This is a genomic window from Cyclobacterium sp. L-R, assembly GCF_056859355.1.
In genome coordinates this window covers 1-57671 of the sequence record NZ_JBSXOH010000034.1, presented here as the reverse complement: position 1 = coordinate 57671, position 57671 = coordinate 1, and the positions used below count along the sequence as shown (strand labels likewise).

Annotated in this window: 43 protein-coding genes and 1 riboswitch; of the genes, 18 read left to right on the top strand and 25 right to left on the bottom strand. The window is 36.9% G+C overall.

Annotated features, from left to right (window positions below; genetic code table 11):
- Positions 1-204 precede the first annotated feature (204 nt).
- Complete coding sequence (locus AC13EX_RS03140; RefSeq protein WP_482891510.1) at positions 205-489, bottom strand: hypothetical protein; 285 nt, start codon at positions 487-489, stop codon at positions 205-207.
- A gap of 31 nt (positions 490-520) precedes the next feature.
- Here AC13EX_RS03140 and AC13EX_RS03135 point away from each other — a divergent pair, with 31 nt between their 5' ends.
- Entirely contained in the window at positions 521-1681 is a 1161-nt protein-coding gene (locus tag AC13EX_RS03135) for an acyltransferase family protein (protein ID WP_482891509.1), read from the top strand.
- A 232-nt stretch (positions 1682-1913) separates the two neighbouring features.
- Here the strand turns inward: AC13EX_RS03135 and AC13EX_RS03130 are convergent, their stop codons facing one another.
- Positions 1914-2378, bottom strand: a complete 465-nt coding sequence (locus AC13EX_RS03130) for a GAF domain-containing protein (protein ID WP_482891508.1) — start codon at positions 2376-2378, stop codon at positions 1914-1916.
- A 112-nt stretch (positions 2379-2490) separates the two neighbouring features.
- On the opposite strand from AC13EX_RS03130, the gene AC13EX_RS03125 reads away from it, so the two are divergent.
- Positions 2491-3201 (top strand): 16S rRNA (uracil(1498)-N(3))-methyltransferase, encoded by a 711-nt coding sequence (locus AC13EX_RS03125; protein WP_482891507.1) that lies wholly within the window; start codon positions 2491-2493, stop codon positions 3199-3201.
- A gap of 373 nt (positions 3202-3574) precedes the next feature.
- Here the strand turns inward: AC13EX_RS03125 and kdsB are convergent, their stop codons facing one another.
- Positions 3575-4309: a 3-deoxy-manno-octulosonate cytidylyltransferase gene (gene kdsB / locus AC13EX_RS03120; protein WP_048644060.1), complete on the bottom strand. Its 735-nt coding sequence runs from the start codon at positions 4307-4309 to the stop codon at positions 3575-3577.
- A gap of 188 nt (positions 4310-4497) precedes the next feature.
- On the opposite strand from kdsB, the gene AC13EX_RS03115 reads away from it, so the two are divergent.
- Positions 4498-6372 carry a CocE/NonD family hydrolase gene (locus AC13EX_RS03115; RefSeq protein ID WP_482891506.1) on the top strand — a complete coding sequence of 625 codons (1875 nt, stop codon included), beginning with the start codon at positions 4498-4500 and terminating at the stop codon, positions 6370-6372.
- Positions 6373-6558: 186 nt separating this feature from the next.
- Positions 6559-7107: a ferritin gene (locus AC13EX_RS03110; protein WP_048644061.1), complete on the top strand. Its 549-nt coding sequence runs from the start codon at positions 6559-6561 to the stop codon at positions 7105-7107.
- 91 nt (positions 7108-7198) lie between these two features.
- Here AC13EX_RS03110 and pncA read toward each other — a convergent pair whose 3' ends face one another.
- The 3 genes from pncA to AC13EX_RS03095 form a co-directional block, all read right to left on the bottom strand.
- A complete protein-coding gene (pncA, locus tag AC13EX_RS03105; protein ID WP_482891505.1) occupies positions 7199-7828 on the bottom strand; it encodes a bifunctional nicotinamidase/pyrazinamidase in 630 nt (209 codons plus the stop codon).
- Positions 7818-9299, bottom strand: a complete 1482-nt coding sequence (locus AC13EX_RS03100; protein WP_482891504.1) for a nicotinate phosphoribosyltransferase — start codon at positions 9297-9299, stop codon at positions 7818-7820. Before AC13EX_RS03100 ends, pncA begins: the two co-directional genes overlap by 11 nt.
- A gap of 62 nt (positions 9300-9361) precedes the next feature.
- Positions 9362-10183 carry a DMT family transporter gene (locus AC13EX_RS03095; protein WP_048644064.1) on the bottom strand — a complete coding sequence of 274 codons (822 nt, stop codon included), beginning with the start codon at positions 10181-10183 and terminating at the stop codon, positions 9362-9364.
- Between the two features lie 154 nt (positions 10184-10337).
- Between AC13EX_RS03095 and AC13EX_RS03090 the strand changes: the two genes are divergently transcribed.
- Positions 10338-10781: a peroxiredoxin gene (locus tag AC13EX_RS03090; RefSeq protein WP_482891503.1), complete on the top strand. Its 444-nt coding sequence runs from the start codon at positions 10338-10340 to the stop codon at positions 10779-10781.
- A 96-nt stretch (positions 10782-10877) separates the two neighbouring features.
- Here AC13EX_RS03090 and AC13EX_RS03085 read toward each other — a convergent pair whose 3' ends face one another.
- Positions 10878-12221: a Gfo/Idh/MocA family protein gene (locus AC13EX_RS03085; protein WP_048644066.1), complete on the bottom strand. Its 1344-nt coding sequence runs from the start codon at positions 12219-12221 to the stop codon at positions 10878-10880.
- 28 nt (positions 12222-12249) lie between these two features.
- Positions 12250-13011, bottom strand: a complete 762-nt coding sequence (locus AC13EX_RS03080) for a 3-keto-disaccharide hydrolase (protein WP_482891502.1) — start codon at positions 13009-13011, stop codon at positions 12250-12252.
- Between the two features lie 280 nt (positions 13012-13291).
- On the opposite strand from AC13EX_RS03080, the gene AC13EX_RS03075 reads away from it, so the two are divergent.
- The 3 genes from AC13EX_RS03075 to AC13EX_RS03065 all read left to right on the top strand — a co-directional run bounded on the left by AC13EX_RS03075 (position 13292) and on the right by AC13EX_RS03065 (position 15954).
- Complete coding sequence (locus AC13EX_RS03075) at positions 13292-14473, top strand: aspartate aminotransferase family protein (protein ID WP_482891501.1); 1182 nt, start codon at positions 13292-13294, stop codon at positions 14471-14473.
- 366 nt (positions 14474-14839) lie between these two features.
- Positions 14840-15439 (top strand): hypothetical protein, encoded by a 600-nt coding sequence (locus AC13EX_RS03070; RefSeq protein WP_482891500.1) that lies wholly within the window; start codon positions 14840-14842, stop codon positions 15437-15439.
- Positions 15436-15954, top strand: a complete 519-nt coding sequence (locus AC13EX_RS03065; RefSeq protein WP_482891499.1) for a 5' nucleotidase, NT5C type — start codon at positions 15436-15438, stop codon at positions 15952-15954. Before AC13EX_RS03070 ends, AC13EX_RS03065 begins: the two co-directional genes overlap by 4 nt.
- Before the next feature lie 345 nt (positions 15955-16299).
- On the opposite strand, the gene AC13EX_RS03060 is transcribed toward AC13EX_RS03065, so the two are convergent.
- A complete protein-coding gene (locus AC13EX_RS03060; protein ID WP_048644070.1) occupies positions 16300-16758 on the bottom strand; it encodes a cold-shock protein in 459 nt (152 codons plus the stop codon).
- 501 nt (positions 16759-17259) lie between these two features.
- Here AC13EX_RS03060 and AC13EX_RS03055 point away from each other — a divergent pair.
- On the top strand, positions 17260-18543 hold the full coding sequence (locus AC13EX_RS03055) for an acetylxylan esterase (RefSeq protein ID WP_482891498.1): 1284 nt from the start codon (positions 17260-17262) through the stop codon (positions 18541-18543).
- 409 nt (positions 18544-18952) lie between these two features.
- Here the strand turns inward: AC13EX_RS03055 and AC13EX_RS03050 are convergent, their stop codons facing one another.
- The 4 genes from AC13EX_RS03050 to AC13EX_RS03035 all read right to left on the bottom strand — a co-directional run bounded on the left by AC13EX_RS03050 (position 18953) and on the right by AC13EX_RS03035 (position 24592).
- Entirely contained in the window at positions 18953-20677 is a 1725-nt protein-coding gene (locus tag AC13EX_RS03050) for an FAD-dependent oxidoreductase (RefSeq protein WP_482891497.1), read from the bottom strand.
- 32 nt (positions 20678-20709) lie between these two features.
- Positions 20710-21867 carry a n-acyl-d-glucosamine 2-epimerase gene (locus AC13EX_RS03045; RefSeq protein WP_482891496.1) on the bottom strand — a complete coding sequence of 386 codons (1158 nt, stop codon included), beginning with the start codon at positions 21865-21867 and terminating at the stop codon, positions 20710-20712.
- A 14-nt stretch (positions 21868-21881) separates the two neighbouring features.
- A complete protein-coding gene (locus tag AC13EX_RS03040) occupies positions 21882-23288 on the bottom strand; it encodes a sugar porter family MFS transporter (protein ID WP_482891495.1) in 1407 nt (468 codons plus the stop codon).
- Between the two features lie 209 nt (positions 23289-23497).
- On the bottom strand, positions 23498-24592 hold the full coding sequence (locus AC13EX_RS03035; protein ID WP_482891494.1) for an o-succinylbenzoate synthase: 1095 nt from the start codon (positions 24590-24592) through the stop codon (positions 23498-23500).
- A 212-nt stretch (positions 24593-24804) separates the two neighbouring features.
- Here AC13EX_RS03035 and AC13EX_RS03030 point away from each other — a divergent pair, with 212 nt between their 5' ends.
- Together AC13EX_RS03030 and AC13EX_RS03025 are read left to right on the top strand one after the other, a co-directional pair.
- Entirely contained in the window at positions 24805-26028 is a 1224-nt protein-coding gene (locus tag AC13EX_RS03030) for an S-adenosylmethionine:tRNA ribosyltransferase-isomerase (protein ID WP_339715544.1), read from the top strand.
- 204 nt (positions 26029-26232) lie between these two features.
- Positions 26233-27114, top strand: a complete 882-nt coding sequence (locus tag AC13EX_RS03025; RefSeq protein WP_482891493.1) for an alpha/beta hydrolase — start codon at positions 26233-26235, stop codon at positions 27112-27114.
- On the opposite strand, the gene AC13EX_RS03020 is transcribed toward AC13EX_RS03025, so the two are convergent.
- A complete protein-coding gene (locus AC13EX_RS03020; protein WP_482891492.1) occupies positions 27082-28395 on the bottom strand; it encodes a hypothetical protein in 1314 nt (437 codons plus the stop codon). The genes AC13EX_RS03025 and AC13EX_RS03020 overlap by 33 nt on opposite strands.
- Positions 28396-28922: 527 nt before the next feature.
- Here AC13EX_RS03020 and AC13EX_RS03015 point away from each other — a divergent pair.
- From AC13EX_RS03015 to AC13EX_RS03000, 4 genes are read left to right on the top strand one after another with little or no spacing between them, the layout of a single operon-like run.
- A complete protein-coding gene (locus AC13EX_RS03015) occupies positions 28923-29618 on the top strand; it encodes a hypothetical protein (RefSeq protein WP_482891491.1) in 696 nt (231 codons plus the stop codon).
- The gene (locus tag AC13EX_RS03010) at positions 29611-32373 is read left to right on the top strand and encodes a TonB-dependent receptor (RefSeq protein ID WP_482891490.1); all 2763 of its coding nucleotides are present in this window, start codon (positions 29611-29613) and stop codon (positions 32371-32373) included. The genes AC13EX_RS03015 and AC13EX_RS03010 overlap by 8 nt, the downstream gene beginning before the upstream one ends.
- Entirely contained in the window at positions 32373-33530 is a 1158-nt protein-coding gene (locus AC13EX_RS03005; protein WP_482891489.1) for a DUF4249 domain-containing protein, read from the top strand. Before AC13EX_RS03010 ends, AC13EX_RS03005 begins: the two co-directional genes overlap by 1 nt.
- On the top strand, positions 33523-35175 hold the full coding sequence (locus tag AC13EX_RS03000) for a hypothetical protein (protein ID WP_482891488.1): 1653 nt from the start codon (positions 33523-33525) through the stop codon (positions 35173-35175). Before AC13EX_RS03005 ends, AC13EX_RS03000 begins: the two co-directional genes overlap by 8 nt.
- Positions 35176-35201: 26 nt before the next feature.
- Here the strand turns inward: AC13EX_RS03000 and AC13EX_RS02995 are convergent, their stop codons facing one another.
- Both AC13EX_RS02995 and AC13EX_RS02990 read right to left on the bottom strand, forming a co-directional pair.
- Entirely contained in the window at positions 35202-36674 is a 1473-nt protein-coding gene (locus tag AC13EX_RS02995) for a sulfatase family protein (protein WP_482891487.1), read from the bottom strand.
- A 153-nt stretch (positions 36675-36827) separates the two neighbouring features.
- Entirely contained in the window at positions 36828-37901 is a 1074-nt protein-coding gene (locus AC13EX_RS02990; RefSeq protein WP_482891486.1) for a DUF4407 domain-containing protein, read from the bottom strand.
- 317 nt (positions 37902-38218) lie between these two features.
- On the opposite strand from AC13EX_RS02990, the gene AC13EX_RS02985 reads away from it, so the two are divergent.
- Both AC13EX_RS02985 and AC13EX_RS02980 read left to right on the top strand, forming a co-directional pair.
- Positions 38219-38872 carry a GDSL-type esterase/lipase family protein gene (locus AC13EX_RS02985; protein WP_482891485.1) on the top strand — a complete coding sequence of 218 codons (654 nt, stop codon included), beginning with the start codon at positions 38219-38221 and terminating at the stop codon, positions 38870-38872.
- A gap of 542 nt (positions 38873-39414) precedes the next feature.
- Positions 39415-39519, top strand: a riboswitch (SAM riboswitch).
- A gap of 116 nt (positions 39520-39635) precedes the next feature.
- Complete coding sequence (locus tag AC13EX_RS02980; RefSeq protein WP_482891484.1) at positions 39636-40814, top strand: trans-sulfuration enzyme family protein; 1179 nt, start codon at positions 39636-39638, stop codon at positions 40812-40814.
- Positions 40815-40894: 80 nt separating this feature from the next.
- On the opposite strand, the gene AC13EX_RS02975 is transcribed toward AC13EX_RS02980, so the two are convergent.
- Both AC13EX_RS02975 and AC13EX_RS02970 read right to left on the bottom strand, forming a co-directional pair.
- Positions 40895-42205 carry an efflux RND transporter periplasmic adaptor subunit gene (locus tag AC13EX_RS02975; RefSeq protein WP_482891483.1) on the bottom strand — a complete coding sequence of 437 codons (1311 nt, stop codon included), beginning with the start codon at positions 42203-42205 and terminating at the stop codon, positions 40895-40897.
- 12 nt (positions 42206-42217) lie between these two features.
- Positions 42218-43558, bottom strand: a complete 1341-nt coding sequence (locus AC13EX_RS02970; RefSeq protein ID WP_048644085.1) for a TolC family protein — start codon at positions 43556-43558, stop codon at positions 42218-42220.
- A 239-nt stretch (positions 43559-43797) separates the two neighbouring features.
- Here AC13EX_RS02970 and AC13EX_RS02965 point away from each other — a divergent pair, with 239 nt between their 5' ends.
- Positions 43798-44595 (top strand): aminotransferase class IV, encoded by a 798-nt coding sequence (locus AC13EX_RS02965; RefSeq protein ID WP_482891482.1) that lies wholly within the window; start codon positions 43798-43800, stop codon positions 44593-44595.
- Here the strand turns inward: AC13EX_RS02965 and AC13EX_RS02960 are convergent.
- From AC13EX_RS02960 to AC13EX_RS02930, 7 genes are all read right to left on the bottom strand, one after another.
- Positions 44592-45386 carry a thymidylate synthase gene (locus AC13EX_RS02960; protein ID WP_482891481.1) on the bottom strand — a complete coding sequence of 265 codons (795 nt, stop codon included), beginning with the start codon at positions 45384-45386 and terminating at the stop codon, positions 44592-44594. The two genes, AC13EX_RS02965 and AC13EX_RS02960, sit on opposite strands and share 4 nt — an antisense overlap.
- Before the next feature lie 13 nt (positions 45387-45399).
- Entirely contained in the window at positions 45400-46446 is a 1047-nt protein-coding gene (rfbB, locus tag AC13EX_RS02955; protein ID WP_048644088.1) for a dTDP-glucose 4,6-dehydratase, read from the bottom strand.
- A gap of 185 nt (positions 46447-46631) precedes the next feature.
- Positions 46632-49079, bottom strand: coding sequence for a GumC family protein (locus tag AC13EX_RS02950; protein WP_048644089.1), 2448 nt, complete (start codon positions 49077-49079; stop codon positions 46632-46634).
- A gap of 2 nt (positions 49080-49081) precedes the next feature.
- Positions 49082-49897, bottom strand: coding sequence for a polysaccharide biosynthesis/export family protein (locus AC13EX_RS02945; RefSeq protein ID WP_048644090.1), 816 nt, complete (start codon positions 49895-49897; stop codon positions 49082-49084).
- Between the two features lie 84 nt (positions 49898-49981).
- On the bottom strand, positions 49982-51139 hold the full coding sequence (locus AC13EX_RS02940) for a glycosyltransferase family 4 protein (protein ID WP_482891480.1): 1158 nt from the start codon (positions 51137-51139) through the stop codon (positions 49982-49984).
- A 600-nt stretch (positions 51140-51739) separates the two neighbouring features.
- A complete protein-coding gene (locus tag AC13EX_RS02935; RefSeq protein ID WP_482891479.1) occupies positions 51740-53515 on the bottom strand; it encodes a RagB/SusD family nutrient uptake outer membrane protein in 1776 nt (591 codons plus the stop codon).
- A 27-nt stretch (positions 53516-53542) separates the two neighbouring features.
- Entirely contained in the window at positions 53543-56737 is a 3195-nt protein-coding gene (locus AC13EX_RS02930) for a SusC/RagA family TonB-linked outer membrane protein (protein ID WP_482891478.1), read from the bottom strand.
- Positions 56738-57671: the final 934 nt, after the last annotated feature.

The window sequence follows — 57671 nt, the reverse complement described above, 5'->3', positions numbered from 1 at the left end:
TGTATTTCCTTCAAGAGACAGGGAGACATCCAAGAGGTTTACTATTTCTCTAACCTCCACTAGTTAAATCTGGGACATCTAATGTTTCCCCTCTATCTATTGGCAACGGACCTTTCAATTAAAGGCCCTATAACACTCCAGATTGCAGCATTATATACTTCCATATCCAATGAAATACCATTCCTAAGAGAGTCCATCATTCTCCTATGCCGGTACGACATAGCCGGACATGTTAAAAGTCATGGTACGATGAGATTCACTGGATTTTATATTTTCGACTTTTATTGCAGAAAACAAACCGGTAATAGCGGCAAAACCTGACAATCCTCCAACCTTATGAAAATCTCTCCTTTTGTTATCTATATTTTTATTATACCTCAAATAGGTAAAACTTACCTCTACTACACCAAATATATTATAGCCATTGTATATAAAATAACTTTTTAATTCCAATAATTTAAAATAAATTCGAGGAATTATGTTATTCAAATAATCCCCCAATTTACTGAAAGTCTTTGTCATGACAAACCCACCCATCACTCAAATTGATTCAGAACCACGGTCTAAGGATACATCTTCATCTCCGCCTTCTAAAAGACTTCTCTCAATAGATGCATTAAGAGGGTTTGACATGTTACTTATCGCAGGAGCAGGATCATTTTTAGTACAATTAAAAGGAAAAACTGGTATTTCCGCTGTAGATTGGGTTGCCGGTCAATTTTACCATCCTGCATGGAATGGTTTTTCTTTTTACGATTTTATTTTCCCTTTATTTTTATTTATTGCAGGAGTTTCGTTAACGTTTTCATTAAACAAGGGAAGGTCCTTTGGCATGACCAAGACCACCTTATACAAGAAAACATTTTCGAGAATGATAATACTTATTCTTTTAGGTATTTTGTTTAAAAATTCACCAGTCCCATTCTTTGAACCTTCACAAATTAGACTGGGAAGTGTTTTGGGTAGAATAGGTATTGCCACCTTCGTCGCCACAATTATTTATTTAAATTTCGACTTTTACAAAAGAATTGGAGTAGCTGCCATAATTCTTTTGCTTTATTATGCAGCCTTATTTCTAATCCCTGTTCCTGGATATGGAGCAGGAGATTTAAGTATTGAAGGAAACTTGGTAGGATGGTTTGATAGAACTTTCTTACCTGGCATCCTCAAACAAGAAATCTATGATGAACTTGGACTGTTAACACAAATCCCAGCATTGTGTCTTACTGTTTTTGGTACTTTGGCAGGAGATATTTTATCCAGGGCTTGGCTGGACTCCAAGAAAATCAAATATTTAGCCATTGCAGGCATCATGGGTGTAATTATAGGTTTGATTTGGGACTTACATTTCCCTATAAACAAACACCTATGGAGCAGTTCTTTTATAATGTTAACAAGCGGCTTGGGTTTTCTTTCTTTGCTATTATTCTATGTAATTATAGATGTATGGAAAATAAGAACATGGGCTTTCTTCTTTCAAGTTATAGGGCTAAACTCATTAACCATCTATTTTGCCTTCAGTTTTATCGATTTCAGGTTCACTAGCAAGAAGTTATTTTCAGGTTTATATGCGCCACTAGCTGAAGAATGGCATTCTGTTTTTCAAGCATTCGGTGCCCTTATGTTGGTTTGGGTGTTTCTATACATCCTTTACCGTTTGAAAATCTTCGTCAAAGTATAATTTGACTTGAGCCACATGCTTTCACTAGAAATAGAGGATCTACCTTCAAGCGCATGATTAAATTTTAACCACTTGAAGCCATAATATCTATTTGATTAAGGAGAGAGATTGTGATTCATTCGATGAGTAACCAAAAAATGGCCGTATTGTTGTTGAAAAACGCAACAATACGGCCATTTTTTTTAGTCAATTAATTACCTATCGGCACTTCTCTAAGCCCAGAGAAGTCAGGTTAGGCTTTTGCCTTTTGAGCCAAAGCAGCAGCTATATCCATCAAAGCAATGGTTTCTTCTTCATTAAATTCATAAGGTTCTTTTTTGGCAATACCCAATGTACCAAATAATTCCTCCTCTAAAATCATAGGCGCGGTAATCGCACCTTCCACCTTTGTATCCTTAGCTCCGGGTCTAACTACACCTGAGTCATCTGTTTGCAAATTACAAACTTGCACAGCTTCCATTCTTTCAGCAGCAATACCAGCCATTCCCTTCCCAACAGGTATAGTACTCATTTTAGGTAAAAGGAAATCTGGAATACCCACCTGAGCCTTAAGTTCTAAAAGTCCAGTTTCTTTATTTAACACGTGCAGGGTCCCTGTAACACAGTCAAATGCCGACAGGCATTCTTCAAGCCAAAGCTGCCATGCTGCATTATTGGCTTGAAGAATCCTTTGAGATAGATTAGAAGTAGTAGTCATTATTTGAATAATTTTTATTATCAATAAAAAGGTTTCTATCACAATAATAAACAAATCCTGTATAACCTTTAAGGTTAATTTTATAAATTCGAAGGAATAAAACGACAATGTCATGCAGCTTTTTTTTGAAGAGGAGATCAACGGGGAAGTATTTACTTTGGACGCTCAGGAGTCCAACCATTTATGTAAAGTTTTAAGAAAAAACATCGGGGACACCGTGCTGTTCACAAATGGAAAAGGGTCCTTGTTTACTTGTATTATTGAGGACAACAATCCGAAAAAATGTAAACTTAAAATCGTAGAACAACTTTTCACCCCGGTAGAAAAGTCACATATTCATTTGGCTATTGCGCCGACTAAGAACATGGATCGCATGGAGTGGATGCTAGAAAAAATGACGGAAGTTGGATTCGATGAAATCACATTTCTGAAAACGGCACATATCGAAAGATCAAATATCAAACTTGATAGACTGCATAAAAAATTGGTGTCTGCATGTAAGCAAAGTTTTAAAACCTGGTTGCCTGTTCTTAATCCAATTACCGACTACGAAAAGTTCATTACCGATGCCTCATTTCATTCACATGAACGCTTTATTGCTTATGTAGACAAAGACAATGACACGCACTTGATTAAGCAAGCTTCACCAAATGAATCTTACCTTGTATTGATCGGGCCTGAGGGTGATTTCAGCCCAAATGAGATATCTGCAGCCATTAACAATGGATTTAAACCCTGTTCCCTTGGCAAGCATCGTTTAAGAACAGAAACTGCAGGTCTTGTGGCTGTTCATACTTTGAACCTATTGAATCTGAAGCAGTAAAATCACTAATTTTAAGCCAACTACTGAAACATATAAAATTGTAGCGGTTTGAAACTGGCATGTGTCTAGCTTTTGTCAGGGCATTCTTTCAACATGAAATATGCAATAGACAATCTATTACGTGCTGAAATCGCTTCAAAATCAGCCACTTCGATGCTGTTTTCAATTTCACCATAGCGGTGCTATGCTAAAATATCCAAACAGCCTGATTGTCTTGCGATTGCAACACTTCCGGAAACACGGGACAGGCTTCACCCCTGACTATTGTCAGGACGGAGAAATCCTATACATAATCCGGGTTCAAAGCCAAAAGTAGCAGTTCCTCCAAAAAAACAACTATTAATGCTATGCCTTTAGCTATTTACTTAAGGGATCAACTTGAGTGGTTATTATCATAATAAGTCAAGGCTCTATCAAGGTCTTCGGGAACATCTATGGCTACAGCCTGGTGTTCAGTCTTGACCATTTTTATACGGATGCCATTTTCCAACAACCTTAATTGTTCAAGCATTTCAACATTTTCCAATAAGGACTTTTCCCATTGAGTAAAAGCCATCAAAAGGTCTTTTTTATAAGCATAAATCCCGATATGTCTGAAATATTTCGGTGAAGATGCTTCATTCCTTTGAAATGGAATGGGGGACCGACTAAAATATAGGGAGAAGTTATCCTTGTCGGTAACTACCTTTACAATATTCGGATTGTTGATATGGCTAGGTTCTTTAATTAGTGACATAAGTGAAGCTACTTCCACTTTTTCATCCTTGAATGCAGCAACGAGATTGGAGAGAGATTCCTTGTCTTGAAAGGGCTCATCTCCTTGAACGTTTACTATTATATCCGCTTCAATTGAGGCGGCTGCTTCTGCAATACGGTCGGATCCACTTTCATGCGGTTTTTGGCTAAAAAACACTTTGCCACCTTCCTTTTTTACAGCTTCAGCAATTGATTCGTGATCCGTCACCACCAAGACCTCATCAAAAACATTTGTAGCAAGGGTGCTTAAATAAGTTCTGGCGATCAATGGTTTCCCTCTCAAATCCGCTAACAACTTTGCAGGAAAACGAGTGGCTCCAAATCTTGCAGGAATTAAGGCAATGGTCTTCATTTATTGATGTTTCTTATTAATTCTTAACTGGTTACCTATGATTTTAGATGAAATATTTTTTTGGAATTACACCAAAATCACTGAAATAAGGATTATCTTAATAACAAAGCTAATCAATTTAAGCCCATTTCAGGGTAAAATCAATATCTTTATTGAAAGCTAGAGCTACTAATAAACAATATATGATCATGAAAAAAACACTCCCTATTTTGGTCCTATTTATATTGTTCTTTTCCTATTCGATTAAAGCATTCACACAAGACATAAATGAGGTTGAAAGGCTTTATGAAAAAGTAGAACATGACATCCCTATGAGAGATGGGATCAATTTGCACACTGTCGTTTACATTCCAAAAGACAAATCGAAACAATATCCAATACTAATGCAACGGACACCTTACAGTGCCGGACCTTATGGACCAAACAACATGAAAAGCAAAATTGGACCTTCTGAATTTTTAATGAAGGACGGATATATATTTGTCTATCAAGATGTAAGAGGAAGGTGGATGTCTGAGGGGCTCTACGACAATATGCGACCTACACTTTCTGCAAGAAATAAAAATTCCAAAGAAATTGATGAAAGTACGGATACCTATGACACCATAGATTGGTTATTGGCCAACATTGAAAACCACAATAGCAGGGTGGGAATATGGGGCATTAGCTATCCTGGATTTTACAGTGCGGCAGCACTACCATTTGCACATCCCAATCTTAAGGCTGTATCTCCACAGGCTCCTATAGGAGATTTTTATTTTGATGATTTTCACCACAATGGGGCCTATTTATTAAGTTATTGGCTGGCTACCTCTGTTTTTGGTTATCAAAAAGACGGGCCAACAGAGGAGGCTTGGTATGACATGGTTAATCCTGGAACAAACGATGGATACCAGTTCTTCATGGATATGGGCTCACTTAAAAATGCAGACAAATGGTATGGTGAAGATAATTTCTTCTGGCAACAATTAAAGGAAAACCCCAATTACAATTCCTTCTGGCAAGAAAGAAGTATAATCCCCCACTTAAACAATATAAAACCAGCAGTATTGACGGTAGGCGGTTGGTTTGATGCAGAAGATCTGTATGGCCCCCTCACCGTTTACAAAACCATTGAAAGCAACAATCCCAACACTTATAATGCCATTGTAATGGGACCTTGGTCTCATGGAGATTGGTCAAGGGAAGCAGGTCAGCAAATTGTATCCAATATCTACTTTGGAGATTCCATATCAACCTGGTACCAGAAAAACATAGAGCGCACATTTTTCCATCATTTCTTAAAGGAACCCACTGAAGGAAAACCCAAGCTACCTGAAGCCTATATGTTTGATACTGGCAAACACAAATGGGAAAAATTTGATCAATGGCCACCCGAAAACAACGAATTGAAAAGCTTCTTTTTGCATGAAGGAGGAAGGCTTTCACATGATTCCCCAGAAGGGAATCGATTTTCTACTTTTATATCAGATCCAGCCAAACCAGTACCCTATAGCCAAGACATCAAATTAAATTTTACTCCTCGTAAATACATGGCTGATGACCAGCGTTTTGCTGCAAGAAGACCTGATGTTTTGACTTTCGAAACTGAGGCTTTAACTGAAGACATGACATTCGCAGGAGAAATCATGGCCAGACTAGAAGTTGCAACCTCACAAACCGATGCAGATTGGATTGTTAAACTAATTGATATTTACCCTGGAGAATACCCTAATCACGAATATGTATTGGATGGTGTTGACATGGGGAACTACCACCTTATGGTTCGATCAGAAGTTATTCGAGGCAGGTATAGGGAAAGTTTTGAATTCCCCAAACCATTTGTCCCAGACCAAATTACTTCAATTGATTTAAAATTACAGGATGTTTTACACACCTTTAAAAAAGGCCATAAAATCCAAATTCAGATCCAAAGCAGTTGGTTTCCCTTGATTGACAGAAACCCTCAAAAATATGTTGAAAACATCTTTAAAGCCGAAAATAAAGACTTCATCAAAGCCACTCATCGGGTATTCCATACTGCTGAATTCGCAAGTAAAATTGAAGTCATGGTGCTTCCTTAGAATGGTTTAAAATTAGGATTTATAGGTTTAGTTTGTGAGAATGGCGAGCGAAAATACATATATTTATCATTGAAAAGACAGCAAGTGAAGGATTGAAAGGATTCAAAACATCGATTTACTCCTATCATCAGAAAGCCATTAAAAAAGGTATCCTTGCATATTTAACATAGAAAACTAAAATTCAATATGAAAACTAAAGAAAAAGAAATCGTAACCTTAAAGAGGTCACTATTAATTGATACGGAGAACAAGCTTAACAAGCAGGTGGAAATGGAAGGAAAATCTTCAGCTTACTACCTTTCTATGGCTTCATGGGCTGAAATGCAAGGTTTCTCCAACTCTGCCCGTTTTTTATATGACCATGCCGAAGAAGAAAGAGGTCATATGCTTAAATTATTTAGGTACATCAACGAAGCTGGAGGCCATGCCATTCAACCGGAAGTTACCAATATCAGGCAGCATTTCAATTCCCTCCGAGAGGTTTTTGAGTTGATTCTTGAACATGAAATAGAGGTTACCAAGTCTATAAACATCATAGTAGACCATTGTTTCAATGCGAAAGATTTTGCTACTTTTAGCTTTATGCAATGGTACGTAACTGAACAACGAGAAGAGGAAACATTAGCTAGAAGAGCTTTGGAAATCTTCGATATTATTGGCGAAGAAGGAATCGGTTTATGGACGATCGATCAGGAAATGGGCAAATTACATGCTACTAAAGAGCCTGAAGTATAAATTCAATTTTGGATTCCCCCAATAAAAAACCCTTCAGTATAAAACTGAAGGGTTTTTTATTGCCTTTTATTTAAGGCCAAGGCAGTTTTATTTATAAAGAACTAGAGGAAACCAGGATTGCACCTTGAGTTTCCATTTCTTTAAAAGCCTCTAAAGTATCATTCGGAGATAAGTTCACCCCTTTAGTAGCATCCGCTATTAAATAGGTAGTGAATCCTAAATCCAGGGCATCTAAAACTGTGAATTTAACACAGTAATCAGCCGCCAAACCTGTTACAAATACATTCTCTATCCCATTAGCTTTGAGGAAGTCTCCTAAGCCTGTTTTCTCTTTCCTACCGTTATCGAAAAAACCACTGTAAGAATCAACCACTGGATTGGACCCTTTTTTAAATACCTCTCTCCAGTTTTGCTTGTCCAAAGATTTGTGGAAATCTGCTCCAATCGAATTCTCAACACAATGTACAGGCCATAAAATTTGATCTAGACCATTTAGGCTGATTGATTCCCCCACCTTCTTGCCTTCATGGTTGGCGGCAAAACTACCATGGTTGGCGGGATGCCAATCTTGGGTAGCTACAATTAGGTCAAACTTATCTTTAACCTTATTGATGACAGGTATTACTTCATCTCCCTTGCCTACGGCAAGAGCTCCGCCAGGCAAAAAGTCATTTTGAACATCTACAATTATAAGCGCACTGTTTTCCTTATTAACTTCCATTGTCCATTGCTTTAGCTTTTAACACCAAGGCTGTCCTGTATTCATATAAACTTGCTTCAAGTCCCACCGGATAAATATGAGGATTGATCAGTCTTTTATGGGTTTTATCAAAAATGGCAAGCCTATCTTGCGTTCGCTGCCTGATTTGTTGAATACTTGGGCGATTATAAACTTTCTCCCCTTTACTAAATATAGGTTTTAAAAGTATTTCTGCTTCAGCATTGTCCACAGAAATCTTCTTTCTTCGAGTAGGATCAATAGGGTCTATAATGGTAACCTTATCACTTTTCTCTAAACCTTCAAGGTAAATCATATCCGCCAAGGCCTTTCCACCAGCGGTGTACCTCAACACATTATGATATCCTGGGATATTTATTTTTATCGATTGTTGAGACAATTTAATCTTTGGAACCCAGTCTCCATCTTTACCTTTCAAAGCAGATAGCTTATAAACAGCTCCTAAAGCAGGTTGATCATAAGCTGTTACCAGTTTTGTACCTACTCCCCATACATCTATTGACGCTTCTTGCATCTTTAATGAGGTAATGATATGCTCATCAAGGTCATTGCTTGCCACAATCTGTATATTAGGAAAACCTGCTTCATTCAACATCTTCCTAGCCAGGTTACTAAAATAAGCCAAATCCCCTGAATCAATCCGTATTCCTTTTATTTCCTTGCCAATTCCTCTTAGTTTCTCAGCTACCTCGATGGCATGCTTTACTCCTTGAACAATGTCATAGGTATCTACCAAAAGTGTAGTATTGTCGGGAAAAGTTTCAGCGTAGGACTCAAAAGCTGACAATTCATTATCAAATGACATGATCCAGCTGTGGGCATGAGTACCTGACACAGGTATACCAAATAGCTTGGCGGCCATTACATTTGAAGTGGATGAACAACCTCCAATATAGGATGCCCGACTAGCAGCCAAGGCACCGTCAATTCCTTGCGCTCTTCTCAAACCAAATTCCATCACAGGATCCCCATTTGCAGCCAATACAATCCTTGCTGCCTTTGTTGCTATCAAAGTTTGGAAATTGATAATGTTTAATAATGGGGTTTCTAAAAGCTGGCATTGAATTAAAGGGCCTTTGACCCTGACCATAGGCATGTTCGGAAACACAACTTCCCCCTCTTCTACTGCATCTATATCGCAGCTAAAGGTCATGTTTTTCAGGTAATCAATGAAACCGCTTTCGAAAACCTTTTTACCATTGGCATCTTTCATTTCAGCCAAAAACGCGAGTTCATTGTCCCCAAACTGCATATTCCGGCAATAATCAATCACATAATCTAAGCCTGCTGCAATTGTAAACCCACTTTGAAATGGGTTTTTTCGAAAAAATAAGTTGAAGATGGCTTCTTCCTCGGCCTTACCAGCTTTCCAATAGGCATAAGCCATGGTAAATTGGTAATAATCAGTTAATAGAGTAAGTGAGCTGTGATATAGGTCTTTGGTAATTTTCATAAATGCGGTGCTATAAATCTCAAATTTACAGTATTAAGCGGCTTATACCACATTTTGACTCATTATTTTGATTTTGGCTGCCTTACATATAAGAAGTTGAGGATTACCCCTGAAAGAACCAGTAACATGCCTCCGTAGGTAATTAAATTGTACGTTTCATCAAAGAGAATGTAGCCAAAGCCTAAAGCATAAATTATTCCGATATAATTCAAGTTTGCCACTTTTGCCAGATTGGCATTTTGGTAAGCCATGGTCATGTAGTACTGCGCCAGTTGAGTTAAAATACCTATTAATAGTAATAAAGCCCAATCCCAACCTTCTGGTTGTACCCAATAAAAGTAGCTTAAAACACCCGCAACAGGTATAGTGACAAGGGGAAAATAAAACACAATAACCAGTGGATGTTCCGTATTTTTAAGTTTCCGGATCACATTATAAGCCAACCCAGAAAATAAAGCAGACACAATCCCTATTCCAAGAAACAAGGCATCTATTCTAGGGTCAAAACCTTCGATAGTTAACACACCCAAAAAAGCAATGGCGAAGAAAACAAATTGCTTCGGTTTTACCTTTTCCTTGACTATAAATATACCCAAAATACTAGTAAAGATAGGGCCAAGATATTGGATGGTGACAGCACTTGCCAAAGGAATATTTTGGAGGGTATAGAAGAATGTAATTAAACCTACTGAGCCCACCACTCCCCTTAACACCAATAATTTCCTATTATTCCCTAAAACAGGTACTGATTTACGCTTTAGAATCATGTAACTGAAGATAAAGCTGAAAACAGAGCGGAAAAGAATAATTTCAATGGCTGGAATATGGGGTAAAAATTTAACTGCAACATTCATTAGTGCGAAAAAACACACTGCCAGCAACATGTGCCTTACACTTGAATTACTCAAAATATCTTATTAAAACCTAGATTAAAATTACCTCATTAAAAGTCCTATAAAGAAAAATTGGTTCCAGAAAACAGATAAAACGAATAAAAGAAAACTAATTATCCTGAAATTTGTTTATCTATTTAAAAAAATGGGATTAAGAATCGGACAAAAGGCGCCAGACTTTACCTTACCATCCACATCAGGATCGGATTTTAAGCTTTCAAAAGATTTCTTTGGAAAAGCATGTATTATCTATTTTTACCCTAAGGATTTTACCGGAGGATGTACTGCACAGGCCTGTGAATTCAGAGATCAATTCGAGGAATTCAGGGACTTGGACCTTCCTGTAATTGGAATTAGCAGAGATGATATGGAAACTCACCTTCGGTTTAAAAAAGCCAATAAATTACCATTTGAGTTACTATCAGATACGAGCGGTGAAGTGTGTAAAAAATACAATGCATTGGTACCCATCATCGGTATACCTAAGCGAATCACCTATTTATTGGACAAAGGTCATGTCATTAAGGATGAATTCCAGGATATGTTTAATGCCAAAGCCCACATAAAAAAAATGCTGGAAAATTATTGAGCCAAATGTACCCTTATTGTAATGATCCTACTGACTTTGAATTAAAAATAAAGGGATGCATTACGCATCCCCTTATTTTTTGATTAAAAAAGCTTTTTATACTTTAGGCAGATTCCACCCATTGTTGTAATTGGCTTTTATTAATTTATTTGCTTTTCCACTAGTAAACTGGCCTTTGTCAGCATCCCAATAGATTTTTTCACCCAATTTATAGGCTACATTTCCCATATGGGCATTTATTGCAGCGATAGATCCAGTTTTAATTCCACAATGTAGCATGGATGGGTCATTGGCTTTCATGGCTTCCACGAAATTCCTACAATGTAACCTTTGTGCAGATCCTTCCGGCTTCACTAGCTCAATTGCTTCAATTTTCTCTTTTTTGGTACCATTTACATTTTCGGTTTCGGCAATTACTTTCCAACCACCACGATTCACTACCAGCGTACCATTGTTACCTATAAAGGCAATCCCCTCAGTCGTACCATAATTACCGCCGTCAATGCCTGTAGCATGCTCCCATAACATATTAAAGCCATCGTATTCATAGACGGTTTGCAATGTATCCGGAGTTTCTGAAGCATCATCAGGATAGGCCAACTTACCACCTGAAGCCATGATTGATTTAGGTGCACTAACCCCCATTGCATACAGGGCTATATCTATTTCGTGCACACCCCAATCCGTCATCAATCCACCGGCATAATCCCAAAACCAACGAAAGTTGAAATGAAATCTATTGGCATTGAAAGGCCTGTCAGGAGCTGGTCCAAGCCACATTTTATAATCTACGCCGGCAGGTGGCTGACTGTTTGGCAATTGTGGAACTGGATTCATCCAACCTTGATAAGCCCAGGTTTTAACCAATCTTATGTTTCCTAATTTCCCTGACTTTACCATTGCTATGGCTTGTTCATATTGGGATCCACTTCGCTGCCACTGTCCTACCTGAACAAGCTTCCCATATCTATCTGCTGCTTTCACCATCAAGTTGCATTCCTCTATAGAATTGGCGAGTGGTTTTTCGGTATAGGCATGTTTACCTGCTGAAAGACTATCTATCAGATTCAGGCAGTGCCAATGGTCAGGTGTTCCAATGATTACTGCATCAATATCGGGATCCTCAAGCATTAATCTATAATCCTTGTATTGTTTAGGCCTTTTTCCCCGAAGTTTGTAAACATCTTCACTACGTTGGTCTAAAACACTTTGGTCTACATCTGCAAGGGCCACACAATTGACTTCTGGTATGCGTAGATGGCTGTGCATATTTGACCAGCCCATCCCCTTACAACCAATTAAGCCGAAATTAATCTGGTCATTTGCCCCTATCCTAATAGCTCTGGCTTTTAGGTGCTCAGCAGACAATAGTCCCGGCATTGCTGCTATCCCTGCTGAGGTCAGCAATGATTTATGGATAAATTTTCTTCTGGAATTCATTATTTATAATTTTAAGATAATGAATGGCTTAATCTAATTTTCTAGCCCAAATATTTCTAAAACTAACAGGGTTTCCATGATCCTGAATATGGAATGGCAATTGCTCATCATGGGCTACATAATGAGGTATACCAATGTATTGTGTCGGACCATGAAGCATCACATTGTTTTGAACAAGCACTCCATTGTGAAATACCGTAATTCGCGCTGGAGAAATCAACATCCCTTTTGAGTCAAAGCGAGGAGCAGTAAAAACTGCATCATAGGTATTCCATTCACCTGGAGGTCTCATGGCATTTGCTAATGGAGGATGTTGTTTGTAAATACTTGCAGCCTGGCCGTTAGAATAGGTCTTATTATCGTAGGAATCCAGAATCTGTAATTCATATTTCCCCATTAAAAAGAAGCCAGAATTGCCTCGTCCTTGCCCATCACCTTTTACAACACTCGGCGAACGCCATTCAATATGTACCTGAACATCACCAAAAACCTCTTTGGTCTTGATGCCTCCCGTTTTGGCAACTACAGTAAAAACACCATCTTTAACTTCCCATTTAGGAAAACTACCATCCCTCTCACTTACCCAGGCATCCAGGTTATTTCCGTTGAAAAGTACAATAGCATCCGCAGGAGGTAGGTGGTTTTCACTACCTGGTGTTACAACTTGTACCACCGGCTCATAAAATTCAGTAGCCTGAGGTGGTAATTTAATTTCTTTCTCCTGAGCTGTAACAGAAAATGCTCCGGTAACACCCAGGGCTAAAAACAAAGAAAAGAATTTTGATTCCATTGGTATATTTTTGGTTTATAACTATGTAATATTCAAATTAAGTGATTTGTACCAGATAAACCCTAATTTAAGGGCATTAATTTTAATTAATGCCAATAATTCAATTGATAATAGGTACTGGATTTCCAATGATAAAAATGATTTAAATCCAGCTTAAATGCTTAAGGTTTCTTTACAGTATTTATTATGATTACTTTTGCTATTCCATCGTCTTAAAACCTTCAATTATTGTAAAAAACTGTACCTGAAATAGGTTTTTTACTATAATACTCTATTTATTATGAACAACCGACAGTTATTTTTATCTCATTTGGCCCAAACTACCGATTTCCCTCTGATGATAGAAATAGAAAAAGCAGAGGGAGTATTTCTTTATGGTCCAAATGGTGAGAAATACATGGATCTTATATCTGGAATTGGAGTAAGTAATATTGGTCATCGTCATCCAAATGTGTTGGCAGCAATTCACGATCAACTTGACAAATACCTTCATTTAATGGTGTACGGGGAATACGTTCAGCAACCCCAAACCCTTCTAGCCCAGGCATTAGTCAACACATTACCAGATTCGTTAGACAATGTATATCTGGTCAATAGTGGTAGTGAAGCCATAGAAGGGGCTTTAAAACTGGCAAAAAGATTTAATAACCGAAGGGAAATTATTTCATGTGTAGATGCCTATCATGGTTCTTCTCATGGGGCCTTGTCTGTTGGGGGAAATGAGCTCTTCAAACGGGCTTACCGACCCTTGCTACCGGGAATTAGAAACATAACCTATGGAAAAATAGAGCAACTAGAACTTATCACTACAGATACTTCCGCTATAATCTTAGAGACCATACAAGGAGAAGCTGGAGTAAGAATCGCAGACAAGGAATATTTTATGGCTTTGCGTGAAAAGTGTAACCAAACTGGTACACTACTAATTATGGATGAAGTCCAAACTGGTTTTGGAAGAACAGGTAAATTTTGGGCTTTTGAACATTTCAACATCGTGCCAGATATAGTGGTTTGCGCCAAAGGAATGGGAGGTGGTATGCCTATTGGTGCATTTGTTACATCGAAAAAGATCATGGATGTGTTTAAAGAAAACCCACTACTGGGACACATTACTACATTTGGAGGACATCCTGTAAGTGCTGCAGCTTCTTTAGCAACCATTCAAACAATAACAGAGGGCAATTTAATCAAACAAGTAGAGGAAAAAGCAACAATGTTTAAACGTTTGTTGGTCCATCCAAAAATTAAAGAGATAAGAAGCAAAGGCTTAATGATGGCTGTGGCTTTTGATTCATTTGAAGTGTTAAAACCAATAATAGACCGCTGCATAGAAAATGGGGTCATTACAGACTGGTTCTTATATTGTGATAATGCCATGCGAATCGCTCCACCACTTACCATAAATTTTGAAGAGATACAGGAAGCTTGTCAATGTATTTTACAATCCATTAATGAGGATTAATGATAGTCAATTGTAACAGACTTGTCAATTCCCATATCTAAATTCAACAAAAAAATATAACCAAAAGAATATCAAGCTATTAAATTACAAAATACAATAGCACAACTCTTAGAAACCCAAGCTACAATAACGTGAAATGGTTGTAGAACGGATAGCATGTCAAAAGGATATTTCAGGTTAAATAGATAGTGAAAATTTATAAATTTTGCTCTTTTATAAATCACTATTCTTTGTATTAAATTATTGTCTGCAAATGATTTGCAGATTCTACTGAGAGCAAATAGACAAAACTTTTAAATTTTGTTTAATTTGCAGAGAAATTAGTTATTCATGAATAGATTAATAAAAAAATTAACAAATTGCATTATGATGATTCGCTATTTTTTGTTCACCTTATTTTTATGCCTAAGCTTTACCCTTTCAGCTCAGGAACAACCTGCTCCAACTACAACTGAATTGGAAAATGGTACAATAGAGCAACAATTTGACTACTTGAAGAAGGTATCTACCAATTATCAAGAGTACAAAGTAATTAAATTGCGTTCACTTGAAAAACTGCAAACAAACATATTGGACTCTATCAAAGGATACCAATCTACCATACAGGAATTAAAAAGTACATTGCAAGAAAACAAAAAGCAAATAGACGATTTGAATCAGCGTCTTACAACTACCAAGGCTGATTTTGATCGAGCAGTTGAAGAAAAAGACAGCTTTAGTATTTTTGGCATGTTATTGCATAAGACTTTTTACAGCAATTTGGTATGGGGAATAATTATACTCTTGATAATAATTTTAGTGATTTCTTATTTCCGCTTTAAAAGAAGTCATCAAGTAACCGCCGAAACACAACAAAGCCTTGAGGATCTCCGTGAAGAGTTTGAATTACACCGTAGAAATACTTTAGAAAGAGAACGAAAACTTAATCGTCAATTGGTTGATGCATTAAACAACAAAGATTCATGAAAACCATTGCTATAGATATGGACGGTGTTCTAGCCGATGTTTATCAGCAATTTATTGATATGCATTTAGCAGAAAGCGGCATAACCTTAGAAAGGAGTGACATGGTGGGAAAGGCTGAAGCAGAAGCTTTTCCACACCTTTTAAAACATGTAAACTCCAATGGCTTTTTTGAAACAGCCCCATTAATGGCAGGAAGTCAACAAGCGCTTAAAGAATTGTCTAAACATTACCGCCTATTTATTGTATCGGCTGCTACTGAATTCCCATTAAGTCTTGCCGAAAAACACAGCTGGCTAGGGAAACACTTCCCATTTATAACATGGCAACAAATGGTGTTTTGTGGCTCAAAGGAGATAATCAAGACAGATATAATGATTGATGATCATTTTAAAAACCTTGATGTTTTCGAAGGGAAAACTTTTCTATATACCCAACCTCATAATGAAAATGCCAGCCCTGGAAAACATCAAAGGGTAAACGATTGGCAAGAAATTCAAAAAATATTATTGCCCTAAAACACAAAGTCTCAATAGATCACACATATCACCGTATCTAAAACTTTAATAAAATATTCGGTAGTTAATTAAGGGAATTGGTCGGATTTAGCACAAAACATCATTTATTGATATGGTGGAATTCCTTTTACGTAGCAACCTTAGGGTGGTTGCGAAAATTCTTTTCAAGGCTTTAGATTCCATATAAAAAAAATTCCACCCTTATAAAAACCAGATAACGATTTTTCTTGGATGGAATTTAAAAATTTGTACCTTTTGGCAAATGTAATACTTAAGCAAAGAAAGGATAGGTCAATAATTTTTCCAGATCTAAGCAATAAGCATTTATATAAAATGATTTAATCGTTAGGTAGCCAATTTTACATCAATGGCACTTAAACCCTTAGGAGTTTTCTCGGTTTCGAAGGTAACTTGATCATTTTCTCTTACATCATCAACCAATCCTTTCACATGGACAAATATGCTGTCCTGAGATTCCAAATCTTTAATAAACCCATATCCCTTTGATTCATTGAAAAAAGTAACTTTACCTTTTCTTCTAAGATCTTCCGGATCTATAGGGGCTTGCTTAGACACACTTACTTCAATGTCCTCAAGCTCAATTTTTTTCTTCTTAACTGTAGGATCAGGAGGCGTTGAAGTGATATTCCCATCTTCGTCTACATAGGCAATCATATCATCCAGGTCTCCTCCTTTATTGGAATTGGATTTCCTTACCTCTTTTTTTTCTTCCTTCTCTTTCTTCTTCCTTAATCTTTTTTTCTCTTTTTCTTTTTTGTTAAAAGTTTCTTTCGATTTTGCCATAAATTATTTTTTGTTCTTACGTTTGTTTCATCCAGACATTAACCCCATCTTCTAATAAATGCCTCCCAAATAATTGAAGATACTTTCATTTGGAAAAGCAAGAGATCCGAAAAAAATCCAATTCAATCCGATACTATCTCCAAGATAATTGGGTATTTTTTCTCTGGGTAGGTACAAATTTGGCCAAAATAATGGATTTTTCCTATTTCATCTCATTAATATATTTTTTAAATCACCTTCTAAACTGCTATTAACGAAATTTAACCCTGTAATTAAATTATTATTGATCAGACAAGGGGAAATCACATCAAATCCAGCGGATTAGGACTGGAGTATTAAAAACACTGAATTAAAATTTTATCGACAAATTGATAATGGGTTTTCATGTTAAAAAAGAAGAATTATTGTATTTTCGGGATTGGAGAATTCGAAAATTCTTTGAAACCTTAGCCAATACTTCAATTAGAAGTAATATTAAATTTTAACCAAAATCATTAATCAATGAAAAATTGCTATCCCTTATTACTTTTCGTTGGTCTGATCTTCAGCCAACTAGCCTTGGGACAATCCCAACAAGGCCAGCTTATCAGAATTATGGTAAGCCCCTCCAAAGCAGACATGATTTACCAGAAAGGTGATAACATTTCATTTGATGTAGCAGTATATAAGTTTGGTCAATTGGTAGAGGGTGCAGAAATAGAATATGAAATTGGACCAGAAAAAATGGAGCCTGTATTAACAGGTAACAGCACCCTGAAAAAAGGAACTACCACCTTGAAAGGCGGAAAACTTAGCGTGCCAGGGTTTATAAGATGTAAGGTCACGTACAAAGAAAATGGAAAAACTTATAGCAACACAGGCACTGCAGGAATTGCACCATTGGACATTCAACCAACCACTACCTTACCAAAGGATTTTGAGGAGTTTTGGGAAGAAGGTAAAAATGCATTAAAAGGCATTCCTTTGGAGCCTGTGCTAACACTTATACCAGAGCGCTCTACCCACCACACAAATGTTTACCATGTGTCCTTTAGCAACATTAGCGGTAAAATTTACGGCATATTAACCAAGCCTAAGAAACCTGGAAAATACCCAGCTATCCTACATGTTCCAGGAGCAGGGATCAGGCCCTATTATGGTGCCAATATTAACCAGGATGTAATCGCTTTACAGATTGGTATTCATGGGATTCCTGTTGACCAATATGAATCTTCGATATACAAAGATTTAGGTGCCGGTGCATTGTCTAACTACAATAGAATATTCCTTGATGACAAGGACAAATACTACTACAAGAGAGTATATTTAGGTTGTGTAAGGGCTGTAGATTTTATATTTGCCCAAGAAGAATTTGATGGTGAAAATATTGGTGTGATGGGAGGAAGCCAAGGAGGTGCTCTATCCATTATTACTGCAGGTTTGGACGATAGGATTAAGTACTTGGTAAGCTACTACCCAGCCCTTTCAGACCTTACCGGATACCTACATGGTAGAGCCGGCGGATGGCCTCATCTATTTAGAGATGATTGGAGCAATAAGGCAGAGAAAATTGAAACCTCAAAATATTATGATGTAGTTAATTTTGCAAGGTTTGTTAAAGTTCCTGGATTTTACTCTTGGGGATTTAATGACAATGTTTGTCCTCCTACCTCCATGTATTCAGCATTTAATGTAGTGCCTGGAAAAAAAGAATTGTCACTCTATCATGATGCGTCTCATTGGCGTTATGCAGAACAAAGTGAAGAAGGTCACAATTGGTTGGTCCAAAAAATTGGTACCAAATAATCTTTGACTTTAAGCGAAAAATGCCTGAAAATATTAATTTTCAGGCATTTTCTATTTAACCCTGATTATGTAATAGGATTTCTCCGTCCTGACAATAGTCAGGGGTGATGCCTGTCCCGTGTTTACGGGAAGTGTTGCAATCGCAAGAAAATCAGACTGTTTGGAGATTTTAGCATAGCACCGCTATGGTGAAATTGAAAACAGCAACGAAGTGGCTGATTTCAAAGCGATTTCAGCACGAAATAGAATGTCTATTGCATATTTCGGGTTTAAGCTATATTCTAATTATTGACATGTGTCTATCAATGGCCAACTTGTTAAATTGGAGATTAAAAATTTGCCTATTAGGGCAAAAGTTGAGTACAATTTATAAGCACTAAAGTTTAAGCATTAGCGTGATCTATTTATTTCAATCTGGCCAAGAAGTCTCTATACCTTGGGACCTTACAAAAGCCTGAAACTCTTTTAGAAGCTCACTGTCTTCTCTTATCGTTTTTGGACTTACTCCCTTAGTAATGGCAAAAGGAACTAGCATTCCTGCAGCCTCTCCAATACTCCATTCTACTGGATGTAATCGATAACAACCATTAGTTATATGTGTCGTACCAATATTTTTATTGGCTGGTAAAAGGTTTTCTGTTTCCTGAGGTATCAATGCCCCTAAAGGTATCTGAAATGGCAAGGAGGCAAAATCAATATAATTATCCCCTTCACTGCTCGGGTGAAGATCAATATGATAATAGCCAATACCTACGCTATCGTAGAATTCGGCTGCTTTTAAATCTTTCCCTTCAAGTCCTGATACTTGGGAACGCTGTTCTGCACCTACATGCTCCTCTAACACTGTAAACAGCGCTTTAATCCGCCTAGACTCCCTTACATAAGGGTATTTCGCCAAACCATCTTCTGTCCCCATTAAGTCATTTCTTAGTCTAAGCCCAGGCCATCCTTTGCCACCATCAGGTCTTGGCGCCTCAGTTTGTAACCAATACAGTAAAGACAAACTTTGCTGTTTACTTGCCTCTATGTGTTTTTTAAATTCAGCCTCACTAACATCAACTATATTTCCAGAGACATAATCATTTTGTGGCCAGTTAACCAAAGTTGCATCTCCTTGGTAGAAACCTGGCTGGTGATTTCCTTGAAAAATGATTTTGCGGTAAACCATCAGGTTTAGCTTATTGCCAGTCTTAATACCTTCAGGATGAAAACCAAGTTCTTTGGGTTGCACATCTTTAGGATTACTGTAATTCAATTCAAGCATCTTCCCGGCCCATGGAGGGTTCATCTGAGGGGTAAAATCTCTCCAGTAGTCATAATCTGAAGGTTTAGGAATTGTCCAGTCCTCCCCTTTTACATAATCCATGGCAAAACACATTGTGAAGGATTGGTTGTTATTGGGTCTATGGGTCACTCCAGCATGGAATTCGCCAGTATCAGCCTTGGCCTCACTCCCTGTAATATAGGCTGTTCCTGTCAAAGGAAGTAAATCACCCAGCTCAGTAGCGTCTACAAAATAAGCCCCTTCCAAAAGCACATCCTTATTTGTTATCAAGTTTTTAGCAATCAAAGCCTGCACTTTTTTGCCTGTTACTTTGGCAGAATTCACTTTGTGATGCTTCAACAAAATAAGTTTGCGAGCACTTTCATAGGCAGCAAACATTTCCTGTAAAACCATATGCCCCACTTTGGGTTCAAAGCAAAGACGAGAAACAGAACCCCCACCTGGATTAAGCCTCTTGTTGGCCGCTGCTTCCTTAGTCAGGGGGTAATACCTTTTGTAATAATCTCTGATTTTCTCTCTAAAAATTCTATACAACTCAGGAGCCCCATGTGTTTCAATCCATTTGTGTTCATCCGGTGGCACTCCTTGTTGCGAAAGCTGTCCTCCCAACCAATCCGTTTCTTCGGTCATTACCACCGTCAAACCATTTCTAAGTGCAGCAAAGGCTGCAGAACATCCCCCTAAGCCTGCGCCTGCTATTATAAGATCAGCTTTTAAAGTTTTACCATTTTCATTTATGTTCACACTTTTCCTACTTTGACTGGCGTGAACCGGAATACCTGCAAGTGTGGCTGAAGCGATGGTACTTCCTCCCAACACCACCTTACCCATAAAGTTTCTTCTATTCATTTTATCTTAAAGACTTAAAATTGAACGTTGAACTATTTAATTTTTTCCAAATTTTTCCAGACCTGAAACAATCCTCTGGGTACATGAAAACACCCTTTCCACTTCCCACCTTTTAAGGGCAATTGCACTTTGCCATAGCGGTCCAAGTAACCAAACCACTCAGGGGAATCCGGGTCCTTAAAATGTTTCCAAGTATAGTCATGTACTTTATTAAACCACTGAAGGCATTCATTATTGCCCGTGATGGCATATGCTTTCGATAAAAACACCAGGGTTTCTAAATGAACCCACCATAACTTTTGGTTCCATTCTAATTTTTCAGAAGGGTGCCCACATATGTCCAGAAAATAATAAATACCCCCGTACTCCTTATCCCAACCAAATTCAAGTGTTTTCAAACCTGTAGCAATGGCTTTTTGACACAAATCCTCATCATTATATTTTTGACTAAGGTCTAGCATAAACCACATCGCTTCAATAGCATGTCCGGGACTCGTTAACCGCCCCTCAAAGGAGTCAGAAAAGCTTCCATCAAGGTTCACATTTTCTAATATCAAACCTGAGTCCTTTTGAAGAAACACCTCCATCACCTCACGAATAACAGCAGGAACCAAGGAAGACACCTTTTCATCGTCCAGCAACGCACCCATCTCTAAGGTTAAATTACTGAGGATCATAGGTAAAGCAAAGCTTTTTAAATTTCTCGTACCCGGAAAGGTTTTGTTATAAATCCCTTTGGGATTGTCCCTTCGTTCTAAAATATTATCAAAGGTTTTTATAGCTACAGTTGCGTACTCCTCATTAGGTTCAATTTTATTCAATGCTGCAAATGCCATGGCCGCAAAACAATCAGAAAAGATATTATAAGGCTGAACCAATGGCTTTCCTTTTTGATCTAATGAAAAATAAAAAGCGCCCTGTTCATCCCTTCCATGTTCCATTAAAAATGCTGCTCCGCTCTTTGCTATTTTAAGCCATTCTTCATTGGGTTCTACCTGTTCATACAACATGGCAAACATCCAAATTTGCCTGGCTTGCAACCAAACAAATTTATCAGTATCGTACACCTTCCCATATTGGTCCAAACAGGTAAAGTAACCTCCATTTACTTTATCAAGACTATTATTTTCCCAAAACGGAATTACTTGGTCCAACAATTCCCCTTTGTATAATTCTAAATATTGCTTCATTTCAATTTATTTGTTCAAGACTTATCACCCAACCAGTATTCTTCTATTTCCTCCAAACTCTTTCCAGCGGTCTCAGGTATTTTTTTCCATAGTATATACAAATAGGGAAAACACATCATTGTGAAAAACAAAAAAGTGCCTGATGGCCCTAAATTTTCTAAAAACCATGGAGTCAATTGGCCTACTAAATATGTTCCTATCCAAAGCGAAAACCCTGCAATTGACATGGCCAAACCACGTATTTTAGTGGGATACATTTCGGATAACAAGACAAAAATTACCGCTGAAATAGAAATCGCTGTGAAAAAAATATATGCAAGAAAAAGGATCAATATGAAAATGGATGGCAAGTTGTAAATTTCACTTCCGTAAAAATAAAAGCTGATCAATAGTAAGGAAAGAATCATCCCTGACACCCCAAAGTACACTAATTTTTTTCGCCCAACTCGGTCTATAATGAACAATGCCAAGATGGTGGTCAATACATTAACAACCCCTACCATCACCTGATAATAAAGCGCATCTCCCCCACTTAATCCCGCCTGTTCAAAAATACTTGGCCCATAGTATAACACAGCATTGACGCCCATAAACTGACCTAAAATAGCAATGGCCATCCCTAGCAAAACAGGCTTTAAAATTACAGGGTTTTTCAAAAGCTCCCAGCTGCTTTCTTTGGTTTGGTTAGATTGTTTGAGTACTTCTTCTACCTTGTCTTTTCCTGCAACCGTAGAAGCGTATAGTCTTACAAACACTTTTTCGGCTTTGGTCGTTTGGTCATTTATTACAAGCCACCTTGGACTCTCAGGAATAAATAATAGAATTATAAAGAAAGAAAGAGCGGGGAGAATTTCCATGCCTAACATTGCTCTCCAAACTTCTTCATGAAACACTTTAGCCAATAAAGTACCTTCTTGGAAAATGAGGGTTTCTGCCAAGCTCAACAACTCGTAGTTCATTAAAAAGGCACCTAAAAACCCAATAGTGATGGCCAATTGGTATAACGAGACCAAGCTCCCTCTAATCGAGGAAGGCGCTACTTCTGAAATATACATCGGTGAAACTATCGAAACCATCCCTATACCTGCCCCTCCAATGATTCTGTATAAGATCAATTCAGTAAAACTACTCGCTACGGCGCATCCCAAGGCTGAAATCGAAAATAAAACGGCAGAAAGAAGCATTACTTTTTTTCTACCATATTTATCAGAAAGACCACCAGCAAGGCTTACGCCTACAATAGACCCTAATAATGCGCAACCTACATACCATCCCTGGGCTATTACATCCAAGTTAAATTGTTTGCTAACCTGACTAATCGTCCCTGAAATCACTGCCGTGTCGTATCCAAATAAAAACCCTCCAATGGCAGCCACAAGCGATAAGAATATTATATAGAGGTAAGAAGGGTTTATCTTCATAAAAAAGGTTGTTTATTTTCACTAAATAAGGAGGGTTGTATCAATCTATCTGATCTTATAAAATACTGGTACCTAAAATAGTTGATTAAATTTGAAATATACAACCCTCTTTATATAAGCTGTAAAACATTGAAATATCAGTCCATTGATTCTTTAAATTTAAACTAATTCCCGTCCACTTTATTCAGTGAGCTAAAGGTAGAATGAATTTATTGATTTAACATTTCTGGTAATACCCAATTAAGCTCTTTGTCGTAATAAATTTTCCCATTTGAAATCCGCAAAGGAGAATCTACATTATTGTGGTACAATTGACCAGTACCTAAACCTTGAGGCATTTCACCTTTTAAAGAGGAAGTGAGCTGGGCGATAGCGTTAAGTCCAATATTACTTTCTAATGCTGAAGTCATCCACCAACCTGTATTTGTCAGTTGAGCGAGCTTAACCCATTCTCTGGTTGCTACTATTCCACCGAGTAAGGTTGGTTTTAATATTAAAAAATGTGGTTTGATGGACTCAAGAAGTTTCAATCTATTCTCCCTTCCATATACCCCAATCAGTTCTTCATCTAGAGCAATGGGGATAGGAGTTTCCTTGCATAACTTCCCCATCTCCTGCACCAAACCAGGCTGAATAGGTTGCTCAATGCTATGAATACCAAAATCTGCTAGTCTATTCAGTTTCTCCAGGGCATTTTCAGGAGTGAAGGCCCCATTTGCATCCACACGAATCGTTATTTTTTCCTTAGAAAATCGGGAACGAATCTTTTCTAAAAGTTCACATTCCTGATCAAAGTTGATGGCTCCAATTTTCATTTTTATGCAATTGTAGCCTTGTTCCAGCTTTTGGTCTATCTGCTTTTCCATAAAGCCCTTTTCTCCCATCCATACCAATCCATTTATGGGAAGGGCTGTACCTCTATTATAAAAATCACAGTCCAGTATTTTCCTTTCACCACCTTTGGTAAGGTCCAAAATAGCTGTTTCAAGGGCGAACCGGATACTAGGAAAATCATTTAAATCCATGGCATTGAGCTTAGATAGAATTTCTTCTTGATTTGCTCGAAACGCTATTTTCTCCACCATTTTTAAAATCTTCAAGGCTTTTTCCAAAAAATCAGGCACATCATCTCTACTTAAGCCATTTAAAGGTCCAGCTTCCCCAATGCCAATAAGCCCAGGGAATTTGTCTGAAGAAACTTGTATAAAGTAGGTCAATTTTTCTCGCAATACCCCTCTACTGGTTCCTGCCTCGAACTTGAATTTCAGTGAATAGGCCTTAATTGAAGCTTTGATGCAAAACATTTGATCCATTTTTCTAATTAGTTACTTCCAAATATGGCCATTTTCTTCGGAAGCATAAATGCGCATAAGCAGAAATCAATCCTGAACTTAGAAATAATTCAAAAGTGAAACCTGTATCAAGAAGGATTGAATAATGACCTTGAATTGGTTTGAAACGGCTATATTTGTGTCGGATTTATAATAAATGTTCAATTTCGAGAATTATTAAATATATGTGCATTAAAAGTGCTCCAAAACTCCAGGATTATTTCTACGAGCTACCAGATGAATTTATTGCCAAATACCCTCTTGAGCATAGAGATAGTTCCAAGCTTTTGCATTACGAAAATGGTAGCATACTGCACAAACAATTCACAAACATTGCAGAGTTAATTCCTGAAAGCAGTCATCTTGTCTTTAACAATACAAAGGTAATTCCTGCCAGACTTCACTTCCGAAAACCCACAGGGGCCAAAATTGAAATTTTCTTATTAAATCCACTTCTACCTTCTACGCTTATTCAGCAATCCATGGAAAGTAAAGGTCCACTAACATGGAAGTGTATGATAGGAAACCTGAAAAGGTGGAAAGAAAATGAACAACTTAGCTGTGAAATCGACCTTAATGAAACCACCTACAGCATACAAGCAAAACTAATCAATAGGGAAAATAGAGAAGTTGAATTGAGTTGGAGTCCCGATGACATATCCTTTGCAGAACTAGTGGAAGCTAGCGGAGAGGTGCCGCTTCCCCCATATTTAAACAGAGAGGCGGAAGAAGACGACAAATTGCGTTATCAAACAGTGTACTCCGATAAAGAGGGCGCAGTAGCGGCCCCAACAGCCGGTCTCCACTTTACAGACAAAACTTTTGAGGAATTAAAATCCAATGGAATCTCTGTAGAATACCTCACCTTGCATACTGGAGCGGGCACTTTTCAGCCCATCAAGCATGACAATGTCATCGAGCACCCAATGCACAGTGAACAAATGGTGTTTTCAAAACAAAATATTCTTAATTTGATTAGTGCCAAAGGAAATATTATAGCTGTAGGAACTACTTCTATGCGTTCATTGGAAAGCCTGTATTGGTTTGGCGTTTATCTTATTAATGGCTATTCAGATACCTTTCGAATAGAAAAATTAGCTCCCTACCAAGAATACGCCAAGCTTCCAGGAAAAGTAGAAAGCCTTGAAGCCGTTCTACAATGGATGGAGAAAAACAATATGGGTCAATTGATTGGGACAACTGAGATATTTATTTTTCCCGGATACCAATTTAAACTCTGTAATGGCCTGGTAACCAATTTTCACCAACCTGGTTCTACATTAATTCTCCTTGTAGCAGCATTTACCCACGGAAACTGGAAAGAGATCTATAAAGAGGCAGTTAATAATAAATACAGATTCTTAAGTTACGGAGACAGCAGTCTCTTATGGAACAATAAATTAACTTAGGCTCAGGTGAATAAGAATAAATTAGCAGCTTTTATGGAAAAAATTTCAGTCAAACTTACACAGACAAGCTGTACTCCATAGTGCTTCTCTAATAAGTATTCTTCAGGTTCTTATGCTTATCTTATTGGAAATTTGTCATTTACAATCTAATTTTCAACAGTAGCTTAACCACAAATTGAATTGTAGCCTTATAACACTCTATTAATGGTTTCCTTCATCAAAACTAGCATTTTTCTTTCCCTCTTTATCGCATTTATCAGCAATGCCTATACGCAGGTTGATACTGTAAGGCATTACAGCCAAAGCCTTAACAAGGAAATGCCTTATGCAATCACTTTCCCTGATTCTTATAACAATAATAACGATGGATATCCTGTGGTTTATCTGCTACATGGTGCCGGAGGTGATTACAGCAATTGGCATAAGAGTGTAAAAAATTCAGGACTACTTTCCCAATTGGCCAATACTTATGAAGTACTTATAGTTACTCCAGAAGTTGGCCCTTATAGCTATTACTATGATAGTCCATTGATGGATTCTGTACGCTACGAATCCTACATTACAAATGACCTAATAAAAGAAATAGATCGAAAGTATAGAACCATTGCTGACAAATCTGGTAGAGCAATCACAGGACTTTCTATGGGAGGACATGGGGCGTTGATGTTAGGTGCAAAACATCCCGAGTTGTTTGCAGCAATAGGATCCATGAGCGGTGTTACCAATATTGATACTAGGCTTTGGGATGTAGATGAAAACAGAAGGTCGCAAAGGGTTAATCAGCAAAAGGAAATGTTAGGTGCTATTAATTATGATGCGCCTTACAGTACCTATACCGCTGTAGGATTAATTGACAAAATGAAGGATAAGGGTATCAAAATGATTATAGATTGTGGGACAGAGGATTTTCTAGTAAAGGTCAACAGGCAATTTCACAAGCTACTATTGGAGGCCGGAGTGGAACATGATTATATAGAAAGACCTGGAGCCCATAATTGGGAATATTGGACCAATGCACTTCCCTATCATTTTCTTTTCTTTGATAACATTTTATCAAAAAAATTTGCTAAAAACTCTCTTAATTAATGAAGACCGGTGACTTTTTATGTTTTTTTTAAACTCTACATCAAAAGATTTTTTAATTAATGGGTAGACCTTAAAGGAATATTCATTCCTCTCCATTCCCTCGTCGATCCGATCAATAAAATCATAGGCTTTACAATTTGATTGCAGCGCGTTTACAATAAAAGTTTTATTGAAACTAATGCCTAAACAAGCAATGCCTTTTATAGAAAAATCCATTTTTCTATAGTGCATTCTAAAAGAAATTCCTCCCTCCGGATGTTCCCAATAAAAATTTTGGGTATCAGCACCCCATTTAGTGGATATTTCCCCATAGGTTTGCCAAGAAAGTTCCTTAAAAACATACTGTTTAAAAAAAACAGCTTCTCGCTCACAGTTGTTTTTTCGCTGATCCACAGCATAACCATCCAATGCTTCCCCTTTCTCATTGATGTCAACGGCTGATTTTTCTCGGATTGAAACTACATCTGTACAGTGTTTACTATTTTTTCTCACAACCCTAACAGGGTAAAACTCCTCTAACTTTAATCGAGTCAATAAAGGCATTTCACCATATTCCATTAAAGAGCTGTTTATAGGCTGTGACAATTTATTGCTATTCTCTTTAACACATATTTGACTTAAACCATTCGGTAATTTTTCGGAAAACCTCTTTTCAAACTTTATCCCTATTCCTAAATTTTTAAAATATTTCCCAATTAGCCAGGCTTCCTCTTTGGGTATTTCGCCCATTGCCAATCTAGACTTATCGCAATATATTGTAGGTTTTAGTCCTTCATTCAAAAATTTTATTGCCAATGCCAGAGTAAGCAAATCATGGCCTTCTATGGCGATTTCTTTTTCTATAACCTCCTCATTTTCAAAATTATTTGAAAGTTTAAAGAAAGAAGGATGGTTATAGTAATTGTTATTGGTAACAATTCTAATTTGATCGAATTCATGAATAATTAACAAAAAATCATAAGAAGTGTAGCCGGTACTGTGATAGATTTTATTGTCTCTTGTGTTAATATCCTTTACACTTGAGGAGTTAAATCTAACCTTTATGTTGTCCACATGGTAACAGCTAGGATCTTCACATATGGATGTCAAAGTTTTACCTTTTAATGAAAAAAATGCATCCAATAAAAGGGGGGTAAAACCAGATTCCTCGAAAAAAGTAACATCTGACTGTTTAACCTTTTCTTGCCACCTAAGTATAAAATCTATCCCCGATAAACCCATTCCAACAACAACCAGGTGTGGTGAATTTTCTTTGCTCTTTTGGAGTATTCTGTTTTTCAAAATAAATGTATGAATTAAAAAATCTCTACTTTTTAAAAAAATCTATAAAGCCAAAAATCAGGCCAGAATTTTAAATTCATACTCCACAATAAAATTGAAATCCTTCAATAAAGTAGGAATAATCCCTATCATACCTATTAATAATGTCGTTTTTTCTAAATACTGTTTAAAATCAAATTTTGCAATCGTCTCCCCCTCCCCCTCGATCTGAATTGTAACCACAAGATAAACAGGCTTCTTGAAAGTAAGTTTTCATGTAGTCGTATTACTAATTAAAAGCATTTTTTTATTTTTAGTATTTGCTTCTATTTATCCTGGAATAGTATGGCAAAAAAAATCTCTCAATCAAATCAAATGGACAACCCTATTATTTTGTTTCAAAATTTGTGGCCCTTTAATCTGATGCCTAACATTTAATAAAATAAATTTTTAGTATTCCACTAAGTAGCTTGTTTATTATATTGTAAAATGTCCTATATTTCAGAGATTTTAGTTTACATTAAATAGCCTAATTGACTTTTACCTATATGCTCAAAATTCTATTTGTAGCGGTTGCTTTGATGGTGTCTTCTCAGCTAATGGCTCAAGAACATACTTGGAAGCAGTATGCGGAAAAGTACGAAGAGATCATAAAACACTTCCCAGAAATTAATACGGGCACCCATTATATTGAAGAAAACAGATCATTGGAGGGGCATCCCTTTTATTTATCCGCTAAAATTGAACTTGGCACTATAACTATTGGAGGCTTTAACTTTGAAGCTGTCCCTCTTCAATATGATATATGGGAAGATTGGGTCATTTCCTTTTCCTCAGTTTTTAACCAACGAATGATTTTAAATCATTTAAAAATAGACCGTTTTACATTGGTTGATGGCTCTACATTTGTTAAAAGGGAAAAGCCAAGTGGTTTTCTCTTTCATGGCAATGGGTTTTATCGTGAAATTGTAAAAGGAGAAATAGGGCTTTATGCAAAATACCGGAAACAAAAGAAACAGGAATCTTCTACCATGGAACTTGTCAGGAGTTATGATGAGGTGGCCAGGTATTTTTTTGACCTAGAAGGAACCTTGGTTCCTATACCGAAAAAGAAAAAACTCTATGAGACCTTGGGACTTTCTAAAAAACTTGGGAAGCAAGAAATTAAAAGGTCAGGATTGAGATACAGGAAAAATAAAGAAGCTTATTTGCAAACTTTGGTAAACATGTCAAACCATGATTAAGAATTTACTTAGGCTTTGCAGTCTTTTGCTGCTAATGATCGCCCAACATTCTTTTGCTCAAACCCCTGATCAGAATCGTATTTCGGGAATTTTTTCAGGTGTTTCCTTTGAACGATTTGCACAAATGATTGAGAGCAAATCTGATTATCGTATGTACTTCAAACAAACTGATGTAGACACGCTAATCATTAATATCAATGCTTACGAGAGCCCGATTGAAGACCTACTGAAAGAAGTTTTTAAATCCACTGATCTTTATTATTCAATAGACAATGAAAATAGGGTTTTCATTAGTAAGGGCTCGGCCCTAGACATGAAACTTTCTCCAGGATATTTTGAAGTTCAAAAAGAAGGGAATGGATTAATATTGGCCACAAATGACCAGGAAGAAGCGAAAGACAGAGCCTTTGCTAAAAACAGACTATGGGAAGTAGGAAACAGTAACGCATCTCCAGGGTCTACAAGTGCTGTATTAAAAGGGCAAATCACAAGCTTTGAATCTGGAGAACCTATTATTGGGGCTTTGATTTACACTACGGGACAAAATGCTAAATCCATATCTGACGAATTTGGCAATTATTCCATCACCTTACCAAAAGGTCGTCATACTTTAATCTTTCAAAATTTTGGTGCTTATCAAGAACAGAGGCAAGTAAATATCTTGGGAGATGGCCAATTGAATGTGGAGATGGATGATAATATTATCTCTCTGACAGAAGTCACTGTTACCTCTGAGAAATCTGCCAATATAGAACGACCTGAAATGGGATTGGCCACCATTACTGTACAATCCCTAAAAAAATTACCGGCAGTGTTGGGAGAAGTGGATGTACTTCGCGCAATATTAACCCTTCCTGGAGTAAAGACTGTTGGTGAAGCTAGTGCTGGGTTTAATGTAAGAGGGGGAGCTGCTGACCAAAACTTGATATTATTTAATGGGTCCACCATTTACAATCCTACCCACCTTTTTGGATTGTTTTCAGCTTTTAATCCAGACATGGTAGAAAGTGTGGACCTTTATAAAGCTGGGGTTCCCGTGCAGTTTGGAGGAAGATTATCATCTGTGCTTGATATCAAGAGTAAATATGGTTCCTCAGAAAAGCTTAAAGGAGGAGGAGGTATAGGATTAATGACCAGTAGACTCTATTTGGAAGGTCCACTTTCTGATAAAACAACTTTTGCAGTTGGAGGAAGGACCACTTATTCCAACTGGCTTTTTGGCTTTTTAGATGAGGAATCAGAGTTTAGGGACAGCAGGGCTGCTTTCCATGATTTGAACCTAAACATGAAACACCAATTGAATGAAAACAACGAACTGACCTTTTCTGCTTATTGGAGTAAAGATTCCTTTCGATTTGATAAAGACACCTTATTTAACTACCAAAACAGAAACCTAAGCGCTACCTGGACTCATTATTTTAGTGATCGACTGGAGGGTAAATTTCATATTGGCCATGACCAATATTCTTTTGACATTCAAAGTGAACAAGATCCCTTAAATGCATTTACTTTTGGTTTTGGGATGGATCAAAGCAGTTGGAAAAATCATTTCACCTATGATCTCAATGACAAACACAAGTTGACCCTTGGTATGAATGCCATTTATTACAACCTCAACCCTGGAAAGCAAGTACCTAAAGGAACAGAGTCAATCCTGTTAAATGAGCGTGTAACTCGGGAAAATGCCTTAGAGACCTCCTTTTTTCTAGGAGATGAATATGAATTCAATCCAAAACTAATGTTCAGTTATGGATTGAGGTATGTGGTTTACAATTATTTGGGGCCTAATACAGTCAACCAATACCCTCCTAACTCCATAAAAACGGAGGACACAAAAACAGGTGAAGAGGTCTATGCCGCAGGAGACCTTATCAATACCTACCAAGGCCCAGAGGTTAGATTTTCTGCCCGCTATGCATTGGATAATTTCACTTCTATCAAGGCTGGATACAATAGCATGAGACAACATTTGCATATGCTTACCAATACTTCGGCCATAGCCCCCACTGACACCTGGAAATTAAGCGATCCACATTTAGCTCCTCAAATGGGGCAACAATGGGCCATAGGCTTCTTTAAAAATTACCAATCAAATATAATTGAAACTTCAATAGAAATCTACTATAGAAAAATGAGGAATTTGGTAGATTTCAGAAGTGGGGCCTCTTTAATTTTAAATGACAATATTGAACAAGATGTACTCAATACCCAAGGAAGGGCTTATGGAGTTGAGTTAATGGCGAAAAAAACTGAAGGTAAATTAAACGGATGGATAAGTTATACCTACTCACGCTCCTTGTTAAAAACCAACCCTAGTGAATTGGGCGAAAAAGTAAATAGAGGGAAATTGTATCCAAGTAATTTTGATCAACCACATGATGTTATGCTTGCAGGCAATTTCGAATTTACTAAGCGAATCAACACTTCAGTTAACGCGAATTACAGTACTGGAAGACCTATAACACTACCCATTGCAAAGTTTTATTACAATGGCTCTGAAAGAGTATTCTATTCCGATCGAAATGATCATAGAATTCCGGATTATTTCAGGGTAGATGTTTCCTTCAATATTGAAGGAAACCATAAAGTCAAAAAACTTGCCCACGCCTCATGGTCTTTGGGGGTATACAACGTACTAGGAAGGGCTAATCCTTATTCTGTATACTTTTCTCCAGAGAATGGCACCATTCAAGGTTACAAACTTTCCATTTTTGCCAGACCTATTCCTTTTATCACATATAATTTCAAATTCTGATGGATGCTGTAATAAAAAAAATACACCTTCCTGTGATTTTAGGGGTTCTTTCCCTCTTCTTTGGTTGCAGGGAGCCTTTTTCTCCAGAGCTCAAAGACCTCAATCAGAATATTTTGGTGGTTGAAGGATTTATAGAAGTCGGTGGTGGCACCACTAGCATTAAGCTATCTATGGCCTCCCCTCTTTACAGTGATATCCCGGAATTCCCTGTTCCTGGAGCAAACATCACTATTTTTGGGGAGAATGGTGACAGTTGGGAGTTAAATACTGACAATTTTGGCGGTTATGTCACGGATGCTATTCTTCCTGAAGATGAAATTTATACACTTTCAATAGATTTAAGCAATGGACAAAGTTATGTTTCTGATAAAATCAAACCTATCATAAGCCCAGAATTTGACATCACATTTACCCAAGAAGATGGAGATGTGCAGATTTATAGTAACACCACGGGGAATGATGATGCAGAATTTTTCTTATGGCAATATGATGAAACCTGGGTTTACCGCACTCCACATACTTCCTTCTTTAATTATGACAAGGTTACAAAGGAAATGGTTGATATTCCATTGGACCAATTGACAAACAGGTGTTATAACTTTGATCAATCAAGAAGAATAATATTGGAGGCCTCCTCCCGATTTGAGAACAGTAGAATATTTCAAAAAGAATTATTAACTATAGACAGTCTATCTGAAAAGTTGGGAATCCGCTATAGAATCAAAGCCAAACAATATGCCATTGATAGGGAAGCTTATATATTTTGGGAAGGAATAAGGAAAAACTCTGATGATATTGGGGATATTTTCAGCCCATTACCATCTGCAGTGACGAGCAATATTTACTCCATTGAAGATCCGGATGAACCGGTCATTGGCTATATTTCTGCAGGTAAATCCCAAGAAAAAATCCTGTACATCCAAAATAGTGATGTTGTACCTTGGCGAACGTCCATCCAAGATTATTTCGGTTGTATTATTGACACTATAGCACCACCAGATTATGAAGAGATCTTTGGCTTATTGAATTATATACCCTTGTATGAATATTGTGATGATTTACCTTGTGGCGGTTTTTTCGCTTCAACGGAAGGATGTACGGATTGTAGGCTTAGAGGTGGAGTTCTCGAGAAACCAGACTATTGGAAGGATGAATAGGCAATTAAACACAAAATACCTGACCTTGACTATGATTATTCTAGGTCTTTGTTTCCTTGGGAACTATAGCTTAATGGCTCAAAACAACCAACAACTCCCTGAAGAGGAAGTGATTGCCTATGTTGTTAACCCAGTATCCCTTACCGAGGAGTATTTATGGATGAACGTATCAGTATCAGCTGATGACCAACCAAGTCCCTCAAAGGTAATATATATGGAACTGTTAGATAGAAATGGTATATCAGTGGTAAGAGATCTTGCTGACCTGGTAGATGGAAAGGCCAACTCCTACCTTATGATTCCATCAGATTTACCATCTGACCATTATTTGCTAAGGGTATATACCAGAATTAGCCCTTATGTCTCTGGAGAAAAAGGAGTTTTCCAATCCATCGTTTCTATCATCAATCCTAAAAAACCTCCGCTTATCCTTCCTTCAAAAGAGGTGGTGAATAGTAATTCCGTGAAGCAATTGGATGAACACTTGATCGAAGTAAATGACAACCTTATCGAGGTATCAATTCCCCTTGCCAAGGCAAATGATATTTCATTGGTGATCAATAAATCAACTCCATTTGACAATCTGGAAACTAATTTAAACTTTTCGGAGATGTATTCATCAGCTGCTTCTACTACCAATACTACCTTGGTTCCGGAACTTTACGGACATATAATAAAAGGAAAACTACTTGATGAAAAGATCGACACAACAGAAGTGTTTTTTTTAACCCTTCACGGAAGTCAATCACACATGTTTGTCGACAAGCCTGATAGTAAAGGAAATCTTTATTTTGATACTGGCAATTTTTCTTACTATGATTATGCCATTATACAATCTACAAGAACAGACCAACAGGTAAACTTCATACTTGCTACTCCTTTTTGGGAAAAAATTCCTGAGGAAAACTTTCAGCTACCTCTCTTGCAATTAAGTAAGGAAGACAAGACTTTTATTGAAAACAAGATTTTGGCAAGGGCCAGTCATCAATACTACCTTGCACCATTAAAAATACCGGAAGAGCTTTTACCTTTTCAGTACATTACTGATTACAGCTATTTTTTAGATGATTATAACAGGTTTAAGGACATGGCTACCACCATCAGAGAATATGTACCGATGGTTTTGGTAAGAAACCAAAACAAAAAAACAATATTCAAAAATTTCAACATCCCTTACAATCTGGTATTCAAGGAAAATCCACTATTGGTAATAGATGGTATGCCTGTCTTGGACAGTGATGCATTTGCCAATTTTAATCCTAAAGGCATAGCAAGAATGGATATCATCAATCGCTATTTCTATATCAATGATCAGCAATTTACGGGAATGGTTAACCTGACCTCCTTTAAAAATGATTTTGGAGGCTTTGATTTGCCTAAAAATGCCTTGTTTATCACTTACAGCGGTGTTCAAAAACCCTACCAGTACTTTCCTAATAATGAGTTTACGGTTAACAATGACCATTTTCCTGATTTCAGAAGTACCCTCACTTGGCAGACAAATTTAAAAACAGATGAAAATGGAAATTTAAACTTTTCATTTAAACCTTCTAAGCTAAAAGGAAAATATATGCTACGCATACAGTTTATGGATAAACTCAACAATAGCTTAAAAACGAACAAATATTATCTAGATATTGATTAGGACAGTACTCGACCCATTAATTTATTTTACCTGTTAAGTTCGAGATAGTTTTCCTTCCTAATGCTATCATTCCTATCGTATAAGTACTTCCATTTTGTCATGTACTCATCGGCAGGAAGAAATTCATCATTTGTGGCCTTTAGTTTTGCCATTAACACTCCATCAAGATGGTTTTTTAATTGTGTAAATTGAGGCAAATCAACGAGGTTATGCATTTGATAAGGGTCTAGCTCGTTGTCATACAACAACCATAGGCCTAGCAAATCTTTTACATAGGTATATTTTTTTGTTCTTACGCCTCTAAATTCCCTTCCCCCGTTTAAGAATTTCCATTCATGGAAAGGCACAGGGAGCATGATCAAAGCAGCCTCATTTCCCAATTCATCACCATCAATAAGAGGTTTAGAAAAATCAGTTCCCTCTATGGTTTCAGGTATTCCCAGATCACTTAAACCCAATAAAGTAGGCAAAAGATCAGGAGTATTGATCGGATCATAAATTTGATGTGCCACTTTGCCCAATTTGTCAGGGTATCTAATGAGTAAAGGCACCTTTATGGACTCATCATAAGGCCTTTGTTTTTTCAATGCACCTTTGGACATCAACATATCTCCATGCTCAGAAGTAAAAACAAATATGGTATTGTCGGCAATTCCTGCCTCATCAATTGCTGCTAACAATTCACCTACCGAATAATCCAAGGCTGTACAATGTGCATAATAGTTGGCAAGAACATTTCTGGCACTATCCGCAAAAGCTTCTGGAACATTGGGGCGTAAACTGATTTTTGAAGCATCATACATTTTTTTATACGCTTCTGGAGCTGTATGGTATGGGTCATGCGGAGGCCCCCAGGAAAGCACCAAAAGGAAAGGATTGTCCTTATTTTTATTGATATAACTTATGGCACTGTCTGTTTGTGAAAATGCATCATACCCTTCCCAATACTGCTTTTGGTTCTCCTCATCAAAATAAAAGGAGTCATTGTAATTATGGGTAACTTCCCTAACTTTCCAATAATCAAAACCTTGTCTTCTTTCTTTTGGAACAGGTTTATTCCTTGCACTGAATGGTTCTTCACCTCTTTTGTGACCATTAAGGTGCCATTTCCCAATGTAGCCAGTTTGATAACCAGCTTTTTTATATATTTTGGCAATGGTATTGGCCTCTGTAGGAAATGGTTTGTCATTATAAAACACCCCATGGGTCAAAGGGTACTGCCCGGAGATAAAACTACCTCTCCATGGAGCACACACAGCCATCACAGTCACAGCATTGTGAAACACCGCGCTCTCCATAGCAAGGCTGTCCAGGTTAGGGGTAATGACATCCTCATTGCCTAGGTAACCTATAGATTGGGCCCTCCATTGATCAGCCAATACAAAAACAACATTTGGGGCAACTGAAGGCTTTTCCTTCTTAGTTTCTTCTACCTCTCGCTTGCAAGCAACACTAAATAAAAGAATACAATTAAAAATCAACAGTTTATTAAAATTCATCCTTGGTGAAATTTGGGTCGAGATGAATTTGGCGAAAATAATTGTTAAATCAATATCAAATTAATTTTTATTTAAATTTTCTGGTCAATCAAATAAGGCTCTTTGCCAATTGAACGCTTAATTCAATGCTAACTTAATTGGAATCTAAAAGCATCATTCTCTCTCCAGCAAACTTAAATCAAATGCCTTTCTTGCTGCTTTTCTCTCGGGTTGAATTTCATCAAAAACATCCTTTCTCAATTCACTCTCCCTGCTCTTTTTATACCATTGCTCATCAGCTGACAAAATAACTCCGGCCTCATACAATTCCAAAAGGTGATCATAAGGTCCTCTTTTAGCCATTAGTTTGACTAAAATAGGAGCCATTTCTATCATAATAAACAAGGCCATAATTAGAATATTGGCCCAATACACAGCGCTGTTAGCATTTGTAAGCGAATCTAGCGCTTGAATCCTCGCTGCTAGGCCATTGTTGGCATCAAGTGAAACCATTTGGTAATCCAATTCGGCAGCCATTTTTTCGTTTAATTCATATTTCTGCTTTACCAAATCGTCTATTTTCTTGCGGTTTAAGCTTTGGGTGTATTCCAAATCTTGTTGGGCTTGATCTAGTTGCCTCTCCTTTTTCTCTGCATTGATCCCAATACCTGCTCTACCGGTAGTTTCACTCGTTTTCACACCAAAACGCTCATTGTCATATTCTGTTTGCTTTTGATTTCTAAAAGCTTCTTTTTCTTTAATTTCAGCATTCAATTCATCGATTTGGGCTTCTAAATCAAGTAACTCTGGGTATCCAGCCTTTATTTCATCCTTACTATCACTGATAGTGGCCAAACGCTGCCGATCCAACTCCCGGTTGATCTCCTTTTCAAATATCTTTAACTCCAATGGCTTTGCAATGACCAAGGCAATCAATACTGCCAATAAAAGCCTGGGTATGGCCTGCTTAAATTCAGAAAGGAATTTCTCCCTCTTTTTAAGGGTAGACACAATGTATCTATCCAAATTAAAAATCATCAGCATCCATACAATTCCAACCGCCAAAACGGCAAAAAAAGATTCAAAAACAGTGAAAAGTGCATAACCAACAGACAAGCCTGCAAACACCGCAGTAAAAAGAACAGTCCCTCCTATTCCAATAAATTGATGGATGGAACCTGGACACCGCTTCACCAGAGGTTGGTAAGCCCCTGAACAAAATACAAGAAAGCGTTCTAGTTTATTCATATAATAAGGAAACTCTTTAGATTTTAAACGAATTACCTTTCAAGGACATTGCCAAATATTTACTGAAATACACAATTATAACTCTTATTCCCAAAACCATTGTATATAACTGTTTTTCAATGATTTAAATAATAAATAAAATTAATATTTAAGGTTTATTCAATTTACATTTCTTAAAATGGCTAGTAACCATAAAATTAGAAGTACAAAACAAATAACTGTCCGCACCGATTGTCCGCTATTGATACAATCAAGTAAAAAAAGTGTTTTAATTATCGAAGAAATGAAGTATTTTGGGGATTAAAATTCAATACCCGATGATGACAAAAAACAACTTCTTTTTAATTTCACTCTTATTATTTACTTGTTCCTCAGTTTTTGCACAAAATCCTGAAAGATTTAAAGATCAGGTGGCTAAGATTAATAAAGATTATCCTGTAAAAGACAATTTAAATTCGATTGTATTTACCGGTAGTTCCACAATTCGTATGTGGAAAAGCCTGCAAAAAGATTTCCCTGAGCACAATGTAATAAATGGTGGGTTTGGGGGTTCACAAGCAAGTGATTTGAATTTTTACATCAACGAATTGATCCTAGATTATAAGCCTACCAAGGTATTTATTTATGAAGGAGACAACGATCTTTCAGCTGGTAAAACTGTAGAAGACATATTGGTCACATTTGACCTTATCATTAGTAAAATTCACGAAGCACTTCCAGAAACAGAAATCATTCTTATAAGCCCAAAACCAAGTGTTGCTAGATGGGAATTGGCTGATCAATACCTTGATTTAAACAAAAAACTAAAGAAATCCACAAAAGGTAAAAAATACTTAAAGTATGCAGATCTATGGAAGCCCATGCTTGCCGAAGACAAGGAACCTATGAAAGATATCTTTCTTAAAGACAATCTTCACATGAATGAAAAAGGTTATGCCATTTGGGCCAAAACTATTAAGAGGTTTCTATAAAACATTGAGGTAAAAAATAACACAAACAACTTCATTGAACCCGGATTATGTAATAGGATTCATAATGAGTGTTGAAATCGCAAGAATATCAGACTGTTTGGAGATTTTTAGCATAGCACCGCTATGGTGAAATCTCCAAACAGCAACGAAGTGGCTGATTTTAAAGCGATTTCAGCACGTAGTAGAATATCTATTGCATATTTTGGGTTGAATCAAAGGAGTAAGTTCAGCTACCTGTCTTTCAATTGACTCAATTTGCGTTTGAAAGGCAGGTAGTTTAAATACACTCTTGAAAGAATTGTTTTTTAATCTCCTTTATAACTTCTATAACCATTTTTTCCAGGCTTCAGTTGAGCATCCAATAGGCAAACTTTAAGCCCTCTTCCCGAGTCACAAATACTCAGAAAACAAGTTTTTCGGCTTGTTCGATAAAAGGGAGCATTTTATTTTATCTTAAAAACGTCCTTATATTGTACAAAACACAAAAGGAATTTGGAAAATAGCCTTTCCATTCCGTTATTTGCATTAAATTTCAGGAAACTGATTTATAAAGAAGAGGCGAGAGATCAGGCTCTGTGAACCTCTGGCAACCTTCCGAACCAAGGAAAGGTGCCAATACCTGCCCAATAAATAGGGAACGATAAATTAGAAAATAAGACAGCACTTACATTCTCCTTCTTTATCTATCTCGATTATTATATGCTATTCTGCGGCTTCGTTGAATGGGTTATTTTCATGTATGTACGATAAGAAAATTTCTAATATGGATTATAAAAATTTTGAAACACAAGCAGTAAGGATAGCTGCCTCCTCCTCAAATCAAAGAGAACATTCTGCTCCTATTTACTTAAGTTCCAGTTTTGTCTTTGATTCAGCAGAACAAGCTAGGCAAATGTTTGCTGATGAAATTGAGGGGAATATTTATTCCAGATATGCAAACCCTAACACAAGTGATTTAATAGAAAAAGTATGTGCTGCAGAAGGCACAGAGAGTGGTGTCACAACTGCTTCCGGGATGGCGGCAATGTTTGGCAGCATGGCGTCCTTACTTAGGCAAGGAGACCATGTTCTAGCTTCCAGATCATTGTTTGGGTCTACACACCAACTTTTAACGCGTGTATTCCCTAAATGGGGGATTTCGCATACTTATGGAGACATTTCTGAAATTGACCAATGGGAGCGCTTGGTTCAACCAAACACAAAGATGTTGTTTATAGAAACTCCTTCAAATCCGGGACTAGAAATTATAGATTTAGAATACATTGCCAAATTCGCAAATGCACACAACCTTGTTTTGGTTGTGGACAATTGCTTTGCTACGCCCTACCTCCAGCAGCCTGCAAAATGGGGGGCTCATATTGTCACCCATAGCGCAACCAAATTTATCGACGGTCAAGGAAGAGTGCTTGGAGGATTGATATTAGGAAAAAAGGAATTAATAGATGAGGTTCAGTTTTTCATGCGTCATACTGGCCCTTCTTTATCACCTTTTAATGCATGGATATTGGCCAAAAGCATGGAGACTTTGGCTGTTAGAATGGACAGACATTGTGAAAGTGCACTTAAAATCGCTCAGTATTTTGAAGGAAATAAGGAAGTGGATGTAGTGAAATATCCATTTTTGACTTCTCACCCCCAATTTCATCTTGCCAAAAAACAAATGAAACATGGGGGAGGAATCATCACCCTCACTTTAAAAGGGGGATTATCCAGAGCTAAAAAGTTCATTGACCAATTACAAATGATCTCTGTAACTGCCAATTTGGGCGATAGCCGTAGCATTGTTACCCATCCTGCTTCTACCACGCACAGTAAACTTACGGAGGAAGAGAGAGAGAAAGTAGGCATTTTAAATGGTCTTGTTAGGCTATCTGTAGGTTTGGAACATGTGGATGATATAATTCTGGATATAGAAAGAGCACTAGAAAAGTCCAAAAGCTAAAAAAAGGCCCCCAAAATCTATTTTAGATTTTGGGGGCCTTTTTTTAGCTTCTTTCAACAACGCCTGAGCGGTAAATTGAATTATTTTTTACTATCGGCCCCTTCAGGTACAGATACAGTCACTTCTTTGTCATTTTCAAGTTGGGTACTGACAACAAAATAAGGACCTACAATAACTTCTTGACCTTCCTCCAGTCCTTCCAAAATTTCAATATTTTCAAAATCGGAAATCCCTGTTTTTACTTCTTGAATTTTGGCTTTATTGTCATTTTTCAAGAACACCAATTCCTTCATATTTCCTTCGCCCTCACCTGATTCAATTTCTTGTCCAGTCCTCACTGTTACCGCTGCAAGTGGTATAGCTAAAACACCGACCTTCTTATCGGTAATGATCTCTACACTTGCTGTCATTCCAGGGCGAAAAGGGAATGGATTTTCATTAGACACCAAATCTTTATAAGACTCATTTATAATTCGAATTCGAACCTCAAATTCTGTCACAGCATCTGTACTTACCTTTTCATTGGCAGAATTGGCAATTGCTGTAACTACTCCTGTGAATTTTTTACCTGTAGAGGAGTAGGAATCCACTTCTATTAAAGTAGTATCGTTCATACTTATTCGAACAATATCATTCTCATTTACATTTACTCTTACCTCCATTTTTGACAAATCAGCAATCCGTAACATCTCGGTTCCGGCCATTTGAGCTGTCCCTACTACCCTTTCCCCTTTCTCCACGAGAAGGTTGGACACAATTCCATCAGTTGGAGAATAAACATTGGTTAACCTAAGATTTTCACCAGCTTCATCTACAGAGGCTTTCGCACTTTTCACGATAAATTCTGATGCAATAACAGACTGCTTTGATGCTTCAAGGTCGTTCTCTGCTGTTAGAAAATCAGCCTTTATCTGTTCAAAATCAGCATCAGAAATAACCTTATCATTATACAAAGAGAGGTTTCTATCGTAATTAAGCTTGGACCTATTATATTGAGCTTCGGCACGCTTTAGACTTGCCCTTGATTGGGCTAAATTAGCCATTTGCTGATTCAAATTGGCTTGAGCTCGGTCTAGGGCAGAAATGAAATTATCAGGCCTTATTTTAACCAATAGGTCCCCGACTTTTACAGAATCACCTTCATTAACATTTAATTCAATGATTTCACCAGCAACGTCAGGACTCATTTTGACCTCAGTTTCCGGTTGTACCACTCCTGAGGCACTTACCTTTTCAACAATGTCTTTTTTACTAACTTTACCTATCTGCACTTCCAAAGGCTTCTCTCCTCCTATCCATCCGGCTTGCTTTCCAACAAACATTACTATCACTAAGACAGCAACAATCCCTAGTAAAATGTAAATTAATTTATTTGACTTTTTCTTGGCCATTTTTCTGAACTATTAAAGTGTAAGAGGATTTCCTAAATAAAAATCCAGTACTTTGACGCTAAAAACATACTGGTATTTTGCAGTAACCAGGTCTGCTTCTGCATTGAATAAATTGTTTTGCGCAACTTGAAAATCAACGGCATTGATAGCCCCAACTTCAAAGCGTTGTTGTGCCATTCTAAATGATTCACCGAGAGCTTCAACCCTCACCAATGAGCTTCTGTAAGATTGCTCGGCAGCATAGGCAGAGGTATAGGCAGATTCAATATCCTGCCTTAAAAGATTTTTCGCTTCCATTTCCTGGATTTCACTCAAACGTTTTTGCACACGTGCCCTTTGCACCCCTGCCTTATTTCGGAAATTTGAAAACACAGGAATGTTCAAACCGATATTTGCTGATTGAGATAAATTGTTTTCAAATTGTTGAATTAAAGGATCTGGAGTCATAAATGTACTCTGATCTACATAATTGGAAAACACATTGGCACTTAGACTTAAACTTGGAGCAAAGGCTCCCTTGGCGATCTTGACTCCATACTCTGCACTCTTTACAGACAATATGGCTGCTTTGATCTGAGGTAACCTACTCTCCGCAATGGAATAAACTTCACCCACGCCTATATTACCAATCTCTAAACCATCAATACCAACCTCGGGAATAATTATACCAAATGAATCAGTAAATGGCAATTGTAGTGCCTGAGATAGATTTAACTTTGCGATTCGCAAATTGTTTTCCGCATTGATTACTTCCAACTCATTGGTTGCTTTTTGAGCTTCCAAATCCAGCTGATCAGCCTTAGGTAAGGCCCCTGCCATAACCAGGCTTTTGGTTCTTGCCAACTGATCCGTACTTGTTTTAAGTTGAGATTGAGCAATATTTAACTGCTCCATGGAAAAGGCAATATTGATAAAGAGGTTAATGGCATTCAAAGTAATGTTATTCCTCGCGGTCTCCACATTAAGCTTATTGACCTCTACATTTAATTTGGCTTGTTGAATACTATTTCTTACTCTACCTCCTGAATAAATAGGTAAGCTGGAATTTCCTGAAATATTTACATTTCCAATTCTTCTACTTTCAAAATCATTTGTTACCGGGTTAATCGACCTACCCCAACGAAAACCAGAACTTGCTCCCATAGAAAAAGAGGGTAACATCTGTCCTTTTGATTCCAATAAAGTTGCTTCAGAACTCATCAGGTTCATTTCAGACCTTTTGAGGTTTAAGTTATTCTCCAATGCAATCTCAACACTTTGTTCCAAAGTCAATTTACCTGAATTATCTTGGGAGAAAACCACAGTGGACAATCCTGAAACAAATAGCAATAGCAGTAAAATATGCTTTTTCATGAACTTTGGTATTTTATCATTTTTTCAATTAAAAAGTTTATCTTTTTCATTGATAATTTTCGAAAGCTAAATAAGCCAGCTTTTAACAAGCAAACCTAGTGCTAATTAGCCATTTACTTTCAAGTTTAAACCTTTCTCTTTAAAAATCACCTATAAATACCATTATTTAATTAATTTTAACGATAAGAGAACAAACAATAGCCTAGAGTGTTCGTATATGAACAATTCACTGTACAAAAATGAGACAGTTTTTCAAAAATAACACAATTAATTTTAGTGAAGTACAGGAATTACCAATTAATAGGGCATTCCTATTTGGGGATGGACTATTTGAGACAATGGTGTTCACAAATGGACGAATCAGATTCCATGAAGACCATCAGGAACGTGCTAACAATGGGTGCATAAAGCTCAAAATAGATGCTGAACCGGACCTGAACAATGTTAGCAAACTGCTATTGAATACCTTTGGCAAAATTTCGACATTACGGGTACGTTGGAATATCTTTAGGTCAGGGATTGGAAAGTACAGCCCTATGGATAACAAACACATTGAACATTTGGTAGTAGAAGACTTTCAAGCTTCTCCCCTATTTAAAAATAAAGCTTATATAAGCAATGACATCCAGGTTAATGGTACACCATGGTCAGGGACAAAAACCCTAAATGCCCTCACCTATGTTTTGGCCAATATTGAGCGTCAGGAAAAACAAATGGATGATGTAATTCTTCTCGATGACAATGGTTACGTTTCAGAAGCAGGAAGCGCTAATATTTTTTGGGTAAAAAATAATAAGTACTATACACCATCCTTGCAGACCAATTGCATAGCAGGTATAGGCCGTAAGCAAATTATAAATCAACTTAAAACTAATGGAATTAGTTGTCAAGTGGGTGCTTTTGAAAAGAAAGAACTAATGAATGCAGATCAAGTCTTTGTAAGTAATGTTACTGGCATTAGTTACTTCCAACGAATCGATAATAAAATTTTCGACACCAAGCCTGAATCTGCACTCATTTCTCTATTTTCCTTCTAAACTGATACTTCGGCTTTTATCCTTGGATGAGGATCATAGTTTTGCAATTCTATGTCTTCATATTTAAAAGAAAAAATATCTTTTACCTCAGGATTTAACTTTAATTGAGGCAATGGTCTACATTCTCTGCTAAGTTGAAGTCTTGCCTGATCCAAGTGATTGTTATAAAGATGAGCATCTCCCAAAGTATGAATAAACTCACCTGGTTCAAGATTACACACTTGTGCAACCATAACCAAAAACAAGGCATAAGATGCGATGTTAAACGGCACTCCTAGAAAGACATCCGCGCTTCGCTGATACAATTGACAAGACAATTTACCATCAGCTACATAAAATTGAAACAACAAATGGCAAGGTGGTAAAGCCATTTGATCCACATCGGCTACATTCCATGCGCTTACAATAAGTCGTCTAGAGTTGGGATTTTTCTTTATTTGATCAATAAGATTTTTAATCTGATCAATTTCTCCTCCTTTACCATCAGGCCAATGCCTCCACTGGTATCCATAAACAGGGCCTAAGTCACCATTTTCATCTGCCCATTCATCCCAGATAGAAACCTTATTGTCCTTTAGGTATTGGATATTGGTATCACCGGCCAAAAACCAAAGTAATTCATGGAAAATCGAACGTGTATGGCATTTTTTAGTAGTCACCAAAGGAAATCCTTTTGATAAATCATACCTCATTTGGTATCCAAAAACACTTAATGTGCCTGTACCTGTTCGATCTCCTTTTTTGATACCGTGGTCCAATATATGTTGTAATAACTGGTGATATTGTTGCATACTTTATTGCTTTTTAACTATAGTGCTGTTGGTAATATTTTTGGTAATCACCTGAAGTAACGCTATCTAGCCAGGTCTCATTCTCAAGGTACCAATCAACTGTTTCTTCAATTCCCACTTCAAAGGTAAGACTAGGTTTCCAACCCAATTCTTTGTTGATTTTATCTGCGTCAATTGCATAACGTTGGTCATGCCCTGCACGGTCTTTCACAAAGGTAATTAATTGTGCTGAAGCACCTTTATCCCTACCTAATTTTCGGTCCATGATTTCACATAGCAGCTTTACAATATCTATGTTCTTCCACTCATTAAAACCTCCAATATTATAAGTCTCATTGGTTATCCCCTCATGAAAAACAAGGTCAATGGCTCTTGCATGGTCTACAACAAATAACCAGTCTCTAATATTTTCACCTTTTCCATAGACAGGCAAAGGTTTGTTCTGCTTGATATTGTGAATACAAAGAGGAATAAGCTTCTCAGGAAATTGATTTGGCCCATAATTATTTGAGCAATTTGAGATTACTGTTTTCAAACCATAGGTATTAGCATAAGCCCTAACAAAGTGGTCCGAAGCGGCCTTTGAAGAAGAATACGGAGACTGAGGGTCATAAGGAGTCGTTTCAAGGAAATAACCTCCATCATCTAGAGATCCATATACTTCATCCGTAGAAACGTGATAGAAGAGGTGGTTTGCTTTGTCTTTCCAATGATTCTTTGCCGTATTTAAAAGATTTACAGTACCCATTACATTGGTTCTAACAAATGCCAACGGGTCTGTAATGGACCTATCAACATGAGACTCTGCAGCCAAATGGATTACATCTGTAATCTGATAATCGTTAAAAACTTCTTTTAAATGGTCTTCATTATTTATATCAACTTTTGCGAAGGTATAATTTTTTTCACCTTCGATGTCTTTCAAATTCTCCAAATTACCAGCATAGGTCAGGCAATCTAAATTTACTATCCTGTAGTTAGGGTATTTTTTTACAAAAAGTCTGACAACATGAGAACCTATAAAACCAGCACCTCCAGTAATCAATATTGATTTTTCCATTATATAATAATTTAGAATAAAATAAGTTTTTAAAATTTAAAAATAAACCGCGAAACAAGTAATAATTTTGCCGCATCAAACTGGAAATAAAACCAGACCAACCCCATACTATCTTATTTCTTAAAAGCCACAGTTCAATACGTATCTATCCAAGGGCACCCTTAAAGTTATTTGTCATTATGAAATCAAGCCCTAAATTTTGCTAGAATCTTCTCTAGCCAACTTGTTTTGAATTTTCCTTCCTCCATATAGTAACCGTCACCATAGCTGTTTTTCTTCATATAAGAGTAATTGTACCCATACCCATAATTGTAACCGCCAAAATCATAGGTGTCTCCCCCACTTTTCAGACCATTAAAAATAGCATAAAAATTTCGCACCTGATCATTTGCATATAGATCATTTATCATTAGCAAGTGATTTTTGTGGGTAAAATCATGTCTAACTATGTAAAGATTAACATCTGAAAAACGTAGCAAATCCATCGTTTCAGAAACCAGTCCAACTGGAGGGCAATCCATAATAATGATATCAAATTGTTGTTCCAATTTTTCCAAAAACCCCTCCATTTTATCCTTTAGTAGTAATTCAGCTGGGTTTGGAGGAACTGCTCCTGAAGGAACTGCGTATAAGTTTTCATAAGGCGTTTTAAGGATAATTTCATCTGCAGAGTCCTTGTCTACTAAAAATGTGGATAGCCCTTTTTTATTTGAGATTCCCAGGTATTTAGCAAGTTTAGGTTTTCTAAGGTCAAGCCCGATGATACAAGTTTTTTTTCCACTTAAGGCCATAGCTGAAGCAAGGTTCAAGCTAATATAAGTCTTACCCTCTCCAGAAATACTGGAAGTAACCAATATTTTTTTGCATTTCTTTTCACTAGCTATATAAAAAAGAGCTGACCGAAGGGACCTAAAAGACTCTGAAGCTAGGGATCTAGGATGTTCGGCTACTAATAAATTGGTGTTTTTATCACTGTAACCTATGGTTCCTAGCAATGGGATTCTTAGTAAATTTTTCAATTGGATCTGATCCATCACCCTGTTGTTCAAGTAATGAAAAAGAACTAAAAACCCAAAGGGGAGAAAAAAACCTAAACCAATAGCATAGGTGTAGTTCTGTGTCTTTTTAGGGTAAATAAGTGTCCCTCTTTTGGCATAGTCTACAATGCTATTATCTGGAACATTAGATGCTTTGGCAATTCCCGCTTCTGCTCTTTTTTCTAATAAGTAAGTGTACAGATTTTCTCTTAATTTAAATTCTCTCAGAATATTGGTGTAATCCGATTCTGCCTTAGGTAGATTAGAAAATTGTTTATCAAAGGAGATTAATTTTTTTTGATTTTCCTTTTTCTTGCTTTCCGTATTTGAAATAAGGTTCTGAATATTTTCGAAAATATTCTCTTTCAATCTCTCTATTTGTTGATCCAAAACCTCGACATCAGGATGTGTATCTTTAACAATAGAAAGCAACTTTCTTCTTTCCAATGAGAGGTCTACCAGAGACTTAATCATCTCATTAAATAGCCCATCCGTAATACCTATCACAGAAGGGGCTACAATTTCTTCAAAAGAATCTGTCTTATTGACGAGGTAACTTTTTAAAGTTTTATAGTATGCCAACTCAAAGTCAATGGCTTGAATATTGGCTTCTAAAACCTGAATATTGTTTAGTACTCCTCCAAATTCGGCATTCACATCGAGCATTTTATTTTGCACCTTAAAAAGCTGCATTCTCCCTTCTACAGATTTCAAAGAATCCTCAACGATATACAGTTGTTCCTCTATAAATTTTAAAGCATTTTCTGAAATTCTATTCTTTTCTTTGAGGTCATACTCAAGAAAAGCATCCATTAGAGCATTGATATAATCACTTCCTTTTTCTACAATCTTAGTGACTGTACTAATCTCCAGCACCGTACCATAATCTATTAGTGGCCTAACCTGAACTGCGTTGGAATAACTATCTATTAAAGCTGATGGTGAATGAAGCAAAAATTCATAGGTATCATACTGTCGCAAATTGTCAAGTAAGAAAATTTTAAATTTAGCATCTTCACCAAGCACATCTTCACCAAACTTCCAATCCTTTCTAAAGACATCCCGTTCTTCTTCCTCATACTTATTACTCATGAAGAATTTATCCAACAAGGTGTTTTCTCCGGGAAGTAACCTAAAAGTAGTATCTGAAAGGATATTTATTCTTATTTTCCTATTGGTTATTTGAGGATACTCCCAATCTACCTCTACCTTAATAGGACTGTTTTTATACAGTTCAATTTCTTTAATATTGGTAGAAGCAAAATAACTTACATCAAAATGAAGCTGTTGCAAGGCCTCTGTTGCAAGGTTTTTTGAAGAAAAAAGCAAAATATCATTGGTGAGGTTTTCCCCACCTGAAAAAATATTGGACCTATCCAAAATTCTCACTTCAGGGGAAGCATTACTTTTAATCATTACACTGCCTTTTACCTCATACTTTTCCATTGTATACCTGTGAAAAAGAAAAACGACAATTAATCCGATAATAATACAGATCAAATACAAAGGCCAATACCTAAAGTATTTGATCAAATAATATTTAATATCAATCGGCTTTTCTTGTTCGTCAAACTGGGATAAATCGAGATTTTCCATAATTAAAAAAGTCCTGAGGTGATTCCATAAACAAACATCATCGCAGTGATAATAGAAACCCCCAGCTGTAAACTTGCAGTTAAATTTTCTCCTGAACCAATTTGTCTGATTTTCATTGGTTGAAGGTATAAAATATCATTGGGCTGTATAAAGTAATAGGGAGAGGCTAAGAGTTGCCTATCGTTAAGGTTAATTTGGTGAATTTTTGTTCCACCATCATATTGTCTTATCAAAAACAATTCATTCTTCCGGGCCAATATGCTTGATTCGCCGGCCATGGATATGGCATCAAAGATAGTTGCTCGATTTTTCAATATAACTTTTGGCCCAACTTGGCTGAACTCTCCCAAAGTAGTAAATCTTATTCCACCAATTCTTAATTTAACCTGTACCTCATCTTTGAAATAATAACTGATTGATTCCTGCACCTTTTCTATAGCCTCAGCTTCAGTCAACCCTGAAATTTTAATGGGTTCCAAATTGGGAATTCTGATATAGCCATTTTTATCTATTGAATACCCCGAAAAATAAAACACATCCATAGCACCGCTAGTACCTCCAGACCTCCCAATCCTAGAAGCATTGGCCCCTTGAAATTCAAATGCTCTTAATAGGTCTTGATTAGAGGAGGCAAAATCCACATCTATAATATCAAAAGGCTGTAATACATACTCATAATCCACTTGAGCGTAAGGGATAAATTCATCAAGTTCTATTGGCGAATTCCCATCTAAATTTTGAAGATAATTGATTCGCTTATTACTTATACAAGAAGTAATTAAAACAAAAAACAAAACCGGTAGGACCAGCCTCTTCATAGAAAAATAGTTTATGATCACCTTCAAAATTAATTAAATATGTACGTTTTGGAAAAAAAAAGAGGGTAATTAATTTAATGTACCTTATTTCGCTTCCAATAAGCGATTATAAGCATTATAAATTTCTTTTTGAATGGATTTTCTTTCAAATTTATCAATTACACGTTGGTAGAGATTTTCAGCATACCCCTGCATGTCTGCCCTTCTTACAAATGCAAATTCCATGGCTTCCTTCAAGGCAGATACTAGTCCTACCTGAAATACTAAGGCTGTTTTTTTATGCTTAACCAAATCAGTATTTCCAGGGATGTCTGAACATATTATTGGGCAACACATCGCTCCCGATTCTAGCAACACATTGGGAAATCCCTCTCTGTAGGAGGGATGAATCAATACATCAGAGATAGCCATATAATGCGCTACATGATTTGTCCAAGGCACATGTACTATCCTTGGATGATCAGTTATCTGGTTAATCGTTTTAGGGTCAAGTGGGTTTAGGTCTTGTTCAAAATCTCCCAACAATATTAATTTTGACCTGTTGACTATCTTTGACTGGATAAAAGCTTCCACCAAATCTGCTATTCCTTTATCCTTTACTAACCTACCCACTGATAAAATAAGAAAATCATCATCCCCCGGCACAATTCTCATGGTGGCCGCAACCAAATGATTTTCCTGAAGGTTGTTCCTATCAAAAACTTCTAAGTCAACCCCATTTGAAGACCCTTCACTAATCACCCTTACCTTCTTTGGGTTAACTAGTTTTTTCTCCACAATGAATTTCATTAATGAGTGAGAATTTGGCCAAACTTCATCTGCAAAACGATAAGTAATTTTCTCAATATCTGACAAAAATTTTGCCTTCCTCCCCTTTTCAACGATAAAAGGGAGTCCTGCTAAGGTATGAATCTTAACAGGAACCCCTGCCAACTTAGCAGCAATCATCCCAAGTAAACCAGCTTTAGGGGTATGCGTATGTACGATATCTGGTTTTTCCCTTTTAAAAAGCTTGAAAAGTAACCATAAACAGTAAATATCCTTAACTGGGGTAATCTTCCTAGTGAAAGGGATCACTTCTTTCCTTATGCCTTTTTCGTTTTTTAATACATCTAACCATTCCTTTCCTTCCCCACTAACCATTAGCACGTCAAACCCTTTATCTGACATGTAACTCATTTGATTTTTTAATAATAATTTGAGAGAAATGGGAACAGTTGTGATCCTAATTAACTTCGGCATTCAGCTATTATTTATTTAAAAGGTCAAATATACCTATTATATCGGTTGAAAAATAAAATATTCTATCCTCTAGGCTTCTATTTTTTCTCTTTGAAAACGAATAGATTTGGTGTATAGTGGATTTTCTATAAGATTTATTTTAATCAATCAAAAAGCACACCACAACATGAATTGATAAAACTCTTCCAAACTAAGAATACAAACCTTTGAAAATCAAAGAATTTAATGTTATTAACCTATTAAATAGGCAAGTAATAATCATAAAAAATTAACAATCACCTTGCTCTATTTTACTTCATTATTTTTTTTGAACAACCTTAATCAAAGTACCATAAACTTATATAAAAAAAATAGGTCATAAATACCCATTTAAAAGTCCGATTAAACCCGGATTGTGTAATAGGATTTCTCCGTCCTGACAATAGTCAGGGGTGAAGCCTGTCCTGTATTTACGAAAAATGTTTCAATCGAAAGAAAATCAGCCTGTATGTAGAATATTTTAGCACGTAATAGATTGTCTATTGCATATTTCAGTTTAAAGAAAAATAAAAAGGGTGAGATTAACCTCACCCTTTTTACTATTTAATAAGTTTAAATTACTTAATCGAATGCTGGATCTTGAACCAAGGTTGGTGAACCATCTTTGAAAGACCTTTCAATGGCCTCTAGAGGCACAGGAAAATACTCATGAACCCCTTTATCAAAGTTGGCATTACTAAGATAAGTCCTTTTCGTTCCTTCCTCATCTAGGTAGGCATTCATCGTCTCAGCAGCAATTCCCCAACGTTGCAAGTCAAAGAATCTATGTCCTTCCATGGCAAACTCAAGTCGCGTTTCCATTCTCACAGCTTTCCTTGCTACATCAGGATCTGTCCATGGAGTATCATAGGTTGAGATCACATAATTAGCAGCAGGTTCTCCTTCTACAATTGTATAATCATTCCTCTCAGCACCTTGTATAGCTTTAGGTACAAAGCCATCCGGATTGGCTGCTCTTGTTCTTATTAAATTAACAAGCTCTCTTGCTCTTTCCAGATTTCCCAACTCTACTTCCGCTTCTGCCAGCCATAGTATTACCATATCCAAACGCATAATTCTGTAGTTGTTCGCAGACAATCTAGGATTTGCGCCTATACCGAAAAACTCAGGTTCTGCTACATGTTTGATTGGAGAATATGGCCCTGCATAATTTTGATCCCTAATAAAATCACTTCCATGAATTTTATATCTTTTATAAAGGATACCTCGTCTACCTACAGTATGATCCAATCTCGGATCCAAAGGTCCTTCGTAAGCATCAAATGGGTCATCCCAGGCTAAACCTTGATCGTTATTTACATCACTATCATTGAAAGTATCCAATAATGGAAGACCGTCTGCTGAAGTTTTGTAAGCATTTACCAAATTTTGAGAAGGCTGATAAAAACCACAGCAACCCCAAGGATCAGTATACGGATAATTCAAAGTTGTCCCTTCATTGGCGGCAGCAGTAGTTGCACTGGAAATTGAAAATTGAATCTCAAAAATAGACTCTTCATTGTTCCTTCTTCCCACCAAGAAATTTTCTTCAAAGGTATTGGTAAGTGTGAATGGTCCATTGTTCAATATATCATCCAAAAGTGTTTTCGCTTCAGCCAAAACAGTAGCATTGGCCGCCCCAGTAGATTGATCCCAGCCTTGAAACATTTTGGACTTTGCAAGGAAAGCTTGTGCCGCCCATTTGGTAGGTCGTCCCACATCCACCTGGGATTCTGGCAATGCATTCATTGCAGCCTCAAAATCAGCCTCAATATTAGGCCAAATCTCCTTATCATTAGGAACTTTACTACTTTCTAAATCAATTAGATCGAAGGTATTGTCATCTATATAAGGTACTCTTCTCCACATTTTTCTTGCCTCCATATGAAAAAAGCCCCTTAAAAATCTAGCTTCAGCTATAATCTGTGCCCTTCTCTCATCAGAAACATCAGCTGCTGCTTTAAGCGTGTTAAGCACGTCATTTGTTTTGGCCACACCTTTGTAAACAGCCCTCCATTTATTCCTTAGGTGCAAATTGGTAGGCTGAAAATCAAAAGCTTCCAAGAAGGATTGCTCAGGTTGATCCCCTGCATCTGTACCTTTGTAAGCGTCATCAGAAACGACGCCACCATATACCCAGTTGTCTATAGTTCCATTCCATCCAGACTGTCCGTCTAGTCCATACCCATCTATCATCGCGTAAGCTCCTAATAGAAGCCCTTCTACGCCTTGTCCATTTGCCAAATCAACTGTACTGAATTGACCCTGTGGAACTGTTTCCAAAAACTCTTCCTGACAGGAAGAAATGGACAATCCCAGTACAAATGCGGTAGCAATTTTTAAATATATTCGTCTCATTAGTTTGCTTCTTTATGTTATGAATGATTAAAACGTAACATTTATTCCCAAAATCAAATTTCTGGAAATTGGCATATAACCCCCATCAAATCCGACAGTATTGTTACTTCCTGTTTGAATTTCAGGATTAGTACCAGTGTATTTAGTCACAGTAAACAAGTTCTGTCCCTGGAAATAAATGGCTGCATTACTCATACCTATTTTCTTAAGCAATACATCAGAAAGGTTGTATGTCAATTGCACATTTCTCATCCTAAAGTAAGAGCCATCCTCAACAAAATAACTGGAAGGTCGGCTACTCACCTGGTCATTTATATCCATGATAGGGAAAGTTCCTCCTGGATTACTAGGTTGCCAAGCATCGTACAATGCTGTCTTGGATTTGTTACCTTGGAACGTATTAAAATCAGTCCAGTAGTTAATGTAATTAAAGATATCATTGCCTACTGATCCGTTACCGAATAAAGCAAGATCCCAGTTTTTATATCCTAAATTTATATTGATACCATAAACAAAGTCTGGATGTGGATTTCCTATTACGGTTCTATCAGCATCAGTGATAACGCCATCATTGTTCACATCCTGAACCTTAAATTTACCTACCGCATTGTAATTACCATAAGCTGGATGGCCATCTACTTCCTCTTGGGTTTGAAATATTCCAAGGTTGTTATATCCGAAAAATGAAGAAATTGGATAGCCTGCTTGTGTAATCGTAACTGATGGTACTCTTGTCGAGGTTCCAAACAATACGTTATCATCATTCTCAGCCAAATTATCTACATTGTTTCTATACATAGAGATATTACCGGAAATCCCATATCTTAACTCTCCACCCAATGCAGTATCATCCAAGCCTAAGTTAAGGTCAATTCCTTTGTTAGTCATTTGTCCAACATTGAAGAAAGGAGCCGTTGCGTCTCCATGACCATAATTAATTGGGGTTTGGAACAACATATCAGATGTCACTCTGTTCCATAAATCCAATTCAAAATAATACTTACCGTCCATAAACTCAACATCCAATCCTATATTGTTGGAGGTAGTAGTCTCCCATTTGGCATTAGGATTCCCAAAACGTTGTGTATCAAAACCCAATGCTGGTGTAGAACTTGATCCATCTATTGGATAGCCCGCATTGAAAATATTTGACCTATAAGTGGTGTAGGCATTATAGTCTCCGATCAGTTGATTTCCAGTCTTACCCCATCCGTATCTCAATTTCATATCGGAAACAAAAGGCAATGCATCAGCTACTGCTGCCTCATCTGATAATCTCCAACCTAAACTAAATGCAGGGAAAGTTGCATTTCTGGATGCAGCAAGAAATCTAGATGAACCATCATTTCTCAATATAAACTGAACCATGTACTTCCCATCATAGGAGTAATTCAATTTACCAAACTGTGAATAAAGACGGTAATCGCTTTCTACACTCCCAAAGTTTGTTGCCGTATTAGGATCTCCCAAATCAAGATAGGAGATTATAGGATTGGTCTCAAAAGCAAATCGCTGACGTGACGCACCAAATATCTCTCCAAATTCTTTAATTGATTCTAAACCCAGATAAGCATCAAATGCATGAACATCATTAAAGGTTTTTGTATAACTTACTGTATTGGTCCAAACCCATTGATAAGAATAGGAATTCTCAGCAGTAGAGCTATTTACAAAATTACCCTCCACATATTCCGGCTGAGGTCTACCAATATATCTTGCTCTACGGTTGTTGGCATCTATACCAAAACTAGACCTTACATTAATATTGTCCGTTAAATCTATCTGAGCATAAACATTACCAAATGCCCTCAATTCAAGATTTCTATTGTCTTTTGCTCTTTCCAAGAAGGCAACTGGATTGTAATTGTTCCCAAGATTAGCACCACGGCTACCAGCGAAATTACCCATAATGTCATACACTGGTAATAATGGGTGTTGTAGGGAGGAACTAAATACAGCATTTTGTTCTTCGTTATTTCCTCTTGAACCATTTCCAAAACCACCTTTTCTATTGCCTACTGTTACAGAGAGATTTTCCCCAATCGTAAGTCTATTATTAAGCGCTTTAAATTCTGTATTTGCTCTTAATGAATACCTGTCGTAACCAATATTATTGATTACACCATCCTGACTAAAGTAATTAAGAGAAAGGGCATACCTTCCATTTTCTGTACCTCCATTGGCCGTTACCTGATAACTTTGTATTGGTGCAGTCCTGGTAGAAGCGGCCCACCAATCGGTGTCAGCAGCTCTTGTAATAGGGTAGATATTTCCTGGTCTAAGGGCATAAAGACTAGGATCCACTGCTGGATCTCCTTCCATCGCACCACTTGGGAAAACATAATCTGGAATACTTACTTCACCATTAGGCCCCCAGGAATATTGTCCATGAGTCGGAGCGGTATTTGGGTTTCCGTAAATATTGGCCAGATACAAGTACTCTCCTAATTCCTCTGCATTAAGTGGGTCGGGACCACGGTCGGAGGTTTGTGTACCATAATAAGCATTAAAAGAAATAGTAGGTTTACCTACTTTACCTCTTTTTGTGGTGATAATAATCACCCCATTTGCCGCTCTTGATCCATATATGGAAGCTGCAGATGCATCTTTCAATATCTGAATGGATTCAATATCGTTCGGGTTCAAATTACCTTGTTCCTGAGTAGGTACTCCATCAATAACATACAATGGATCGTTATTATTAATAGTACCAAATCCCCTAATTCTCACTGTTGCTCCTCCTCCTGGGGTAGCATCATTGACAATCGTAACACCTGCAGCCCTTCCTTGAAGCTGTTGGGCAAAGGTCGTTGCGGGAATGGCCAATAATTGCTCTGAATCAACAGAAGTAACGGCGCCAGTAATTTCTCTTCGAGATTGAGATCCATAACCTGTTACTACTACTTCATCCAAACCACTTAGCCCTTGTTCTAAAACAACATCTATGGTTGTCCTGTTTCCAACAACTTCTTCGACGTTATTGAAACCCAAAAAGGAAAATACCAAAGTTGCTTGTTGATTGGCAACTGTTATGGTGTAATTACCATCAAGGTCAGTGACTGTTCCACTTGATGTACCTTTTACTAAAACGGCCGCTCCCGGAAGAGGATCTCCCAGATCGTCCGTTACTGTACCAGAAAGTTCTATCTGAGCCAAGGTAAATCCCGTACTCACTAACAGAATCAACAGTACTAAACTGCACAATTTGTAAATTTTTAACATAAGTAAATTTTAGGTTTAAGTAATTAATCAAATTAAAGAATTCAAAAGGTATTGGTCATAAATAACATTTTCATGTAAACCTTATAAACCCATATTTGTTTAGAACAAACAAATATTAATTTTAAACTGGAAATTGGATTAAAAGGAAAGTCATAATAGTTTTTGTTTAGCTGTCTGTTATATCCAAACAATAATAAATTTATTAAAAAAAAATTGATCAAATTGATAAATGCAATTTTACCATTTTTTCTGTCAAACAAAAGCAATTTGATGATAATTTTTGACTCACAAACCTATAGTATCAATAGTCAAACAACAATAAATTAAAAATTTATGATGATAAATATGCAATTTTTTATTTAATTTTTAACATTTATAAATACAATAATTGCGGAAAATAATTTTAAATAAAATATAATCAAAGTAAAGCATGATAAAAACACATAAAATTTTCTTAACAACCATGAACTACAAATTCAATTCCTGTAGATACTTAATTAAAAGCCATAAGCTTTTAATTTTATTTTCATAGCAGTTTTCAATACATAGAACTGGAAGAATAATTTAATTTTATTTTCGGTAAGGTTACCGCTTTTAAATTTATTTATAAAAATATATAAGAGTAAGTATAAATTTATGTCGGAAATTTTTTTAAACATACTGAATCAAGTTTTCAATCTTACAATTTTTACTGAGATAATTGGACTCAATTACAGAAAAAATTACTCCTTTCAGAAGATCATAATCCTATTTCTCTATACTTAAACCCGAAATAGGCAATAGACAATCTATTACGTGCTGAAATCGCTTCAAAATCAGCCACTTCGTTGCTGTTTTCAATTTCACCATAGCGGTGCTATGCTAAAATCTCCAAACAGCCTGATTTTCTTGCGATTGCAACACTCATCACGAATCCTATTACATAATCCGGGTT

Coding starts and splice junctions, on each gene's coding strand:
- AC13EX_RS03135 (WP_482891509.1), top strand. CDS start 521: ATGACAAACCCACCCATCACTCAAATTGATTCAGAACCACGGTCTAAG.
- AC13EX_RS03130 (WP_482891508.1), bottom strand. CDS start 2,378: ATGACTACTACTTCTAATCTATCTCAAAGGATTCTTCAAGCCAATAAT.
- AC13EX_RS03125 (WP_482891507.1), top strand. CDS start 2,491: ATGCAGCTTTTTTTTGAAGAGGAGATCAACGGGGAAGTATTTACTTTG.
- kdsB (WP_048644060.1), bottom strand. CDS start 4,309: ATGAAGACCATTGCCTTAATTCCTGCAAGATTTGGAGCCACTCGTTTT.
- AC13EX_RS03115 (WP_482891506.1), top strand. CDS start 4,498: ATGAAAAAAACACTCCCTATTTTGGTCCTATTTATATTGTTCTTTTCC.
- AC13EX_RS03110 (WP_048644061.1), top strand. CDS start 6,559: ATGAAAACTAAAGAAAAAGAAATCGTAACCTTAAAGAGGTCACTATTA.
- pncA (WP_482891505.1), bottom strand. CDS start 7,828: ATGGAAGTTAATAAGGAAAACAGTGCGCTTATAATTGTAGATGTTCAA.
- AC13EX_RS03100 (WP_482891504.1), bottom strand. CDS start 9,299: ATGAAAATTACCAAAGACCTATATCACAGCTCACTTACTCTATTAACT.
- AC13EX_RS03095 (WP_048644064.1), bottom strand. CDS start 10,183: ATGTTGCTGGCAGTGTGTTTTTTCGCACTAATGAATGTTGCAGTTAAA.
- AC13EX_RS03090 (WP_482891503.1), top strand. CDS start 10,338: ATGGGATTAAGAATCGGACAAAAGGCGCCAGACTTTACCTTACCATCC.
- AC13EX_RS03085 (WP_048644066.1), bottom strand. CDS start 12,221: ATGAATTCCAGAAGAAAATTTATCCATAAATCATTGCTGACCTCAGCA.
- AC13EX_RS03080 (WP_482891502.1), bottom strand. CDS start 13,011: ATGGAATCAAAATTCTTTTCTTTGTTTTTAGCCCTGGGTGTTACCGGA.
- AC13EX_RS03075 (WP_482891501.1), top strand. CDS start 13,292: ATGAACAACCGACAGTTATTTTTATCTCATTTGGCCCAAACTACCGAT.
- AC13EX_RS03070 (WP_482891500.1), top strand. CDS start 14,840: ATGATGATTCGCTATTTTTTGTTCACCTTATTTTTATGCCTAAGCTTT.
- AC13EX_RS03065 (WP_482891499.1), top strand. CDS start 15,436: ATGAAAACCATTGCTATAGATATGGACGGTGTTCTAGCCGATGTTTAT.
- AC13EX_RS03060 (WP_048644070.1), bottom strand. CDS start 16,758: ATGGCAAAATCGAAAGAAACTTTTAACAAAAAAGAAAAAGAGAAAAAA.
- AC13EX_RS03055 (WP_482891498.1), top strand. CDS start 17,260: ATGAAAAATTGCTATCCCTTATTACTTTTCGTTGGTCTGATCTTCAGC.
- AC13EX_RS03050 (WP_482891497.1), bottom strand. CDS start 20,677: ATGAATAGAAGAAACTTTATGGGTAAGGTGGTGTTGGGAGGAAGTACC.
- AC13EX_RS03045 (WP_482891496.1), bottom strand. CDS start 21,867: ATGAAGCAATATTTAGAATTATACAAAGGGGAATTGTTGGACCAAGTA.
- AC13EX_RS03040 (WP_482891495.1), bottom strand. CDS start 23,288: ATGAAGATAAACCCTTCTTACCTCTATATAATATTCTTATCGCTTGTG.
- AC13EX_RS03035 (WP_482891494.1), bottom strand. CDS start 24,592: ATGTTTTGCATCAAAGCTTCAATTAAGGCCTATTCACTGAAATTCAAG.
- AC13EX_RS03030 (WP_339715544.1), top strand. CDS start 24,805: ATGTGCATTAAAAGTGCTCCAAAACTCCAGGATTATTTCTACGAGCTA.
- AC13EX_RS03025 (WP_482891493.1), top strand. CDS start 26,233: ATGGTTTCCTTCATCAAAACTAGCATTTTTCTTTCCCTCTTTATCGCA.
- AC13EX_RS03015 (WP_482891491.1), top strand. CDS start 28,923: ATGCTCAAAATTCTATTTGTAGCGGTTGCTTTGATGGTGTCTTCTCAG.
- AC13EX_RS03010 (WP_482891490.1), top strand. CDS start 29,611: ATGATTAAGAATTTACTTAGGCTTTGCAGTCTTTTGCTGCTAATGATC.
- AC13EX_RS03005 (WP_482891489.1), top strand. CDS start 32,373: ATGGATGCTGTAATAAAAAAAATACACCTTCCTGTGATTTTAGGGGTT.
- AC13EX_RS03000 (WP_482891488.1), top strand. CDS start 33,523: ATGAATAGGCAATTAAACACAAAATACCTGACCTTGACTATGATTATT.
- AC13EX_RS02995 (WP_482891487.1), bottom strand. CDS start 36,674: ATGAATTTTAATAAACTGTTGATTTTTAATTGTATTCTTTTATTTAGT.
- AC13EX_RS02990 (WP_482891486.1), bottom strand. CDS start 37,901: ATGAATAAACTAGAACGCTTTCTTGTATTTTGTTCAGGGGCTTACCAA.
- AC13EX_RS02985 (WP_482891485.1), top strand. CDS start 38,219: ATGATGACAAAAAACAACTTCTTTTTAATTTCACTCTTATTATTTACT.
- AC13EX_RS02980 (WP_482891484.1), top strand. CDS start 39,636: ATGGATTATAAAAATTTTGAAACACAAGCAGTAAGGATAGCTGCCTCC.
- AC13EX_RS02975 (WP_482891483.1), bottom strand. CDS start 42,205: ATGGCCAAGAAAAAGTCAAATAAATTAATTTACATTTTACTAGGGATT.
- AC13EX_RS02970 (WP_048644085.1), bottom strand. CDS start 43,558: ATGAAAAAGCATATTTTACTGCTATTGCTATTTGTTTCAGGATTGTCC.
- AC13EX_RS02965 (WP_482891482.1), top strand. CDS start 43,798: ATGAGACAGTTTTTCAAAAATAACACAATTAATTTTAGTGAAGTACAG.
- AC13EX_RS02960 (WP_482891481.1), bottom strand. CDS start 45,386: ATGCAACAATATCACCAGTTATTACAACATATATTGGACCACGGTATC.
- rfbB (WP_048644088.1), bottom strand. CDS start 46,446: ATGGAAAAATCAATATTGATTACTGGAGGTGCTGGTTTTATAGGTTCT.
- AC13EX_RS02950 (WP_048644089.1), bottom strand. CDS start 49,079: ATGGAAAATCTCGATTTATCCCAGTTTGACGAACAAGAAAAGCCGATT.
- AC13EX_RS02945 (WP_048644090.1), bottom strand. CDS start 49,897: ATGAAGAGGCTGGTCCTACCGGTTTTGTTTTTTGTTTTAATTACTTCT.
- AC13EX_RS02940 (WP_482891480.1), bottom strand. CDS start 51,139: ATGCCGAAGTTAATTAGGATCACAACTGTTCCCATTTCTCTCAAATTA.
- AC13EX_RS02935 (WP_482891479.1), bottom strand. CDS start 53,515: ATGAGACGAATATATTTAAAAATTGCTACCGCATTTGTACTGGGATTG.
- AC13EX_RS02930 (WP_482891478.1), bottom strand. CDS start 56,737: ATGTTAAAAATTTACAAATTGTGCAGTTTAGTACTGTTGATTCTGTTA.